We start from the raw sequence: 54,612 nt of genomic DNA on the forward strand, positions 1-54,612 counted from the left end.
CCATTCGGATGCGCTGATCGCTGGACTGCAGGACGCGCTGGTCGAGACATGGGACGCGCTCGGCATTCCCTACGGCTCGGCGGGACGGCCCTCGGTCGCCAAAAGCGACCGGATCGTTCCGCTGCTGACGGCAACGTCGGGCGGCTGAAATCGACGACGTCGAACTTTGGTCCAGCGCAATGCGCGAAGCTCCAATGGAGGAGAAGGAACCACGTTCAAGGATCGCAGCCATGACACATTCTGTTTCGCACGCTTCAATCACACATGCCGCCGAGCAGGCCCAGCAATGGGTAAACGAGCTCGCCAAGGATCTGGACTGGAACGAACAAAGCGCGTTCCGGCTGTTGAAGGCCGTCCTGCACACCTTGCGCGACTGGCTCTCGCCTGAAGAAATGGCCGATCTGTCCGCCCAGTTGCCGACGTTGATCAGAGGCATCTATTTCGAAGGGTGGAACCCGGCCGAACCGGCGTGGGAACGCAAGAAGCGCGACTTCGTCATTTGCGTTCGCGACAGCTTTGGCTACGAGCCGGAGATCGACGTCGACAAGGCTATTGGTGCGGTGTTCCTACTTCTCGACCGTCACATTTCGCATGGCGAAATCGTCCAGGTCCGAAACTCGATGAAGAAGTCGCTGCGCCAACTCTGGCCGGAGGGATGAGCGATGTTTCGCGATCGGCAGGACGCTGGACAGAAGCTCGGAGCCTCTTTGGAGGCGCTTCAGCTGAGGAATCCCATCGTGCTGGCCTTGCCACGCGGTGGCGTTCCCGTCGCCGCCGAGATTGCCAAGGTCTTGAAGGCACCGCTGGATCTGATGATCGTTCGAAAAGTCGGAGCACCTGGCAATCCGGAACTGGCGGTGGCCGCCATCGTGGACGGAGACCCGCCGGACGTCGTTCTTAACCGTGAGATCGTGGAGGCCTACGCTCTCGGCGACAGCGCATTACGTGTTTTGATCGCGCAGGAACGGCCGGAGTTGGAGCGGCGTCGGGAAATATTTCGCGGAAAAGAGCTGCCCCAGTCGGTGGCCGGCAAAACCGCGATTGTCGTTGACGACGGAGCGGCGACCGGAACGACGATGAAAGTGGCCATCCGGGCGTTGAAGCGACGGTCGCCGCGACAGATCGTCGTCGCACTTCCTGTCGCGCCGCCGGAGACCGTGGAAGAGCTGGCGCAGGAAGCAGATTTGACGATCTGTCTCATTCAGCCTGCCCGATTTCGAGCGCTCGGCTATTATTATGGCAGCTTTCCGCAGCTCTCCGACAGCGAGGTCCTTGAGATGATGGCTATGGCGCGCGAGGATCGGCGCCATGTTGCCGAAAGAAGACACTCCGGCGCAAACGCCGCGGGCAAATCGCGGCACAAAGCCGGCACTTAGGAGTTATACCGATGCAGATCCGCACGCTTTCGACTCTGGAATGCACGAAAATGCTGACGGCCAATCGCGTCGGCCGCCTTGCCTGCGCGAAGGACGGGCAACCCTATACCGTGCCCTTCTACTACGCCCATGCCGACAACCACCTCTATGCCTTTTCCATGCCGGGCAAGAAGATCGACTGGATGCGCGCCAATCCGCTCGTGTCCGTGCAGGTCGACGAACATGGCGCTGCCCGAGGTTGGAAGAGCGTCATCGTCAATGGCAGGTATGAGGAACTTCCGGACCGGATCGGTCACAAGGTGCAACTTGATCACGCATGGTCATTGCTGAGCAGGCACACCGACTGGTGGGAGCCTGGCGCGCTCAAGCCGGCTACGTCCTCGGTCGCCGAACATCTCCCGCATGTGTTCTTCAGGATATTCATCGTGGAAGTCTCGGGCCGTGAGGCGATGGAGGCTTGACTTGGCGCGGCGCGCATGGCGGAAAGCAGGCTGTATGACTGCTGGTCGACACCGGCCGGATGCATCCGCAATCCGGCCAAGGGCATGCCCACCATGGACTCTCTCATAGTCCAACTTGGCGTCGCTTTGGCGATCGGGTTGCTCGTCGGCCTGGAGCGCGGCTGGCAGGAGCGCGACGCGCCGGCTCATAGCCGCACGGCGGGTATTCGGACATTCGGCATTGCGGGACTTCTCGGCGGCATTATCGCGGCGTTGGCCGAAGCGCTCAATGCGATTTCCGTCTTGATTGCCGGCTTCCTCGCCTTCGCCGGGATCTTCGCTTGGTACAAGGCACGCGAAGCCGCGCACGATGAGGATTTCAGTGTCACGACCGTTATCGCGGGCCTGGCTGTGTTTGCCCTTGGCGCGCTCTGCGTGGCCGGCGATTTTCGCGTGGCCGCCGCGGGCGGCACGGCGCTGGCGACGTTACTCGCCAGCCGCGAAATCCTGCATGGGCTTTTGAAACGCCTGACCTGGATCGAGCTTCGCTCGGCATTGGTCCTGGCGGTGATGACCGCCATAATCCTGCCCCTGCTGCCGAACCGCACGTTTGACCCATGGGAAGGCTTCAACCCGCGGGAGATCTGGCTCCTGACGGTGCTGATGGCCTCAATTTCGTTCGCTGGTTACGTCGCCGTACGTGTCCTCGGAAACGCCCGCGGTTTGATTGTGAGCGCGCTTGCCGGTGCAGTCGTGTCATCAACTGCCGTCACCTTGTCACTGGCTCGTACTGCCAGCGCGTCGAACAATTCCTTGTCCCTGTCAGGCGCGGCCTCGCTGGCCGCGATGGTCTCGATCCTGCGTGTCTGCCTCGTGGTTCTGATACTGGCCCCGGGCGTGACCGCGTTCATCGCCTTACCCGCGCTCGCCGCGGCGCTGACATTCGGCGTCTGCGGAGCAATCGCATTGGCAATCCCTGGGCAAAAACCGGAAAGCCCTGGCGCGACGCGCAATCCATTCGAACTGATGCCGTTGCTGATCTTTGCACTCCTGTTCGCATTCGCCTCGACAGCGAGCGCCGCGTTGGCACTCCAATTCAAGGAACAGGGCCTGCTGGCGAGTTCCGCGATCGCGGGTGCATTTGATGTCGATGCCTCGGTGCTCAGCGCCTTGCGGCTGGCCAAGCACTCGATTTCCATCGAAACCATCGGGCAAGCCGTGCTGACGGCGCTGATGGCGAACGCCATTGGACGCCTGTGCCTGGCGATGTCCGCAGGGCCGGTGAAATTCTGGCTACCGCTGGCCGGCATGACCTTGACCGCTGCGACTGCGGGCTATTGCACCATGCGGTTCCTCTAGGGGGCGCGATTTGCGGTCGGCTCCGGGGCCAATCCAGATTTGACCGGCGTCAAGGCTGCCAGGCCCCATTCCTGTTGAACTGCTCCTATCATTCCAAAGGTGGGAGGGCCTCATGGCCACAACAGACCTCGATATCCCTATGCGGGAAGAATCTGCCAGTCCGGCCACGACCAAGCTGCGACTGGGATCGCTAACCGCGCTCGTCATCGGCTCGATGGTAGGCTCGGGTGTGTTCAGCCTGCCCCAGAATATGGCGGCCGGCGCTGGTCCGCTTGCTATCCTGATCGGCTGGACCGTCACGGCCGCCGGCATGCTCGCGCTGGTATTCGTCTACCAGTCGCTGGCGGTGCGTCGGCCCGAACTCGATGCCGGCCCATACGCCTATGCCAAAGCCGGCTTCGGCCCCTTCATCGGCTTCAACAGCGCCTGGGGCTATTGGATCAGCGCATGGGTCGGCAATGTGTCCTACGCGGTAATCGTCTTCAGCGCGCTGTCCTATTTCTTCCCCGCTTTCGGTGACGGGAATACCTGGCAGGCGGTGCTCGGCGCATCGATCCTTTTGTGGATCATTCATTTCCTCGTTCTTGCAGGCATTCGCCAGGCTGCGATCGTCAACACTGTCGTGACCATCGCCAAGATTGCTCCTGTCGTCCTCTTTGTCGGCGTCGTCGCGGTAGCCTTCAAGCTCAGTGTCTGGTCGCTCGACTTCACAGGGCTCGGCAACGCCTCTCTCGGTACGATCGCCGCTCAGGTGAAGAGCACGATGCTGGTGACGCTGTGGGTCTTCATCGGCATCGAGGGCGCCAGCGTGTTCTCAGCACGCGCAGAGCGCCGCAAGGACATCGCGACTGCGACGGTGCTCGGCTTCTTCACGTGTCTCGCGCTTTATGCGCTGGTATCGCTGCTTTCGCTCGGCATCCTCAGCCAACCCGAGTTGGCCGCCCTGAAGAACCCTTCGATGGCGGGCGTGCTGGAAGCGGTTGTCGGGCCCTGGGGCGCCGTGCTCATCAATCTTGCGCTGGTCGTCTCGGTCGTCGGCGCGTTCCTGAGCTGGACCCTGCTTGCCGCCGAGATTCCGCATGTCGCCGGCAAGGACGGTACAATGCCGAAATTCTTCGGCCATGAGAGCGAACGCGGCGTTCCCTCGACCTCCCTGCTGATCACCAACCTGCTTGTCCAGGCCTTCCTGGTGATCACACTCTTTGCCCAGAGCACCTACCAGGCGCTTTTCTACATCGCCTCGGCGGCAATTCTCGTCCCCTACATCTTCTCGGGCGCCTTTGCCGCCAAGTTGGCATTGACTGGGGAAAGCTATCAAAGCGGCGAAAGCCGAACGGGACCGCTCGTTGCCGGCGTTCTGGCCACTATCTACGGCCTGTGGCTCGTCTATGCCGCGGGACCGGCGTATCTGTTCATGTGCGCCATCCTCTATGCGCCGGGCATCATCTTCTACGTCTGGGCCCGTCGCGAGGCCAATCAGCGTGCCTTCCACCCGGTGGAGGCCGTCATCGCAGTCGCGCTCGTCGCTGTCGCAATCCTTGCCGTCTACGAGATGTGGACCGGCGCCGTCAGCGCGCTTTGAGAGCCGTCCCATGGCAAATCTGGGGGTTCATTCGGAAGTCGGTCGCCTGCGCGAGGTGATGGTCCACAGGCCGGATCTCAGCCTGCGCAGGCTGACGCCGGACAACTGCAAGTCGCTGCTGTTCGACGACGTGCTGTGGGTGAAGCGGGCGCGCCAGGAGCATGACGTCTTCGTCGATGCCTTGCGTGAGCGCGGCGTGGCGGTGCATTCGTTCGGCGAGCTCCTCGCCGAGACGATGGGCATCGGCAAGGCCCGCGACTGGCTTCTCGATCGCCGGGTGCATGCCGGCGTGGTCGGCCTCGACATGGTCGACGAGATGCGGGGCTGGCTGGACGAGATGTCGGCCGGCCTGCTGGCAACCTGTCTGATAGGCGGCATCGCTCGCGCCGAGCTGCCGTTCGAGCCCAAGGGTTTGACTGGAAGAACGCTGGCGCCTCAGGACTTCGTCCTGCCGCCATTGCCCAACCAGCTCTTCACCCGCGACAGCTCCTGCTGGATCTACCGCTCTGTCTCCGTGAATGCCATGTACTGGCCTGCCAGGCGACCGGAAGCGGCCAATGTCGAGGCGGTCTACCGCTTCCACCCGCATTTCCGGGACAGCGGCATTCCGTTCGTATCGCCCCAGGCAGGAACAGGTATCAGCCTGGAAGGCGGCGACGTCATGCCCGTCGGCGGGGGCGTCGTTCTCGTCGGGATGGGAGAGCGCACCACCCCGCAGGCGGTCGGTGATCTGGCCCGCAGTCTGTTCGCAGCCGGCGAAGCCACGCATGTCATCGCGGCGCTGATGCCGCGCGACCGCTCCTTCATGCATCTCGACACCGTATTCACCTTCTGCGACCGGGACCTTGCCACCATGTATCCGCCCGTGGTCGACAGGCTGCGCACCTTCTCGATCCGGCCCGGAGACGGCGATGCGGCGGTCGAGGTCAGGGAAGAGAACGCCCCCTTCACAAAGGTTGTGGCGGAAGCGCTCGGCCTGAAATCGCTGCGCATCATCGCCACCGGCGGCGACCGCTACGAGGCCGAGCGTGAGCAGTGGGACGACGGCAACAACGTCGTCGCGGTCGAGCCGGGCGTCGTCATCGGCTACGACCGCAATGTCTACACCAACACGCTTCTGCGGCGCGCGGGTATCGAGGTGATCACCGTCGAGGGTGCCGAACTCAGCCGCGGCCGCGGCGGCGGTCATTGCATGACCTGCCCCATTGCACGCGACCCGATCTGAAAGGATATCCAATGTCGATCAACCTGCATGGCCGCTCGGTGCTTTCACTGGATGACCTTTCGGCCGAAGAAATCCGCTTCCTTCTGAAGTTGGCCGCCGATCTGAAGGCCGCCAAGCAGGCTGGGCATGAGATACCGCGCCTGGTTCGCAAGAACATCGCCCTCATCTTCGAAAAGGACTCGACGCGCACACGAACCGGCTTCGAGGTGGCGGCCTATGATCAGGGTGCCCACGTCACCTATTTCGGTCCGTCCGGTAGCCATATCGGGCACAAGGAATCCATGAAGGACACCGCCCGCGTGCTCGGGCGGATGTATGACGCCATCGAGTATCGCGGCTTTGCCCAGCACCAGGCCGAAATGCTGGCGGCGCACGCCGGCGTGCCCGTCTACAACGGCCTGACCGACGAAGCGCACCCGACGCAAATCCTCGCCGATTTCATGACGATGCGCGAGTTCACGCACAAGCATCTGTCGGACATGACCGTCGCTTTCGTCGGCGAGGGACGCGACAATGTCGCCCTTTCGCTGGCATTGGGAGCCGCCAAGGTCGGCATCGATATGCGCATCGCCTCGCCGAAGGAGCTCTGGCCCGACCAGGAATTCCGTGACCATGTCAAGGAACTCGCCGAGCGCAGCGGGGGCCGCTTCCGGCTCGATGAAGACATGAAGGGCTGCGTCCAGGATGCCGACTTCATCTACACCGACGTCTGGATGTCGATGGGCGAGGACAAGTCCGGCTGGCCGGAGCGCATCCGTCTTCTGACGCCCTACCGGGTGACGAAGGAAATGATGGCGGCCAGCGGCAATCCGCATGTGAAATTCATGCATTGCCTGCCGGCATTCCACGACACCGAGACCGAAGTCGGCGCCTATATCGCGCGCGAATTCGGCATCGACTGCATGGAGGTGACCGACGAGGTGTTCGAGTCCGGTGCCTCGATCGTCTTCGACCAGGCGGAGAACCGCATGCACACGATCAAGGCGTTGCTCGTCGCCACGATCGGCAACTGAGATGCTGATCGTTGCAGCGCTCGGCGGGAACGCGCTGTTGCGGCGCGGCGAACCGATGACCGCCGAAAATCAGCGCAAGAACGTGAAGCGTGCCGCCTCCGCCCTGGCCGCACTGATTGACGAGGGCCATTCGCTCGTGATCACGCATGGCAACGGTCCGCAGGTCGGCCTGCTTGCGCTCCAGTCGGCGGCCTCGCCTGGCGGCGCGTTCCCGCTCGATGTTCTCGGCGCGGAGAGCGCCGGCATGATCGGCTACATGATCGAACAGGAACTCGCCAACCTCGCCTCTCACAGACTTTACGCTACACTGCTGACACAGGTGAAAGTCGACCCGTACGACCCTGCATTTTCCAGTCCGACAAAGCCGATCGGCCCGGTCTATGACGAAGCGACAGCGCGGCACCTCGCAGCAGAGCGCGGCTGGTGCATAGCGCCCGATGGCGATAAATGGCGCCGGGTCGTGCCCTCGCCCCGCCCGATCGAGATTCTGGAGGCATCCGTCATCTCCTTCCTCGTCGACCATGGCGTCATCGTCGTCTGCACGGGCGGCGGCGGCGTGCCCGTTGTCGCGCGCGACGATGGCGCTATGGTCGGCGTCGAAGCCGTCATCGACAAGGACCTAGCCAGCTCGCTGCTGGCGCGCCAGTTGAAGGCCGATATGCTGCTGATGCTCACGGATGTCGATGCGGTCTATGTGGGCTACGGCACGCCGGATGCCCGCGCACTGCGCAATGTCGGAGCAACTGAACTTTCGGGAAAGGATTTCCCCGCCGGCTCGATGGGACCCAAGATCGGTGCGGCAATCGAGTTCGTCCAGGCGACGGGCAATCCCTCGGCGATCGGCCGGCTCGAGGACGCGGCGGAGATCGTCAAGCGGCGTCAGGGCACCTGGTTCGAGCCCTAGCCTCGCCGGGCTCAGGAAATCTTGGCTACTCCGACAACGTAGTTCTTGCCGTACGCCGCGGCGCATTTCGGGCAGGTCGTGTAGAAGAAATACACGTCGCTGGCCTTGGGGTTGCGTTGGCGCGCGAGTTCAAGCATTTCCTCGTGCCAGCCCCTTACCTGCTCGAACGCCCCCTCGAACAATTTGGTGACGAAGTCGCCTGTCAGCCTGGTCATTTCCTCCTCGGGCACGGCTTTCGAAACCGAGAAAAGATGCTCGCTCGTCCACGGCGAGAGATCGCGGCTTAGGACAATGTATTGACCTTCGGCAGAAGCGCCGGCGCCGTCGATATGCTCGCTGACACGGGCAAAGACGCTGCCCATGTTCACTGGAACATGCAGGACGCTATGGGTTGTCGCCCTCACGAACGGCTTGTCTTTGAAGTGCAACTCCTGATCGTCCCAGCCGCCCGGGTTGAATTTGGGGCAGCAACCCGTGGTGTTCACGCTGGCATCGTAATGCGGTGTTTCGTTGGTGCGCATAGTGGTCTCCCGATGCGCGACAAAAGATCAGCCGAGCGCCCGAACGTCATTGATCACGATCAACGCCGCCAGATCTGCAATTGATGCGCATCAATGCCAGTCCGCGGCGGCCCGGCTAAACAGATTGACCATGTTGATATGGTCAGCGCGAAAGACGCTGAAAGGGCAGATCGCGATTGGCAGATCGCGCTGGTACGACAGGAGTTCAGGATGGCAAAGAGAACCGAAAAGATAGAGATTGGCATGGACCTCGCCGCAAGATGTCGCGTTACCGACTCCTGGCAAGACGATTTCGGGGACCAATGGGTCAAGGTGCTCATCGAGGGCCATGACGTCCCGTTGACGTTGAAGGCGGCCCACTTCTATCCCTTTGACGATCACGACGTTGCGCATACATTCTGAGGAATCCTCGAGAACAAGCCCCTCGGATTGCCAGGACTGGTTTTCGGATTTCAGTCGAACGCGGCAGCCAAATCAACGGTCAAGCGTCCGGATGTAGGCGACGATCGCCCCGATCTGCTGGGGATCGGCGACAAACTCCGGCATGTCCGGGTGACCAGTCGAGATCCCCTCCGCCAGCGCCTCCTCCAAGTCTTCGATCGGGTAGCGCAGATGCAGCATGCGAAAAGGCGGTGCGTCCGGATGTGAGCTGACGCCAGTCCGACCGACTGCATGGCACCGTGCGCAGTTCGCTTCCACTATCCTCCGGCCATGGGAAACCTGGAGATTGTCGTTTGCCCAAGCTGCCGGCGTACCCGCGAGCATGGGCGCAACGATGAAAATCTTCAACAGCGTTTTGCGTTTCATAGTCGTCGCATACAGCATCAAGATATGCAGCGCCTTGACTTGGCTCAAACGCCAATGAGCGCTTCCTCCACGATACGCAGACGACTGATCGGAACCTCAGTTCGTCCAGCTATCGATTTCGCCTTCTTGTTTGATTGCAACACTTCAGGGCGTCAGGGTTGCCGCTGCCATGTCGTCGATCGCCGTATCCGCCTCTTTACGGACTTGTCCGGCCGTCTCCATCGCGAGCTTGGCGCCGATGCACGCGAACTCGCCCACCTCCTTCAGATAGTCGGATGCGGCATTCTGCCAAAAATTGGCGAACACGTCGAAGCTATCGGCGAATTCATCGCTATCCCTCAGCGTTTCGATCAGCTTCAGATCGTCCCAAAATCGCCGGCGAAGAAAGGACGCAGCTTCAATCTGGCAGCGGAACAACGCTTTGATGGAATGCATCTGCAGCGCGGTGGTCGCCTCCAACAGCTTCTGCCCTGCCTTGACAGACAGGGACAATTCCGGCGCGCAGAATTCTTCCGCATTCCAAATCATGATGGCCTCCTCGATCTCGGCATTCACTGTCTCATCTTTGGATGGCGCGGCCTTGAGCGGCGGCCAAAGCCATGACTCACCGCACCGAGCTTGCGTCTCTTGGAAGACGCCATTTCGAAGTAGATGCCGACCCCGGCGATCCAAACGAGGCAAAGCAGGATGCCCCAAAAGAGAATGCCTCCAGCGGACATGAACTGATCCTCGTGTGGCTCTAATCGAACATCGCAAGGTCAATTCCGGCATGCATTGATCCCGATCAATCGCCCGCTAGGCGCAAACCTGCGTCGACCTCCTGGATTCCCCTTCTCGTCCCCGCTTCCCGCCTTTGACATTGATCAAGGCGACAAAGGGCATTGCCTGTCACGACATCGCCGGAACAATTGCCTTGTAAAAGGCAGAAACGAGGACGCGATGAAGGAACTGCCGCTTGCCGAAGTCTATCGGCTGATCGAGCCTGGTCCCGTTGTCCTCCTGACAACCAGGTCAAAACAGGGCCGCGCGAACGTCATGACCATGTCCTGGCACATGATGACGAGGATCGCGCCGCCGACCATGGCCTGCGTCGTATCGAGCGACGACTTCTCCTTCTTCGCCTTGCGTCAAACCAAGGAATGCGTGATCGCCATCCCTGCCATTGGCCTCGCAGAAAAAGTCGTCAAGGTTGGAAACTGCTCCGGACGCGAGATTGACAAGTTCGCGACAGCCTGGCTGACGCCGCTTCCCGCCGAGCGCGTTTCGGCTCCCCTGATCGCCGAATGCTTCGCCAATCTCGAATGCCGGGTCGTCGATACACGCCTGGTGAACAGATATAACCTGTTTGTCCTCGAGGTCCTGAAAGCCTGGATCGACCCGGTTCAACCGAAACCGAAGACGATCCATCACATCGGAAATGGCGCCTTCGTTGTGGACGGCGAAGTGGTCCATTTCGAATCCTGCATCCCCTGAGCCGCTACATTTTGATCGACATCAAGGTGAGAACGTTCCTGCAAAACTAGCTTCGGTGCACCGAAACTCTCGAACCGGAAGCGCCCGATGAGCTATAAATCCATTCTCTTGAACCTTGGCATTGATGGCTCAGTCGAACCGCTGACGCGGTTCGGCATCGAACTTGCCGAACGTTTCGATGCAAAGCTGATTGGCTTCTGCGCCGCCGACGCTCCAATGCCGGTGACGATGGCGCCGGAGGGCGCAGCGATTGCCGCAGAGATTTGGGAGCAGTCGAGGAACGAAATCCGGCAAAGGCTGAATGATCGGCACTCCAAGTTCGACGAGCTCGTCGTCGGAACGGTCAAGGCGGAATGGCGTGAAACGGTCGAGAACCCAGATCACGTCCTCGCCAGAGCCTCTCTTCTTGCCGACCTTGTGGTCACTGGCGCCTCCTTGGGCGCATCTACGGGTGACGGCTACCGTATGGCTGATCCGGGCAGTTTGGTGCTGCGCGCCGGTAGACCTGTGCTGGTCGCCGCCCGTGGCGCGGCGAGCTTGCCACTTGGCCAGGTCGTCGTCGCCTGGAAGGACACGCGCGAAGCAAGGCGCGCCGTGGCGGATGCGGTGCCACTGATGGCCATAGCCAATGAAGTCACTGTGGTGGCGGTTGATACCAATCCGGATGATTGGATTGGAGACGGCATCAAGGACGTCTCCAGCTTCCTCGCTGGGCACGGCATAAAAGCGCGAACCGAAATTCTAAAGTCGGAAGAGGAAGGAAATCGACTCATAGACTTCTTGGCTTCCGTCAAAGCAGACCTAGTCGTGTCGGGCGCCTACGGGCATAGCCGACTAAGGGAATGGGTGTTTGGCGGAGTTACCCGTTCGCTGTTGGATGAGGTTTGGCTCAATCGGCTTATGTCGAACTGACGCCGAAGCGTAGCAACTTCCAGCGACGATGGTCCTGTACTGCGAATTCCCTTGATCACTGGACAGTTTCTCGTCTTCTTTGGGTCGGACTTCTCCCTCCTTTAGCGCAGGAGCTGTTGGCCATCGGGGTTCCGGCGCTACCGCGGCGCTCTTGACTGAAGATTTCGCGCTAGCACCACTGGCGACAATCTCGGCCGCCGCCGGCAGTGCCCTTCCCAACCAATCTTAGGCAGCGCGAGGCATCCATACCGCCCGTGGCGGTCGTCGGTAGCAGCCTGGCTGTGCGGATTGCTCAAGCCGCCGCCAACGTATTTTCGATGGCTTCGACTGAGTGCTTCACGAGATCCTTGCCGAGTTCACCCGCCAGTTTCGCTTTCAGCGAAGGCTCGACGTGCTTGCGCAGTTCGCCCAGCGTGCGCGGATCGGCAACCACCACCACATGCTCGAACGCTCCCGCGAGCGCCTCGCGATTGAGATACTCGGCCACGGCAGCGGCAAAATCATCTTCCCGCAGACGAGAGTCGTCGGGATTGGCGGTGGAACTGCGGTGGCGACCGCCCGAGCCGGTGTTGGCCGCTTGAAGCGTCGGCTCGCCCAACTCAACCAGATCGATCTGGGGTTCGTGGCCCTTGTTGCGAAACAGGCGCAACTTCTCGCCGTCGGTTACCGCGACCAGCGTGCCAGTGGTCATAATCATGTTGTTTCTCCTTTGACATAGATCGAAGGCGTTGCCTCGCCATCATTGGCCGCGGTCTTCACCGCCAGATGCACTTCGCGGTGGCGCGTGCCTCGGACTATCGACCCGGCGGCCGCTTGAGCCGCCGCGCCGACCATGTCGAACCATCAGACAATCGCAATCCGGTCTTCCACCATCCGGACGCCCGGCGTCGACCAGGCGGCACGTTCCGCTGCCTGGCGCTCGGACCAGGCTTTGACCTTGCCTTCAAGCGTCACCCTGCCATCCCGCACATTGACGCGGATCGCCTGGGCTTCGACTTCCGCATCACGTTTCAGCGCATCCTCGATGCGCTTCTTGACGTCGGGTACCGAGGCACGTGGGGTGATTTCGATCTGATTGGCCACGCCAACGACACCGGCCAGCCCGCGCACAGCCTCGGCCGCCGCGTTCTTCTGGTATTGCCATTCAACTTTCCCGGTCAGCGTGATCCAGCCGTCCTGGACCTTGACCTGCACCTTGTCCCTCGGGATGGACACATTCCAGGTGACCGCATCGACCGCACGCCTGGCGATCTCGTCGTCCGCAGTCCCCTTCTGTCCAATCAGCCGGACTTCGATTTCCTCGGCGATACCCTTCACGCCCTTGACTCGCTTGACCACATTTTCGGCGGTGGTCTTTTCCCAGTAGGAAGAAACATGTCCGGTGAGGGTGACGATGCCATCTTCCACGGCGACGCCAATGTGGGCGGCGTCGATACTCGGCTCGAACTCCAACTCATCGAGAATGTTCTGACGCAATGTTAAATCCGTCATGATCCGTCTCCTTTTGTATGGGGGCTTTTCACCCCCACCCAAAACACAGCATCCTCGACAGAGCGACGCATTGATCTGGCTCAACAGTCGCCGACTTTCGCTCGCCCTGCTGTCTGCGACGGTGCCATCGGTTGGAGGCGCGCTGCGCGCAGCCGACTTTCGTCAAGCGGGAACGGCCTTGCATTCAGCCACCGGCTTGCGAACGGGCTCAGAAAGATCAAGCATCCTCCGTCCCTCGCCCTTGCCGGCCTTGAGGTTCGCGAAGATCGTGTTGATGTCCTGAAGACGCGCCTTGGTGATTTCGGCCTTTACCTTGCCTTCACCGGCAATTGTCACAGCACGAAGAAGCCGATTGAGGCCAGGGCCATGACCGCCGTGGCGAGCGCTCCGCCGAAGACCATCCAGCGCGGCAATGTAAGGTGACCCATGATCCGGGGGTTCGTGGCAATCATCATCATGATTGCCATCAGTGGCGCGGCCAGAACCCCATTAACGACAGCGCTCCAGTAAAGTGCCCTTATGGGGTCCATGCCGACAAAAGTCAGGATCACTCCACCCAGCGTTGCGACCGCAATCGTGCCGTAGAAGGCCTTGGCATCTCGGGGACGTCGATGGAGGCCTTCGGGCCAACGAAACATCTCCGCGACTGCATAGGCGACGGAGCCCGCAAGCACGGGGATGGCAAGCATGCCCGTGCCGATAATGCCGGCGGCGAAAATGGCGAACGCAAACTCCCCGGCGATGGGCCTGAGCGCTTCGGCCGCCTGCGATGAGGTTTGGATCTGCGTGATCCCGTTGGCATGGAGCGTTGCCGCCGTGGCTATAATGATGACAATGGCCACCAGGTTGGAGAAGCCCATTCCGAAAAGTGTGTCGCCCCGGATGCGCGACAGCTCCGGCCCGGCAGCGTGAGAGTTGGCGCCCAGTCGTTGACGATGTTGCCGGTGCTGCTCCTCGACCTCCTCCCCGGCTTGCCAAAAGAAGAGGTAAGGACTGATTGTCGTGCCAAGAACGGCAACCAGCGCCATGGCGTGATCGCCGTCGAAGGCGATCTGCGGAACCAGCGTGCCATAGAGCGCCGTGCCCCACGGCACGTGAACCGACAGCACCACCGCGACATAGGCAAGCAAGGACAGGGTCAGCCATTTAAGCACCGTGACGTAGCGTCGGTAGCTCACGAAGACTTCTAGGAAGATGCACGCCAGCGCGAACAACACCGCATACAAATATTGCGGGCCACCTATGATCAATTCAAGCGCCGCTCCCATCGCGCCGAGGTCGGCGCCAATGTTGATAACGTTGGCGACAAGCAGCAGAAGGACGGCGAAACGCAGCAGCCAGGGAGAGTAGTGCCGACGCAGATTGCGCGCGATACCTTGGCCGGTTACCGCGCCGATCCCGGCACTGATCCCTTGAGTTACAGCCATCAGCGGATAGCTGAAGAGCATGGTCCATGCGAGCGAGTAGCCGAATTGCGCGCCCACCTGACTATAGGTGGCGATACCACTTGGATCGTCATCAGCCGCGCCGGTGATTAGGCCTGGGCCTAAGCTTCCGAGAAAGCTGTAGGGTCGGCGCGTGGTAGCCGATGCGTCCGGCGGTTCCATCGAATGGTTCCCCTCACTCTTCTCGTCACGCGAACCGAGCTCACCGTTGCCGCGCCGAGTTGTTCCAAGCCTTCGAGCGCGAAGACGCACGTATTTTCTTCTATCCGGTTTCGAAGTCCGATGGATTGATGCGGGTCAAGGATACGAGGCGTCGAATGGCATAGGAGGGCCAAATCGACACTCTTGAACTCCTGCGCCGAGGAAAGTCATGCCGGAGCCTCTGCAGACCACTACGCCAGACGCTGGCATGAAGCCAATGACGGCGATGGCGACGACACCACTTCCCGAGAACATCGGGGTTGCAGGCAAGTTCCGGGATTTTGCCGATCTCCTCGATAGCCAGGGCGCTGACGGTTTCCGCGCACGGGCCTGCAGGAGGGCGGCAGATGTTGTGTCGAGGCTGGAACGGCCCGTCAGCGAAATCCTGGCAAGGGAGGGACGCGATGGCCTCGTCGCCCTACCGGCACTCGGAACAGGCCTGGCCGGGGCGATTTCCGAGATCGTTGCGACCGGGCGCTGGTCCCAACTGGAGCGGCTGCGCGGCGAGATGGAGCCGGAGGCGCTGTTTCGCTCAATCCCCGGAATCGGACCACGATACGCGCACCGCCTCGCCGAGGACGGTCAGCTCGAGACCCTCGAAGACCTGGAGAACGCGCTTAATAGCGGCGCACTTCATATCAAGGGTATCGGTCACAGGCGCAAGGAGATGCTGGCGGCAGCCCTCGCGGAGCGGCTGGGAAGAGTTCGCACAACAAGGGCCTATCAGTCCCACCCCCTGCCGCCAGTGTCGATGCTGCTCGAAGTCGATCACATGTATCGCGAAAAGGCAGCGGCTGGCGCGCTTCGCAAGATTGCACCGAAACGCTTCAACCCGAAAGGCGAGGCCTGGTTGCCGGTGCTGCATGCGCGCCATGACAACTGGCATTTCACCGCGTTCTTCTCGAACACCAGGCTGGCGCACGAACTGGCGAAGACGCGCGACTGGGTCGTGATCTATTTCCAGGCCGAAGGCCAGCCGGAAGGGCGCTGCACGGTCGTCACCGAGACACGTGGTCCGATGCTCGGCAAACGCGTCGTGAGAGGACGCGAAAGTGAACAGCAGCTGAAGGAACCGGTATGATGAAAAGAGCCGTGAAGAGCGTTGGCAATGGTGAAACAGAACTCGAAGTTCCCCTCGACACCGTATGCTTCATCATCATGAAGGCGCGCGAATTCGACGCCAAGGATCCGGTCACCGAACCCAACCCTGCCTCCAATCCTTCCGACGACCGGTCCGCAGCGATCCTGGAGGATCATGCCGACGACCCGGTTCTTGAAGAACTGCAGTCGCTGATTTCCGAGCTTTCGTTCGACGCACAGATCGACCTGGTCGCCCTGATGTGGCTGGGCCGCGACGACCATTCGGCCGATGAATGGCGAAGTGTTCGCCAGCAGGCAGTCCACGCTCATAATGCGCATGTAGCCGACTATCTCTGTGGGACGCCGTTGCTCGCGGACCATCTTGCAGATGGACTGTCCGCACTCGGCTACTCCTGCGCCGAACTTGAGCGCCAGCACCTTTGATCATCGGGCTGCCGCGCGGTGCCGAGGGCGGTTTCAAATCGCCTCGGGATCTTTTGGTCGTCGCGCCTCTAAATTCGAGCTCCGGCGCACGGTTTTTTCTCTCGCCATTGATCCCAATCAATGAGCCTCTCTTGTGCAGCGGCTTTGATGCAGTCCTCGTCAGGCTGAGCCGGACTTGGTGACGCGGGCGCGATAAATCGCGGCAAGACCGCGGGTTCGCGCAGCAATGGACCAGTTCGGCGACGACACCCGGCGAGCGGGTTCGTTGACCTCCAGCTCTAGCGCCTCATGGGAGACCTAAAGGTGGAAGAGTGGAGGCGGCGATACCTGCCGATCAACTCACCAAAGGAGAAGAACCATGGCTGAAGCTGCCACCAAACTCCCCGTCAAGACAGAGAAGAGCACTGCCCCTGCCCGGTCCGACAACTGGACGGCACCGTTCGAAAGCCTGCGCCGCGAAATCGACCGACTGTTCGACGACTTCCACGCTTTCGATTTCCGGCTGCCCTCGACCCGCTCCCTTTTCGGTCGTGAACTGCCATCGCTGCGTAGCGCGGACTGGCCGGTGGCGCCGGCGATGGACCTCGTCGAAAAGGACAAGGAGTATGAGATCACGGCCGAACTGCCCGGCATCGACGAGAAGAATGTCGAGATCAAACTCTCCAACCACACGCTGACGATCAAGGGCGAGAAGAAGGAAGAAAAGGAAGAGAAGGACAAGGACTATTATCTGTCCGAGCGCCGCTACGGCTCCTTCCAGCGTTCCTTCCAGGTGCCTGAAGGCGTCGACACCGGCAAGATCGATGCAAGTTTCAGCAAGGGTGTGCTGACGGTTAAGCTGCCCAAGACCGCCGAAGCCCAGAAGGCCGAGAAGAAGATCACGGTCAAGGCCGCGTAACAGGCGTGGTGACCGCTTCGTCTCAGCGGGTCTGTCCAGCGCGCTGAGACCTTCTCTAAAGGACGATATGCCAAGCTGCGTTTGGTTGGTACCTGGTCCGGGTACCGAGACTATTTCGACCCGGGGCCGGTTTGCCGCATCATATCAACGCGATTGTCGGGCGACACTTCCCGGTTTGCCGGCCGCACCGGACTGATCGCTAGCTTGGCTTTCGGCTCTCTCAAGCTTCTTCTGCTCCAACGCCAGCAAATTTTCGATGACACGCCTTTGTTCGGGGTCCGTCTCGCGCGCGAGCAGATCCTGAAAGTGGCCGATGTTGGCACGCGCAATAAAGCGGTCCATGACGTTCCTCAATTGCCAGGACAACGACATTCTACACCCAAGTGCGGGCCGCTCAAAGCCATTTACGCCAACGCAGGTCCGCTGCGGCTGGCTAGGTGAAACCCCGTAAGGATCAAACCGAATTTCGCAATGTCAGACATTGCGCCATTGATGTCATCAGAGGCAGATCGTCGTTTCGATCTTGGTGAAGTCAGCTTCGCCACCGAGAGCTCTCCCGCGCGTCTCACCCCCCAAAGCAGGGGAGACACGATCGAACGTGCCGGACCTGCATAGCAGCGAGATGATGAAATGGCAGACCTTGCGGAACGTGGCAGCCCAACTACCGGAAACTCGACTAGTGATCGCCGTTTGGACGGCATTCACGTGGCCGGCAAGCAATATGCCTGGTCTTTGGATTTGACCTGCGTCAAGGACGCTTTGGCCGTTCCTTCCAAGAATGAATCCATGTGGCAACCAATATCGACCGCCCCTTTTGATCGGGATTTGGAATTGGCCGTCATGGACGGGGACGGCGTTCACGCCCTCGTTTTTCCCTGCAGGCGCATACTGGCAGGCTGGACCAAGTCGGCCACGAATGAACGGCTGGACATCTCACCTACCCATTGGAGAACATGGAAACCTGACAAGACAGATGTCTAGCGGCATTGCCGCGTTTTTCTATTTGTTGCTGTGCCCGTTTGTTCCCTTGTCGGCCTCCTCGGCCTTTCGGAGCTTTTCTTCTTCTTTTTCCAGCAGATCAAGCAACGCCTTCCGCTTGAGTTGATCTTGCTCCTCTGCCAAGCGCTGTCGAAAATGCTCGATATTCAGGCGGGCGATCCGCTTATCCACTCATCACATAAGCAGCCGCAGCGGCTTCCCTGTTCGTCCGTGCACCCACATATCACAGCCAAATTGCCCGCGTCTAATCCAGCCGATGCGTCTGTCGCATAAAGGCGTGCTTCAGATGGCGCGGGACTTCCGTAGCTTCAGGCCACTCTCTTACTAAAGCTCTCCCGAGCAATCCACACCTACAGCTATGGCCGTATCGACGGCACCCATTGATGCAGGTCAAGGCCTTCAGCGCCGCCGTGTGATTTCTTTGACACTTCGAATCCGCTGTGAAGAGACGACCGATGTCCAATTTGCGCAGTAGTGTCGTCGCCGGCCTGATGCTGAGCCTTGTCGCGATGCCTGTTGTGGCCGGGGCTGACGAGAACGATTCCGGTTGGTGGCCTCGCTGGGGCTTGGGCCGGATGATGATGGGTCAATGGGGCATGGGCGGCCCCATGGGTGGCTATGATTCAGACCAGATGCTCGATCGAGTCGATGGACGCCTCGCCTTCCTCAAGACTGAACTGAAGATCACCGAGGAGCAGATGCCGTCCTGGGATGAACTTGCCGGTGTCATCCGCAGCACGGCCGAGTCTCACAACGCGTTGATGCAGGACATGCTCAAGGAATTCCAGGACGGCGAGTTCGTGAAGAAACCCCTGCCCGAGCGACTGGCCTACCAACAGAGCCATCTCGAAGCGCGTCTGGAACAGGTGAAGGCCGTGGGGGCGGCAGTCGAGAGACTATACGCAAAGCTGAGCGATGAGCAGAGGCGGGCCGCCGACGATATCGTCCTGCCGATGATGGGCATGGGCATGGGGCGCTCGGGCTTCGGTCCTGGAATGATGTCCAGATAGCCTCCATTGCGTCCTGATCGCGGCGCCGGCTGAGCCGGATAGCGCGGAGAAATTGAACGCATGTTCGTCGCACTTCGCCTTTTGACCGCCTTAACTCTGCTCGGCGCCAGCCAGGGCGCCGGCTCGACGATCTTTCCGACGCGGGTGGCATACAGCAATTGGGCCGACGAGAGCGAAGAAGCACGGGTATGCGAGATCGTCCTAGACGTCAGCAACCCGCCATCGCGGGAAGCCGTCAAGTTCATAACGATTGCCGGTTACAACAAATTCGACGGAACGGTTCTGGCCGGCTTTCTGATGGGCGCGGCCGACCTCACCCCATCAGGCACATATCAAATAGTGCGGATTTCAGACGCTGCGTTCAGCTCGCGCACATTCAATTCGCTCGGCCATTTGGACTACGAAAACTATGACGACGGTACCGTCATGGCGACGACACAAGACCCTCTTGTCGCCGCGGCTTTCATCAGGGCAGTGATTGCTGGGGTCTATGAGGTGCATTTTGCACGCCCAGATTCAAACACCGAAATGCGGACCTACAAGATTGCGTCCGCGCCAGGGGAATCCGTAATCAGCAATTTCATGCACTGCATGGATGGCCTCGCCGTCGAGTCCCACCGCACTCAATCAGATGCATCGACAAAAGGAAGCCCGCTGCCGGAGGGAGGTGGCAGCGGGCTCAGCATCGCGACGGATCAGGGAGGATAACCCATCGCTTCTCCATGTCAGGGGAGGACATGGGTGACCCGCATATAGGAAAAATATCCTATCAAACAAGGCACGGCCGTGAACTACGCAGCCGCGTTCGCAAAGTGCTCGGTTGGGAACCCCGTGGAGCATGGACGACATCGTGCGCACGGCGTGGAGCTGGCGTCGACCGCGGCGGCGCGCTGAAGCGCAGACCTCCTCCCGCAGACGACCAAGCTCCCGGCCTGCTTGAGCTGCTCCAAATTCTGTTTTCCATCCGGCAGGCCCGTCGGCAGGTTTGACGAGCATCAAGGTTTCCAGTCGCAAATGCCGCGACTGTCGGCGGGACACACAAGGCCCGGGAAGCATGCAGTCTCCGATTTTTTCTGCCCATGGGGTGACCAAGGTCTACCGCTCAGGCGAGGTCGAGGTGTTCGCCCTGCGCGGTGTCGATCTCGATCTCTATGAGGGAGAGATCGCGGTTCTGCTTGGACCATCAGGCAGTGGCAAGTCGACACTGCTCAACATCATGGGCGGGCTTGACCGCGCGACCGCAGGTGAGGTCCGCTTTCGCGGCCAGGATCTGACCGCGTTCTCCGAGAGGCAGTTCACCCGCTTCCGGCGTGACCATGTCGGCTTTGTGTTCCAGTTCTACAATTTGATCCCGAGCCTCACCGCCTGGGAGAACGTCGCACTGGTCACCGAGATCTCGTCCAATCCAATGAAGCCCGATGAGGCGCTGGAGATGGTCGGCCTCAGGGATCGCATGGCGCATTTCCCCGCCCAACTCTCCGGCGGCGAGCAGCAAAGGGTGGCGATTGCCCGTGCGATCGCCAAACGCCCGGAAGTCATGCTGTGCGACGAGCCGACCGGCGCCCTTGATTCGAAGACAGGCATTCTGGTCCTCGAAGCGCTGTCGCGGATCAATGAGGAGATGAAGACGACCATGGCGATCATCACGCACAATGCCGGCATCCGGCAGATCGCGCACCGCGTCTTCACTTTCAAGGACGGTCGCATTGCCGATGCCGCGGTCAACGACCAGCGGGCACGGCCCGCCGAAGTAAGCTGGTAGTGCCGTGCCGGTCCTCGATCGCAAGCTTCTGCGCGATATCCTGCGGATGTGGGCGCAGGTCCTCGCCATCGCGCTCGTCATGGCCTGCGGCGTTGCAACGATCGTCATCGCAGTCGGAGGCTATCGCTCGCTGGAGCAAACCCGCACCGCATTCTATGACCGCTACCGGTTTGCCACCGTCTTCTCGGGGCTGACGCGCGCGCCGCTTCACCTTCGCGCACGCATGGCATCGATCGCGGGGGTCAGCGGCCTCGAACTGCGCATCGTCAAGCCGGTTTTGCTGGATATGCCTGGCATGGCCGAACCGGCAACCGCAATCGCCGTCTCGATCCCCGACCGCGGCGTGCCCGCTGCCAACAGACTTTACCTACGCATCGGCCGGCTGCCTGAACCCGGACGCCCCGGCGAGGTAGCGGTCACTGAACGGTTCGCCACCGCACATCGCATGGCACCCGGCAGCACGTTCGACGCCATTCTGAACGGCCGAAAGCGGACGCTCACCGTCACCGGCATCGTACTCACGCCCGAATACATCTACGCGCTCGGCCCTGGCGACATGGTGCCGGACCCGCGGCGCTTCGGCGTCTTCTTCATGCCGCGAGCCGTGCTTGCCGGCATCTTCGACATGGATGGCGCATTCAACGATGTTGCCATACGCGCCCAGCGTAGTGCCGACGTCCAGGCGATCGAGGACGCGGTCGACCGTATCCTGAAGCCGTTCGGTGGAACCGGTGCGCACGGGCGCGCCGACCAGATATCCCACGCCTTCCTCGACAATGAGCTGATCCAGCTTCGCGCCATGGCCACCGTCATTCCACCGGTGTTCCTGTTTGTGTCGGCCTTCCTGGTCAACATGATCCTGTCGCGGTTGATCGTGCTCGAGCGCGAACAGATCGGGCTGATGAAGGCCGTTGGCTACGGATCGGGGGCAATCGGCTGGCATTATGCCAAGCTGACGCTGGTGATCGCGTTGATCGGCATCGCCATCGGCGCCGGTGCCGGCAACTGGCTTGGCCACGGCCTCACCAGGCTCTATGCCCGGTTCTTCTCCTTTCCTTTCCTCATCTTCCAGCAAAGCCTCGATCTCTATGCCATCGCCGCCGCCACAAGCGCACTGGCAGCGCTGTTGGGCGCGGCGCGGGCGATCTGGAGCGTCGTGACGCTTCCGCCGGCGGTCGCCATGCAACCGCCCGCCCCGGCCCGATACCGGGCCTTCCTCACGAGCGACGGAAATCTCCTGTCGGCTTTCTCGCAATTGACCATCATGGCGTTCAGGCATCTGGTGCGCTGGCCGGTGCGCTCGTTGCTGACGACATTGGGGACCTCGCTCGCCGTCGCTCTCCTGGTCACGGCGCTATTCTCCTTCGATTCCATAGCGTTCATGGTCGACACGGTTTTCTTCCGTGCCGAGCGACAGGATGCGACCTTGTCGTTCGGTGTCGAGCAACCGCCGCGCGCCCTGCAGTCTGTCGCAGCCATGCCGGGCGTGCTGCGCGCGGAGCCGTTCCGGGCAACGGCTGTGATCCTGCACCATGGCTATCGTGAGCGCCGGCTGGTGATCTCGAGTGTTCCCCGACAGGCGGACCTCGCGCGGGTTCTCGATCTCAATCTCGATCCAATCGACCCGCCGCCGGCCGGCCTCATGCTGTCCGAAAGGGTCGCCTCGCTGCTCCACCTGCGTATCGGTGATCTGGCCGAGGTCGAACTGCTCGAAAAGGCGCATCAAGTGGTCCGCGTTCCCGTGACCAGCATCGTCCAGAGCTATGTCGGGCTCGCCGTCTACATGCGCGCCGAGGCGCTCGACGGGCTGGTCGGCGGCGGACCCCGCATTTCCGGGGTCAGGGTAGCGATCGATTCGGCACGCCTCGGTGACCTCTACACAGCCATCAAGCAGACGCCCGTTATCGCTTCAATCGCGCTGCAGGGCATATCGCGCCAGCGCTTCCGCGAAACAATCGGAGAGAACATCACGATCATGACCAGCGTCTACACGGCACTTGCCGTCATCATTGCCTTCGGCGTCGTCTACAACTCCGCCCGTATCCAGCTTTCCGAGCGCGCCCGCGAACTCGCCGGCTTGCGCGTGCTCGGCTTCACCAGGAGTGAAGTGTCGAGTGTCCTGCTCATCGAACTGGCCAGCATCGTCGCTTTGGCGCAACCGCTTGGCTGGATCCTCGGCTATCTCTTCTCGTGGTCGGTCGTCAGGGGTTTCGAGAGCGACCTCTTCCGCATTCCGTTCGTGGTGAACCGGTCCACTTTCGCGCTTGCCAGCCTGGTCGTGCTCGCCGTGGCCACGCTTTCGGCGCTGATCGTTCGGCGTCGTATCGACAGCCTTGATCTCGTGCGTGTCCTCAAGACAAGGGATTAGTCCAATGAAGTCGATCTGGATCAAACGCGTCGGGCTTGCGCTCCTTGCCGTTGCGGTCGTCGCCGGCTTTGGTTGGGCTTTGCGCACGCGGCCGGCGTTGGTGGATTTGGCCGAAGTGACCGCAGCGCCGATGCGAGTCACGGTCCGTGAGGAAGGTATGACGCGCGTGCGCGACGTCTACACGGTATCGGCGCCGATTGCCGGTCATCTGACGCGCACGGTGGTGAACGAAGGCGACTTGGTGAGAGCGAACAATACCGTTGTTGCCGCCATCCATCCGCTCGACCCGCCACTGATCGACCGGCGCGCGGAAGCCGAACTGCTTGCCAGCCGAGACGCGGCGCGCGCTGGTGTCGGTGTTGCCGAGATCGACTTGCAGCGTGCGCAATCGGCATTGAAGCTGGCGGAGGACGAATTGGCTCGGACAATCAAATTGTTCGGGTCCGGTTTTGTCTCGGAGAGCGCCTTGCAGAGGCTCACCAACGAAGTCGACCTGCAAAAAGCCGCTGTCGACGCGGCGAAAGCGGTCATAGGACTCAGAAATGCGGAACTTGCGAACGCCGAGGCCCGCCTGTTGCAGCCCGATCCGGCAGACCCGACCGGTGAAAGCTGCTGCGTCAATCTTCTGGCTCCCATCGACGGAAACGTTCTCTCCGTCATGGCGAGGAGCGAACAAGCCGTGACGGCCGGCGCCAAGATCGCCGAAATCGGCAACGTCCACGATCTGGAGATCGCTGTCGACCTGCTGTCGAGTGACGCGGTGCGCATCGCCCCTGGGACAAAGGCTGAGATCAGTGACTGGGGCGGGGATCATGCTTTGCATGCGAGAGTGAGACGCGTCGATCCGGCCGCATTCACCAAGGTTTCCGCGCTCGGGATCGAGGAGCAGAGGGTTACCGTCGTTCTGGATCTGGAAGATACGGATGTCCGGCTCGGCCACGGCTATCGGGTCTTCGTCGAAATGACCGTCTGGGAGTGCGTCCGATGCATCCAGGTGCCGATCGGGGCGCTGTTCAGGAACGGCGACCGGTGGAACGTCTTCGTAGTCGATGGCGGCCGCGCCAAACAAACCGAAATTGGAATCGGGCATATGAATGACGATACTGCGGAAGTGCTGACGGGTCTGAAACCCGGCGCGAGCGTCGTCGTCCACCCGTCCGACACCCTTGTCGACGATGGCCTGGTGGAGCGACGCGACTGAAGTCCGATGCCTGGCAAAACGGTCGAATGGGTCCCTTTGTGCCGTCCCGATCGACACGCTCGACGAGGGGCGCGAATGAGGAGGAACTGCTCTGGGTCGGATCAATCCCTTGCCGCGATCCTGCACTCGCCTGGTCCTGATGCGAGTAAGAAGAAAGCCGAGGCGGTTCATTGCCAGCAAACGATCCAAGAATGCAGCCGCGACGCCTCGGTCAGACTTCATCGCGCCATCAGGATCGGCAGCGACTGCTCCTCAAGCATCGACCTGGTCACGCCACCGAAGATGCGCTCGCGCAATCGCGAATGGCCATAGGCGCCCATCACCATCAGGTCGGCTGCGATATCGATCGCGTGCTGGCGAAGAACGTCGGCGATGGAATGGTTTGAACTCGGCAGCCGGTCGATCATAACCTTCACCCTGTGTCGCGCGAGATAGGCGGCGGCATCGGCACCGGGTTCCTGACCATGGTGATATTCGTCCTCAACCGGATCGACCATGACCAGGCGCACCTGGTCGGCGCCGATCAACATTTCGAGTGATTCACGGACGGCGCGCGATGCCTCCAGGCGGGCGTCCCACGCGACCAGCACCCGTTTCGGCTTCAGTGTCGCGCGACTCCCCGAGGGAACGATCAGCAGCGGCTTCCCGGACGAAAATAAGGCGCCCTCGATCACCTTGCCTTTCAACGTCTCGCCAGCGAGCAACTCCGGCCCGATCACCGTAATGTCGGCGTAGCGTGCACGACGACCGATTCTTTCGTCAGCTCCGCCAACCTCCGGATATTCGCTGGAGACATCGGCCGAGAGCGCCCTGCCGGCGAGAAAGGCCGACACGGCAGTCACTCGCTTCTTCAGGAGCGTCTCATCGAGCTGCCGCTCCTTCAGCCAGTCTTCCGAAACGATTGCCGCATACTCTCCGACCGGCGGCGGCGCGGCGATGGCAACAGCAAGAACGGCAAGATGGGCACCAATTTCGTCGCAAAGGTCGGCAGCGAGTTTGAGATCGTCGTCGCTCATATGCGGGCCTATAACCGCAAGGATCGTCTTGAAAGCCATGGCAGTTGCTCCTGTTCTTGGCCAAATTCCGTGACGACGATAGCCAGACCGTTCACCGCGCTCATTGCGCTGAATCAAGACCACGCGGACGCCCAGTTGATCCGGATCAACATGTCTGCGGATTTACGCGGTAGGCTCAGCCGATCAATCGGCGGATGCGCACATGAGATTTCTGATCGCAGCAGCCTTGGCGACCCTGGCCTGCGAAGCGTCCAGGTCGCAGGAGATGAGTTACGGCCAGGCAGAATATCTGAACTCCTGCGCCGTTTGTCACGGTATCGACGGCAAGGGTGACGGTCCCTTGCGCAACCTGCTGGTCAAGCGACCGGCTGACCTGACGCATCTTTCCCAACGGAATGGTGGGACGTTTCCCTATTCCAGGGTCTTTGCAACAATTGACGGTCGCTATGCCGTATCAAGCCATGGCAAACGCGAGATGCCTGTCTGGGGTCGGGTATTCCTTGAAGACGATGCCAAAACCTACGGCCCTAACGGCGGCGAGGTGGTGACCACCGAACGCATCCACAACCTGGCGGGTTACATCGCGACGCTGCAACATTAGACCCAGGCACGGTAGATCGCCGAAATGACTTGCGGCGCACGTTCGAGGCATGCACCGGCCATTATCAACGTCTCCGCCTGCCTCCCGGGCCTGGCCTAGGTAGTTTCCCGTAGGGACATAACCGAATTTCGGCGCCCGTCGATTTGCGCGATTGCTGTGCCACGGATCAACCGGGAAGACAGCCATGCAAGCCTACACCTCCTCCAGGATTTCATTGTCGTCGCATCTTGCTCAGCCGGCTCTGCCAGCGACACTCGGTTCCGGACCGGTCCAGCCGATCAGCTTCTTTCCAGCCGGTTCAGAAATCTATGCCCAGGGCGAGAAAGCTGGTGCCTTCTATCAAGTCGAATTCGGCGCCGTGCGCATCTACCGCCTGCTCGCTGACGGACGCCGGCAGATCAGCGCCTTCCATCTTGCTGGAGAGACATTCGGCTTCGAAGCCGGCGCGACGCACCACTTCTTCGCCGAAGCGATCAATGCCACCGGTGTTCGCGTTTTCCGCCTCAATGCTGGGGCTGACATGTCGCATCAGTTGCTGCCCTTGGCGCTCAAGGGGTTGACCAGAGCCCAGGAACACCTCCTCGTCCTGGGTCGCCAGAACGCCATCGAACGCGTGGCCGCCTTCCTGGTCGACATGGTGGAGCGCCAAGGCGGTCTGCGGCAGGTGGAGCTCCCGATGTCGCGCACGGACATCGGCGACTATCTCGGCCTCACCATTGAGACCGTGTCGCGGGTTTTCACCCGGCTGAAGGACAAGGGCGTGATCCGCCTGCTCAACCTGCGCAGCGTCGAAATCCTCAAGCAGGACGTGTTGCAGACCATGGGCGAATGAGCCCTCCCAAGCAGACAGCGTAACGTCAGCCTCAGATCAGGGACCCTATTGTCATGAACGATACACTTACCACCCACACGGGATTTCGCTTCGAAGTGCGTCGCGCCCGCCCTGAGGACGAGCCGACGCTGGCCGAGTTCTTCACGCATGTCACCCCGGAAGACCTGCGTTTCCGCTTTCTCGGCGCCGTGAAGGAAGTTTCGCATGAACGGCTGGCGGCGATGACGCGTTCAGACGATGCCCACATCCATAATTTCGTGGCGTTCTCGACCGACGGGATGTTGATCGCCGTTGCTACATTGGCAAGCGATCGCGCCGACCGAACCGGCGAGGTCGCGATCTGCATTCGCGCGGATCGCAAGCATCTGGGCGTTGGCTGGAACCTGCTCGCCCATATCTCGAAATATGCCGAAAAACTTGGCCTCGAAGCGATCGAGTCGATCGAGAGCCGTGAAAACCGTGCCGCGATAGAGGTCGAGCGCGACATGGGTTTCACGGTCACGACTGACCCCGACGATGCGACGCTCGTCCTGGTTCGGCGGGAACTAGGGGCGCGCGCAGCCGGTTAGAGGCCTGGTCCATCCTGATTCCACAGAGATCGCAAGATCGACATCTCCGCCGCGACAGCACGTTCTTCATCCGCTGGAACGACCAGGACATCGACGCTGGAATTGGGATTGCTGACAACTTCCTCGCCTCTTCGATTTCGCTCCTCGTCGAGGCCGACTCCAAGCCAGGGCGCGGCGGCGCCGATCCTTTCCCGGACCAACGGCGCGTTTTCGCCAATGCCGGCCGTGAACACCAGCGTGTCCAGCGGGCGAAGGCCATCGGCGACGGTGGTCCATGCGCTGTATTCCAGGGCGCGAAACGAGGTCATGCATGCGGTCGCATCCTCCAGGCTGTAGATGGTTCAACGGGCGGCCGGCCCGGCAGGGCGCAAGGGACCTCTCGCTTACTGTCGAGAAGCCGGGCTTCTTGTCGCTGGCCGCACTTCCGCAGGCATCTGCCCTCGGCATATCCTTGTCTGGCCCAGACCAGCATCTGTGGTGGCCGCAGGTCTCAGAGCTACGTTGCAATCAGGTTCCAGAGACGGTCATCCTGCAATCGGCGCCGGCAGAGCGTCACAACCTGCAAAGTGTCTCGCGGACATAGGCTTCGGCGTCAGCGCACTCGCAACCCTCAATCAAATCCCTAGAATGCTTGAGCGCGGCAGGACAGTCGGCACCGCCTTCAGCCCGGGTTTCCCGATCGTCCGCCCGCAGCTTGTGTGCCAGCCTGCGCTGAGGCCGATGCGTAGGGCAGATAATACCCGTCGAGCCGCAAAGCCATCGACGGGGTTTCCAGGCGATTTGTGGGTATCCAAACGGGCCATGAACTCCAGCAGTTAGCGGCGTAACTTCGATGCGCAGTGTCTCCGAGGCAGGAAAAACAGCAACCGACCAAATTCGCCCAGCTGGCGCGTCGATTCGATCTTGTAGCCAACGTAACTCAGCTTGTGTGGTCAACGATTGGGTCGTGGAGTGCAGCGAGCCAATGGGCCATCGCGCCAAGATCTCCATCGACCCGGATCCGGCCCTGGCGTATAGCCCGGTCGCGAAAAGCTTGATACGCCGGATCGGCGGCGTAAAGCAGGTTCAGCTCGCGGGCCGTAGTGGAGCATACCTCGATCGTCACGTCGCCCCGCTCGTCCTTGTCAACGCCTATTCGGAACGCTGGCACCCCGTTCACAATGTCAAAACGAATGCCTTGAATACGCCCGTCCGGCAGTGTCGCGCCGTCGACATAGCGCTCCACGAGCGACCAATTCAGGTCGGGCGCGAGGTCTGGTCGAGCTGTGGCGGCGCACATCAATGTGCCGACCATTTCGAACCATGCCATGGTGCCGTGAGAGAATTTCGGCGAGGCGCTCACGCCAGTTGACCGCGTGCCACCGTCAGGACGATCTTGCCGCGTATATGACCGGCAGCAGCGCGCTCGTGGGCCTTGCTGGCCTCGGCCAGGGTGAAGATGCTGTCGACTCCAACGCGGATCAGGCCGCTGTCCAGAAGCGGCACAATCTCTGCAAGCTGCGCGCCGTTAGAACGGACCTGAGTCGTCGAGACGGTGACGCCTCGCCGCTTGGCTTCGTCGCTGCCGTCGAAGCCAAGCGGGAAGATGGGGTAAAGAGCGCCGCCCCGTTTCAGCGTTGGCAGGAAGCGGGCCGTCGCTGGGCCGCCGACCGCATCGACGACGAGGTCCACGTCGCCCACCACTTCCTCGGGCTTGACCTTCCCATAGTCGATGAAATCATCGGCGCCGAGGTCGCGGAGGAACGTCTCGTGGCTCCCCGACGCCACAGCAATCACTCGCGCTTCGCGCCATTTCGCTAGCTGCACCACAAGATGGCCGACTCCGCCTGCCGCGCCGTTGACCAGCACCGTCTTTCCCGCGAGCGGGACCGGCTCGTGCTGGTGCGGCTGGAGGGGATTGGGCTCGTTGTGCCCGAGGTCGATCAGAAACTGCCATGCGGTGAGCACCGACATCGGCGCGCCCGCCGCGTGAACATGGTCGATGCCGGAGGGCTTCAGAGCAAGTTCCGTCGCCGGCACTGCGACGTATTCCGCATAGGCGCTGCTCTTACCAGCCAGCCCGGCGGGGAAGCGCACCATCGCATAGACTTCGTCGCCGGCCGCGAAGCCCTGCACGTCGTCGGCGACCGCGTCGACGACACCTGAGACATCGGTGCCGGGCACGATCGGGAACGAAACTTTGGGCTGCCATTCAGCCGGGAGCATCTTATAGCCCTCGCGCAGGTACCAGTCGGGCGGGTTGAGGCCGACGGCATGAACGCGGACGAGCACCTCTCCGGATTTGAGCGCCGGTTTTGGAGCATCCTCGTAGATCAGTTGTTCAGGGCCACCGAACGCGTGCAGGCGAACCGCTTTCATTATTTTGGTCATGGGAACTCTCCACCGAGTGCATTCACAGGACGTGGACATAGAGGCTCGACTCCAAGTTGATAATTGCCGCCCGATTTGATTTAATTGTTCCATGAAGGAACAAGTCGCACTGGATCGGCTGACGGGTTTGATTGCTTTCGCCCGGGCCGGATCGTTAGGGAGCTTCACGGCGGCTGCTCGCTCGCTTGGAATTTCCCCGTCCGCTGTCAGCAAGAGTGTCCAGCGCCTCGAACAGCAACTGGGCGTTTCCTTGTTTACCCGGACTACCCGGTCCCTCACGCTGACGCCCGAGGGCCGGGAGCTGCATGAGCGGGCTGTAAGGCTGTTGCGTGACGCGGAGGAGATCGAACAGGTCGCCAAAGCCGTTCGCGCTGAGCCGACCGGCACATTGCGGATTGCAGTGTCGCTGCCGATCGGGCTCCATCTGGTCGCGCCCGCCTTGCCCGCCTTCCGCAAGGTTCACCCAAAGGTGAGCATCGACCTTCGAATTGACGACCGGCTGGTCGACATCGTCGAACAGGGCATTGATATCGCGGTTCGCATCGGAGAACTCGCGGACTCTCGTTTGTTGTCCCGCCGGCTTTCCCCGTTGCGGCTTTGCGCGTACGCCGCGCCTGCCTATCTGGCGGCGCGGGGCACGCCGACGCATCCGGACGAATTGGCAGCACACGACACGGTCAATCTCAGGTATCAGAGCAGCGGCCAGGCCTTCCGCTGGCCCTTTCGGATTGGCGAGCGCGAAATCGAGATTGTGCCAACGTCAAGCATCATCGTCGACGCCAGCGAAGCGGTGATGGCAACCCTGGTCGCCGGCGGCGGTATCGGCATCAGCGCAACTTTCGTCGCCGCCCCTTACGTCGCGCGGGGTGAACTGGCCTTAGTACTCGGCGACTTTGCCGTTGAGCGCGACAACATCACCGCGCTGTGGCCGTCGAGTAGGCGAACCAACCCGGCCGTGCGGGCCTTCCTCGAGCATCTGAGCGAGACTGCACGGGTCAGTCTTGCGGTGTAGCCGGCAATCACGCCATGGTGGGCGAGCTCATCCAAATCGCTGAGACGATCCCAGATCCTGCGATGGAAATCCAGGTCCATGCCGATTTGGGACGAGGAACTGTTTTGCAGCGGAAGTGACGGGCTTCGGCCCGGCCAACAACCTGCCCGCAAGGCCACAAGAGCGCCGAGGATCTCGGCAAAAATGAAGCCTGGGAGGTCGATCATTTCACCCCAAAGGCAGAGATTTACGCGAAAACACTCTATTCAAGATCGAAGAATTAAGCGTAACCCACTGATTTGTAATCAGTTGGTGGGCCCGGAGGGTCGTCGCTTTCTACCGGAAATCAATATGTTAGCGGATGGTTCGCCAACCCATTTCCTTCGTATTCTCTCGTATGGTCTGGCGAACCTAAGGACGATGAACGCGACTAATTACAGGCTTCGAGATATCGCCGATTTAGCCGCAGGTCGCCAGGAACTCCCTTGTAGTGAATGACCGAAATGGGGCCGCAGGCAGACTGTCTGCTTTGTCACGGATGAAGCGCAAAGCGGTCGCGCAACTCACGACCCAACGGTCCGAACGGTGACAGGTCTTATCGCGGCGGGAGGGCTGTCCGTTTCAAGAAGCGGCCGACCCTCGATAGACGCAGGAGCGCCAGAGTGCCCAGACGTATCTGCGCATGTTGTCGAGATGCCATGATCGCTGCGCGATGGGCTTCTTGTTGTTCCAGGTAGCATGCCAGTGCAAGGTCATAACGGGATAACCGAATGTCGCCGGGGGGCTGTTCTACCGTTGACGATCTCCTGGATCGAATGGGCCAATCGGAAAGGCTGGGGCCAAGCATAGCGTTTCCCTTGCGAAGTGTTGATTTGAGAGCCTCTCCTATGGCCGTGAGGGATGCGTACGAAGAACTGTGATTGGTTCGTGAAAAGCGTCTGTCCAGCCAGATTGCAGTTGAAGTCGCACCAGGTCCGGGGAACAATCGAGTGTCCAACATGGCTTGCGAACGGTGGCGCAAACACAACTTCTGTTATTCGGCGGCTTCACTCTTGCTGGAGGCGAGCTTGCCAATGCAGCGCTGAGCCGCAAAACGCGTGGTTTGGTGACTTATCTCGCACTCAATCCTGGACAGTCCCATTCGCGCGAGAAACTCGCCGCGCTTCTATGGGGCGATACTGGGGAGCCGCAGGCGCGGATGAACCTTAGACAGGCTCTGTCGGCGGTCAGGAAGGCGTTGCCATCGGTCGACGGCCGACGCCTTTTGGCACACGGCGACAATGTCACCCTCAAGCTCGACGATCTTGAGATCGATGTGGCACGGTTCGAGCGCCTAGCGTCAGGTATAGCCCTCGAGCAGCTTGAGCAAGCCGTCGTTGTCTATCGCGGTGACTTGCTCGATGGCTTCGCCCTGAAGGAAGAACCGTTCAACGACTGGCTCAGGGTGGAACGTGAGAGATTGAGGACGATTTGGATCGGCGTTCTGGAAAAACTTCTCCATCACTATTCGGTCGAGAACAATCTGGCCGCATATGTCCAGGCAGCGAGGCGCTTGATCGGGTCTGATCCTCTTAGGGAAGACATCCACCGAGGCCTCATGCAAATCTACGCCCGCCAAGGCCGACTGAACATGTCACTGAGGCAGTATGCCCAATGCCGCGAGGTCCTTCGCAAGCACCTCCAGGTGGAACCGGAGAAGGAGACGCGTGAGCTGAACGACAGGCTCCGTGCTAGCCGTTTCGTACCGTCCAAACCGAGCCTAACACCGTGCTTAAGTTATGAGGGAAATCCAGTCGATAACCCGGTGCCAGCCTCGCTGCGCCCAGAAACACACTATGTAAAGTCGGGCGGGGTCAGCGTTGCCTATCAGGTAACCGGCGGGGGGCCGTTCGACCTCGTCTACGTACAGGGCTGGGTTTCCAACCTCGACTATGCCTGGGAATCTCCTCGGCTTACGCATGTGCTGCGGCGGCTTGGGTCATTTTGCCGGCTGGTCCGCATCGACAAGCGAGGCACTGGGCTTTCCGATCGCAACGTGGGCTTTCCAACGATGCAGGAGCGGGCGGACGATTTGCGGGCGGTACTCGATGCAATCGGATCGCGACGGACAGTCTTATTCGGCAGTTCCGAAGGGGGCGTCCTATGCATGCTCTTTGCGGCGACCTATCCCGAACGAACCGAGGCACTCATTCTTCACGGTGCTTATGCTCAAGGACTTTGGTCACCGGACTATCCTTGGGCAAAGACTAGAGAGGACATGGAAGAAGAACTGGCCGAGATCGAACGCAAGTGGGGAGAGCCTTGGGATTTGGGAAGAGGAGCGCCGAGCTTGGCGAACGATACGCACGAGCAACAATGGTTTGCAGCCTATCTGAGGAATTCGGCGTCTCCTTCCGACGCGATCGCACTATGGCGCTGGGGCGCCGAAGTCGATGTCCGTAGTATCCTCCACGCGATTCACGTGCCTACTCTGATACTCCACAGGAAAGGCGATCGATGGGTCAAGGTCGAAGAAGCGCTTTACCTGTCCGAGCGCATTGTTGGCGCCACGCTGATCGAGCTCCCGGGCGATGACCACCTGATCTGGGGCGCCGATTCGGACCGCCTCGTCGACACAATCCAACACTACCTCACCCGTACGTTTCCTTCGAAGGCCGGATAGAGCCGAAGGCTGAACTGTATTCCACCCGCTCATTGACATGGATCATGACGATCAGTTTCGGGAGGATCATTGAAGACCAGCGAAGAACTATGCTGAGTGATGCGCGGCGGCGCGGTGGGCCTCATCGGAAGCACTCACATCCCGGCAGAAGAAAATGCAAACCCGGTTGCTGGCCACGTCACCATTTAGGCCCGTGGCGAAGCTAATCTCTGCCCGCGTTCATGGGGCGCTTGGCTAACCGACGGCTGTCGGGCCACAAGCGAAATGTCAGTTCGCAATGTCAGATTGCCGCTAATCTCTCGGCGCCGGTGAAGTTTCCACCTTTGCCGGAAATGAACCCCGGCGGTCCTTGGTCCCTGGCGTCGCCAATCGGGACCGGTGATCCAAACGTCCCGGAGCAGCGTAGAATCAACAGATCTAGCCAGTTAGTGGAGATTGGGACGATGCAAGGGACAATCGCATTCCTTTGTGCCGTGTTTCTCGGGTCGGCGGCACAAGCCGACGCATTCTCGGACAGCCGCGGCATATGGATGCGAGACGACGGCAACGCCAAGGTCTCAATCGCGCCTTGTGGACAGCAATTGTGCGCGACCAATCTGTGGGTCGGCGACACCAGCAAGGGTGAACAGGCGGGCGACAAGCTGATCATGACGCTAAGACCGGCGTCACAAGGCACGCTGGCCGGAAAGGCTTACGACCCCAAGCGAAACCGTACCTATTCAATGACGTTGACGGTGAAGAAAGGGGGCCTCACCACGCGGGGCTGCATAGGCGCAGGCTTGATTTGCAAGAACGTGCGCTGGACCCCGGCAAAATGATCTGCGAGACGGAATGAGCCGACAAGCCCAAGCTCCCACCATTGTGTTGTTCCGGCGCGACCTGCGCATTGGTGACAACGCCGCGCTCGCGGCGGCAGCCGATCGCGGCGCTCCCGTCGTGGCGCTCTATATCCTGGACGAGACAACCAAAGGTCTAAGGGCCATGGGAGCGGCCAGCCGCTGGTGGCTCCATCACTCGCTCGCGGCCCTTGGCGATCTGCTTCGCAAGGCTGGAGCGAATCTATTTCTGGCACATGGACGCACCGAAGACGCCGTCGCCAAGGCGATCGACGCCAGCGGCGCGAATTGCGTGTTCTGGAACAGGCGTTACGACCCCTCGGAGGCGGGGGTCGATGCCAGGCTGAAAGCCGCCCTGCGCGAAAAGGGGCTCACGGCACTCAGCTTCGATGGCGCGCTCCTGCATGAACCTTCGCTCCTCAAGACTGGCTCCGGCGGCTTCTACAAAGTCTATACGCCATTTTGGAAGGCGATGGCGTACAAGGTCGATGTTCGCGATCCGATCGATACCCCGGGACAGATTGATGGTTGGAGGGGTGAGCTTGGCGGCTTGCGCCTGGACGAGCTTGACTTGCTGCCTAGCAAACCCGACTGGGCGTATGGCTTGCGCGAGACTTGGACACCAGGCGAAAAAGGCGCTCAGGCCAGGCTTGGTCAATTCATTGAGCACGACCTGGCCAATTATGAACGCCAACGTGACTATCCTGGCCAGCCGTCAACATCGCGACTTTCCCCGCATCTGACCTTCGGCGAGATCACGCCATTCCAGATATTCGCCGCGTTGCGCAGATCGAAAAGCTCGGGAACTTCGAAGTTTCGTGCGGAGATCGGCTGGCGGGAATTTTCATATCATATGCTGTTTCATAATCCCGATCTTTCAGTGCGCAACTTCCGGCCGGAGTTTGACGCAATGTCGTGGCGGGACGACATGCGGGCGCTTCGGACATGGCAGCGCGGCCTGACAGGGTATCCAATCGTGGATGCCGGGATGCGCGAATTGTGGCGAACGGGCTGGATGCACAACCGCGTGCGCATGATCGTGGCGTCCTTCCTCATCAAGGACCTCATGATCGACTGGCGCCACGGCGAAAAGTGGTTTTGGGACACTCTGGTCGACGCGGACGCCGCAAACAATCCGGCCAGCTGGCAGTGGGTGGCCGGATCCGGAGCTGATGCGGCGCCCTATTTTCGCATCTTCAACCCGGTGCTGCAGGGCGAAAAGTTCGACCCTCACGGCGACTACGTTCGTCAGCACGTCCCGGAAATCTCTGCATTGCCCGACCGCTATATTCATCGGCCATGGGAGGCTCCCGCTGCCGTGCTGAAGGACAAAGGCATCGTGCTCGGCAAGACCTACCCCAATCCGATCGTAGACCACGGTGCGGCACGAGAAAGGGCATTGATCGTCTATCAGTCCTTAAAGGATTGAGCCAGTGGATCAAACAACAACGGGAAGGTTTTCATGATGCGGTATGCCGTCGCCTACACAACCACTCTGATCGCTTTCCTGGCCATTGACGCGGTATGGCTCACGACGATGTCGCAGCGCCTTTACCGCCGCTATGTCGGGGACATACTGGTTGACGTATTCAACCCTGTTCCTGCTGCGGCATTCTACCTGATCTATGTCGTGGGTCTCATAATCTTCGCAACGTCGCCGGCTTTTTCGAGCGGCAAATGGACAACGGCCGCGCTGAATGGCGCGCTCTATGGTTTCTTCACCTACGCGACCTACGATCTGACCAACCAAGCCACGATCCGCGGCTGGCCGACGATCATCACTGTGGCGGATATCTGCTGGGGTTCGCTGCTCAGCGCGGTTGCGGCCACTGTGGGCTTCCTGGTGACTCGCTACTATCTGCGCGGCGCCTGATCGCCAGGCTGTTGCGGGGCCGGCACAGCACCCGACAACAGCCAGCCGATGAAGACGATCAACGTCGCGGCGCTCAAGGCATTCAAGCCGGCCATGGCGCTGTTATCGGCGGCCGTGTAACCGGCCAGCGGCTCGCCGAAAAAGCGATGCGGGATGAAATAGGCCATCGCACTAAGCCCCACCACAAAGAGCCCGATCGCCCGCTCCGACGGCCTAAACAGCGCGGCACCGATCAGCGCGCAGGGAACCAGGAAAATCTCCACGCCCGATCCAACGCCGAACGCCTTGGTGCTCACGATCTCGTTGGCGATGCCAGTCAGCGGCAGCAGGACGCGGGCGGCCAGCGCATGCCGTTTGGCAACAGCCGGAACAGCCAGAAAGATCGGCGTTGACATGAACGTGAGAAACGAAGGAGCTATCTTGTCGGCGCCGACCGCCGCCCAAAGGTACAGCGGGTAGAACGGCTGGTTCCAGGCAACGACCAGTGCAATCCAGTTGGCCGCGCTGGTCAAGGGGTCGGGATGCGCCGCGTAACCGGCGACCCGGCGCCATAGCCGTGCAAGTCCTTCCATGTTACCAGGCCGGCCGCAGCAGATAGTGGCTGACGCCCCATTCCCTGCCCTGATCGTGACCGAACAGACCTTCGGTGGCCATATAGAACAGCCGCCAGCGCCGGCGCCAAAGCGCCGCATCCCGCCCGTAGACATCGGCAAGGATCTCGCCGATGCGCTTGTAATTGTCATCGAAGCGCGAAAGCCATTGCTGCGCGGTGCGCGCATAGTGCATGCCGTTCCAACGCCAGTCGCGTTCGATGGCGAAACAGTCCGCAAAGTGACCGATCAGCCCGTGACTCGGCATGATGCCGCCGGTGAAGAAATGCCGTCCGATCCAGTCGGCGTCGTCGCGATGATCGAAGCGGTAGGGACTGTGGCGGTGGCTGAAGACATGGACGAATAGCCTGCCTTCGGGCTCCAGCCAGCTTCGGATACGGGCAAGCAGGTCGCGCCAGTTGGACATATGCTCGAACATCTCGACCGACACGATGCGGTCGAAGCGCTCTCGCGGCTCGAAGCCGTTCATGTCGGCGGTGATGACCTCGACATTGCGCAGCCCGCGCGCCGCCGCTTCCGCTTCGATATGCATGCGCTGCGGCGTCGAATTCGACATCGCCACGATGCGGGCGGCCGGAAAACGCTTAGCCATGTACAGCGTCAGCGAACCCCAGCCGCAGCCAAGTTCGAGAATGGATTGGCCATCGCGAAGGCCGGCATGTTCGACAGTCTGCTCCAGCGCCGCGATCTCGGCCTCGGCCAAGGTCTCGTCCCCATTCGGATAGAGGCAGCAGGAGTATTTCCGATTGGGACCGAGCGTCAGCGCGAAGAATTCGGGCGGAAGTTCGTAGTGCTGCTCGTTTGCGGCTTGCGCGTGCTCGGCGATGGAATAGTCCGCCATGGCACAAGCAAACCGCTTCGCGTCGACCGACCCCGCCTTGGCAAGCCGCCGGCGCGTTTTTCCTACCAGGACGCCGATACCAAAGCGTGTGGCGGTATCGGGAATCGGCGTGCTCTCGACGGCACGGATTGCGGATGAGATCAGGCTCACTGTCATGTCCCTTCCCGGGTTGTTGCCGCCATCGGCACGCCCGGCCAGAACGCGTTTACGCGCTCCTGATAACGGCGGAACTGTACCCCACGCGAGCGCAGCATGTGTGCCTCCAATGGCGGGATGCCGGAGACATGGACCAGCAGCCAGTACATCATTATGGGGCCCGCAAGTGCGGCGAAGCCCCATGGATAGGCCGAGGGGGAGCCTATCGCGAAGGCGATGTATGCCAGCCAGCCCAGCCATTCGAAGAAGTAATTGGGATGCCTGGATAGGCGCCACAGGCCGACATCGCAGACCTTGCCCTTGTTGCGAGGATCGCCTCGAAAAGCATTCAGTTGCCTGTCCGCCAGCGCCTCGCCACCAATCGCCACCACCCAGATCGCAACTCCGATCCAGTCGCCGGGCCCCAGCCCCGGAGCCGGCTTGTGGGCGGCAGCCATGATCGACATTGCAAGCAGGAAAGCCGCGGCCGCCTGGACCTGAAGGAACCAGAACAGCCGGCTTGAGGAACTGGCGCCCCATTGCTGCTTGAGCTGGCGATAGCGCGGATCGTCGCGGCTGTCGCCCATCGTCCTGCCAGCGATGTGAACGCCGAGCCGCAGCGACCAGACCAGCGCCAAAAGCGCGACCAGCCATCGCCTATGATCGTTGTCGCCTTCAACAAATGGGACGAGCGCCAGGAAGGCACCGATGATGCCGACGGCGAAAGACCAGATCGCATCGACCCAGCCGGAGCTGCCAGTCCGTATCGCGACCAGCCAAGCCACCGCCATGGTGGCACAAAGAGCGACCGCCGCTAGAACGATAGCCGAGACGACGCTCATTGCCGGACCTCAGCCGCCGAACAGAGGCTGGATCAGCCTGCCGAAGAAGCCGCTCAGTTTCATCTGCCCTTCGAGCGCGGCAATGCAGATACATTCGCCGTCCTTGTCGACGATCGGCTGATGTTGAACGTCGTCATCGGCCTCGTCGAGATCCCCCGGGCCATAGCGGCCGCGCGCGTCCGAGAAGGCCCCTTTCAGTATGTGGGTGTATTCATAGCCCGCATGCGTGTGCTCCGGCAGCTTGCGGCCGGCCACGACCTTCAGCAGCATGACGTTGGCGCTGTCGTCATCAGGCAGCGTCACGCGGCTCCAGCGCACGCCCGGCCCGATCCAGCGCCATGGCCCGATGCCACAGTCGTCAAGCACCTCAGGCAAGCGGATGCCCACATCGGCGCGCGGAAGCCTCTGAGCCGGCGCGGCCTTGCCGCGACCGGCCTCACCGGTGTCGATCATCGCCATCACATGATCGAGGGCCCCAGCTTCCATGTCCTCCGGCTCGATATCGTGCAGAAGGGAGCCCCCAAGCGCTTCGAATCCGGCAATGCGCTCGGCGCAAGCCGTGCAGGCACCGACATGGACGGCCACGACGATGCGCGGCCCGGATTCGAGCGAGCCGTTGGCATAACGGAAGAGCGTCTCATCACTCGGATGATGCTTGATCATTTGAGATCGTCCAGGATTTGGCGCAGCCGGCCAAGGGCCAGCCGCACGCGTGATTTGACGGTGCCGAGGGGGATGCCGATCGCGTCGGCGATCTCGGATTGCGTTACCTCGCCAAAGAATGACATTTTCAGGATATCGGCCTGTTCCCGCGGCAGAAGATCGAGCGCCTCCCGCACCCGGTCCTCGCGCTCCACCGCGATGATCGCCTGCTCGCCCGAAACCGGCGCATCAGGCTGATCGGACGGATCAAAGGCTTCGGCAATGACCGCCGGCCGGCTTTCGCGGCGCAGCCGGTCGATGCGCGCGTTGCGGGCGATGGTGAAGATCCAGGTCGACACCCCGGCACGCGCGGGATCGAAATACGATGCCTTTTTCCAGACAAGCAGCATGGTTTCTTGCACGACGTCCTCCGCGGCGGACGGCGTCATCCCCGAACGCTTCAGGAAAGCCTTCAGCCGCGGCGCGTAGAAGCCGAACAGTGCCGCGAATGCCACTCGATCGCGGTTCGCCGCGACTGCCGCCATCAAACGGGTCGCTTCCGGCGCCGACAGGCTCCCCTCGTCGCGTATGGTCACCGCCAATCCGCTCTCCGCGAGATCGAAAGCAAGAAGCGCTTTGTCGGCAATGAAATGATGTCCTGCATTCATAAGCCCTGTTACGCGCGGCAATCCCTTTCGGATCACTGGCCGCGCAACGATTGCTGCACACGGTGATCCACAGCCCGCACCGCTGCGTAGAAATTAAACCTAGGGGAGGACGTCAGTCCCTTCCATAGCAAATCGGAGGGCACGAATGACGATCGGCGGCTATTTCGAAGCGGACAAGCCGATGGACATCGCCATCGTCGGCAGCGGCATCTCCGGCCTGTCCGCAGCATGGCTGCTTTCAACGCGCCACAAGGTTTCGCTATTCGAGGCGGACCGGCGGCTCGGCGGCCACAGCAATACCGTCGATGTCGGCGGCACACAGGTCGACACCGGTTTCATCGTCTATAACGAAGTAACCTATCCCAACCTGACGGCGCTGTTTTCGCATCTCGGCGTGCGCACTAAGGCGTCGGACATGTCGTTTGCCGTCTCGCTCGACGGCGGACGATTTGAGTATTCGGGAACCGGATTGGGCGGGCTGCTCGCACAGCCGTCCAATGTCGGTAGGCTGCGTTTTTGGCAAATGCTGAAGGAATTGCTGCGCTTCTATCGAGAGGCCCCCCACGACATCGCGCGTATCGGCGAGATCAGCTTGGCCGAATATCTCGATGCCAGGGGCTACGGTGCCGCATTCCGCGAGGATCATCTCTATCCTATGGCGGCAGCCATATGGTCGACTCCGGCGCTTGATGTCGGCAACTATCCAGCGACCGCCTTCATCCGGTTCTGCCAGAACCATGGCCTGCTGAAGCTGGCAGGCCGGCCAACCTGGCGCACAGTCGATGGCGGCAGCCGCAAATATGTCGAGCAACTGGCGAGGAGCGTCGCCGGCCGTTCATATGCCGGGCGCGGCGTGCGCTTGATTTCCAGGCGCGGGGGCGCGGCTTGGCTTACCGACTGCGAAGGCGTCGAGCACCGCTTCGACCACGTCGTTATCGCCACCCATGCCGACCAGGCGCTGCGCATTCTTGACGATCCGAGCCACGACGAGACGCGGCTGCTCGGCAGTTTTGGCTACAGCCGCAACGAGGCGGTGCTGCATGCAGATGCGCGCCTGATGCCGCGGCGTAAGCGCGCCTGGTCGAGTTGGAACTATTTGACACAGGGCCAGGGTGAAACCCGAAAACTGTCTGTTTCGTACTGGATGAACAGGCTTCAATCGTTGCCCGATGACCAGCAGCTCTTCGTCACCCTCAATCCTGTCGTGGAACCGGCGGCCAATACCGTTCTGCATCGCGAGACCTATGAACATCCGGCTTTCGACGCCGCAGCGATGCGCGCGCAGCAAAGGCTGTGGTCGCTGCAGGGCAGTCGAAGAACCTGGTTCTGCGGCTCCTATTTCGGCGCCGGCTTCCACGAGGACGGCCTGCAGGCCGGGCTTGCGGTGGCTGAGGCGCTTGGCGGTGTACGCCGGCCCTGGAGCGTCGCGAATGAGTCAGCGCGCATTCACATCATCGACGCCGTGGCGCGGCGCAACCTCGAGGCGGCGTGATGCCGGAGCTGAAATCGGCCCTCTACGCTGGCAAAGTGATGCACCAGCGGCTGAAGCCGCGGCGGCACCGCCTTTCCTACCGCATTTTCTTCCTTCTGCTCGACCTCGACGAGATCGATGCGATGAGCAAGCGGCTTCGCCTGTTGTCACACAACCGGTTTAATCTGTTTGGCTTCGCTGACACGGATCACGGCGATGGCTCGGGCGGATCGCTGAAAGCCTATGTCGAAGATATGCTTGAGACGGCAGGGATCGAGACGGATGCGGGGCCAATCCGACTGCTCTCGATGCCGCGCACGCTCGGCTACGCTTTCAATCCGATCAGCATCTATTTCTGCCATAACCGGCAGGGCGACCTCGTCGCGATCCTCTACGAAGTCAACAACACCTTTGGGCAGCGCCACAGCTACCTGATCCCTGTCGGCGAGCGGCACGACGAGACTGTCAGGCAACATTGCGACAAGCGCTTCTACGTTTCGCCTTTCATGGCCATGGGATTGAACTATCGCTTCCGCATCGGCCTCCCCGGCGAAAACGTCGCGATACACATCACTGCCAGCGACGACCAAGGGCCGCTGATGGTGGCAAGCTTCGCCGGCAAGCGGCGGGCGCTGAGCGATGCCAGTCTGCTGCGCGCATTCATCTCGTATCCTCTGCTGACACTCAAGGTGACCGCCGGCATCCATTGGGAGGCGCTGCGGCTCTGGGCAAAGGGCATTCGGCTTCAGGAGCGCCCTGCCCCGCCCGACAACTCCATCACCCGCGTCGCCATGCATGGACGTTTACAGAGAAAGGCCGAGCCTGATGTCATTTGACACTGAGACAAGGGCAAAGGTCGATCTATGGTGCGGCATTTTCCTCGTTGCCAGGGAACGGACTGTAGAACAAAACAAGACCGGGCTGCCGTCGGAATGAAGGGTAGGACATTGAGTGGCGTTGTTGCCGGATCCGCGGAGGCCAAGGGCCTTCCCACAACACACAATCCACGACCGGTTGGAGTCAGGCCTCATGACCGCATCGAAGCGCCTCTATGACGACGACACCGAAATGTACCGGCTGTTCGAGAACGAACTCTTCGTCACCGTAGTTGGTGACGTCATGGATACGATCGGGCTGCGGCATCAGTTCCTTCCGCCCGTGTTCAAGCCGGTGGACGAGAAGACACGGCTTTTGCGGCCGGTACCGCCGATCTGCTCAATCGTCAGGTCCTCGGCGGTCAAATTGCCAATCTGATCGTCATCGCTGCCCCACGCACGCTTGGTGAACTTCGCAAGCATTACCACCAGAAAGGTTCGGCCGTGCTGGTAGGCGAGATCCCAAAGGATCTTACGAGGCGTTCAGCACAAGAGATAGAAAATGTAGTGCCGCCACCTAGTTAGCCGCGGCCTGCAGCCGGAGCCACGATATTGACGTCAGGTCCATGCATGACAGTCGCATGGACGAGCAAGTCGCCATGAACAGAGCCGCCATCGAAATCGCCTTGCACGGTCGGCGTCTATTTGGGCCGCCCAAGCCACTCAAACCGCAGCATAGAACATCGTCAGCTCGTCGCTGCCGATCGCTTGAAAACGATGGTGACCCTGGTCCCTTCAGTGGCGCTGGATTTGACTTCGAATTGCGCTTTGGCGTTCTCGGTCAAGGAGCGCGCGATGAGAGCACCGAGCTTGCCGGGCTTCGGCCATGTCTCGCCCTCCGGCAAACCAACCCCGTCATCGGCGATGGTGATGCGGCATCCGTCGCCATCGACCACGCTGTGAAGCGTTATCGTGCCGCCTTCTCGTCCCTTGAAGCCGTGTTTGAGCGCATTGGTCAGCAATTCGTTCACAACCAGCCCCGTGGGCATCGCAACGTTAATCGACACGGGATAGGTATCCACCTTCATGTCCAGGCGTATGCCTTCCACCGCATGCGAAGCCATTACCGCCGATGCTATCTGGCTGAGATAGATACCAAGATCGACCTCATCCTTCTGCTCGTCGTTCGACAGCGCCTGGTAGAGTATCGCAAGAGCGTCGACGCGGCCGGCCAACCTCTCGAACCGTTTCTGGTCGGGCTCCGCCGCATTGCGGGTCTCCAGCCGGATGAGTGCGGTGATCATCTGGAGATTGTTTTTTACCCTGTGCTGCAGTTCCCGCAGCAATGTATCCTTTTCCCGGACACGCTCCTCTACCGAGGGCGCCTCCTCGCCGTGAGAGGATACGTCCACCAAGGCGACCAGCCGGAAACAAGTCTTGCCATCATCGTCCACAATCAAATTTGAGTAGGCGTCAACGACTGCCGGTCCCCCGACGCCGCGCTCCAGCCGGAAAGTGCCGACGAAATCCGTTTCATTGATAACGCTCTCGGCCAGCGCCCTGTCCTTCTGCTCACGGATCCCAGTCCCGGACAGCGCTGCCCAGTTTTTTCGCGCCAGACTGGCGGCCTTCAGGCCGGAGAGTTTTTCGAATTCCGGATTGGCATAAACGACGCGCTCCGTTTCGATCAGGTCTGAAACGGCGATCGCAATAGGCACCTGATCGAGGAATTTCTTGAACTGTTCGCTCTCCAGCGCGGTCGCGAGTTCGGGCGTATCGAGCAGTTGCTCGACCGCCTCGGGCTTCCCTGTATCCGATATCATTTTACGCCTACGCTGTAAGGAAAGGTCATCAGTATCAGCGATTGAGCATATAGGCCACCACCGAAGCGGAGCGCCACCTTGCTGAGGTCAGTAGGCGGGGACAAGCCTCGTGTCGCGTAGCGGCAAGGCCATTGCGAACCGCAGACCGTCAGGATGATAGTTCAACTCAACCTTGGCTTGGCACTGCACGGCGACGACTTTCTCCAGCAACGTCGTACCGAAGCCGCGCCGTCTTGGTTGCTCGACCTTCGGCCCGCCCTTTTCAAGCCAATCCAGATTGAGCATTCGCTCTCCTTCCGAATTGCTCACCGACCACCGGACTTCTAGACGCCCTGTGGGGCGGGACAACGCGCCATATTTCGATGAGTTGGACGCGAGTTCATGAAACGCCATCCCGATCGGGATCGCGATATCGGCGACCAGCGCGACGTTCGGCCCTTCGAGCACTACGCGCGACTTGTCGGTCGTATCGTAGTGGCGCAGTTCCGACTCCAGCAGCTTGTGCAAGGAAGCCATCTGCCAATAGTCATCGGTGAGCATCGAATGCGTGTCGGCGAGCGAGACGATCCTGGCAGAGAAATCGCGCACGAAATCATCCACGCTACCACTCGATTTGGCGGTTGCCCCCATCATCGCCCGGACATTTGCGAGCGTGTTTTTGACGCGGTGATGGAGTTCCCTGATCAGCAGCTTTTGCCGGTCGGCGACCTCTTGCTTCTGTTCGATATATGACTTGACCTCGAGTTGACGGGCGCGGGCTCGCAAAGCCGAGCGCACCGAATTTGCAAGACTCGACGCCAGGAAAGGCCTCTCGAGAACGATCAGATAGCGATCCAGAAAGGCGAGTCGCTTGTCGATCTCCGTTCCTCGCATCGTCAGTAACACGATCGGAAAATCCGACCACGTCGGTTGATGATTGAGCCACGATGCAAACTGATTTCGATTGGAACTGATCAAGGCTTCTTCTGTAACCAAAAGGCAGTGAGCTTGGTCCAACAGCGGAACTGCTTCGTCGAGCGTGGCGCAGATGTGGGACTTGATGTCGTTCTCCGTGAGGATTGCAGACGCGACCTTCGCGTCGCGCCCGACCGGCGCCAGCACGAGCACACTGCGGTCTGAAGGCATCACGATGACTTGTCTTGCAGCAGGTTGCCTTGCTTACCCTCGTAGGTGGGCACGCCAGTCAGTATCCCTCGGAACTCCTCTAGTGGTTCGCCGACGGCCAGGCCGGTCGCGCTTATCTTGAATTCGCGAATGGTGTCCTCATGCGGCCCGACGCGTTTTTTGACCACGGAAATAGCTCGTCTCAGACGGCCGCCGCTTTCGAAGAAACGCAGCAGCATTACGGAATCGCAGAGATAGGTCATGTCGACGGGGGCTGACATCTGACCGATCAGCCCATGATTGGCCAACAGCAGGATCGTCACAACGCCCTTTTGATTAAGGTATGTCAGGATCTCGTGCATCTGCAGCACAAGATGCTGCTCCTCCGACATGGCATTGAGATACCCGGTCAGGCTGTCGATGACGACGATCCTTGCACTTGAGCGCTCCACAGCCGACTGGATGCGCGACGACAATTCACCAGGCGACAATTCTGCCGGATCCACCTGTTCCAGCAGCAAACTTCCATTGACGGCGAATGGCCCCAGATCCATGCCGAGGCCAGACGCGCGCGCCAGGAAAATCCGCTTGGTTTCATCGAACAGAAGCACCAGCACATGTTCGCCGCGCTTGAGAGCAGCATGGCAATAGCTGCATGCAATGGTCGACTTGCCGACACCAGATGGTCCCATCAGGAGAGTGCTGGTGCCGCGGTCCAGCCCGCCACCCACGAGCGTGTCGACAGATCCATTACCGGTTGCCGGCGTTCCATGCTCGGCCATCTCATGTTCTGAGGCAACCAAGCGCGGAAACACCATCACGCCGCCCGGTCTAATGACGAAGTCGTGGAAGCCGCCGCGAATTTGAACGCCGCGCATCTTGATGATGCGCAGCCGCCGCCGCTCTCCGCCATAGATCGGTGAAAGCTGTTCCATCCGGATGACGCCATGACTGATCGAATGCAGGTTTAGATCGTCATGTTCAGCGGTGAGATCGTCGAGCAGAAGCACCGTTGCATTGTTGAGCAGGAAAAAGCTTTTCAAAGCCAGGACCTGCCGCCGATAGCGTAACGAGCCCTGCGACAAGAGGCGAATTTCCGACAGGGAATCGAACACCACGCGATCCGGCTTCATGCGCTCGATCTCGGCGAGCGCGGACTGCACGGTCTCACCGAGTTCAAGATCGGACGAATGAACCAGAGTCTGTAACTGCGATGGGTCGAGGCTCAACTCCGGTGGCACCAGCTCGAGGATTTCGATGCCGTCAAGAGAAAATCCATGCCGTTCCGCGACTGAGTGCAGTTCACGCTTGCTCTCGGACAGCGTTATATAGAGGCATTTCTCGCCATCCGACGCGCCTTTGATCAGAAACTGCAGACCAAGTGTGGTCTTACCTGAACCAGGCCTGCCCTCTACAAGATGTGAACGGAATTTTGCGTATCCGCCTCGCAGGACATAGTCGAGGCCTTCCACGCCAGATGATATTGGTGAAGCGTCGTCTTGATCCACGTTGCCCCGCTTGCTTTTCGTGAACACCTCAACGGATAGAATTTTCAATGGTTCCCTCTTGAAGTGAGGCTCTCACGGCCATTCCAACGACGTCGTGTCGGGGCTGTCGCGAAGCGCCGCCGCAGATTTCGGCCGCCCTGACCGCAGTGATGGCTGAGGGAACCTCGTACTCGCGACGCCGTTGTGCCTCACCAATGAGGTCGGGCGCTTGAGCGAACCAGTCCCAGACATCGAGCGCCGGCCCTTCGGGCGTTCTCCGCAAGGCAAGAACAGGCTCATCGTGGGGATGCTCGTTGCATGCCTCGTTCTCGGCTTCGGCGTGCTCGCCGAGGAGGTCCTGGAAGGCGATACGACCAAATTTGATCTGGCGATCATGTCGACCCTGCGTGGGGCCGATCAGGCCTACCCGATCGGTCCGCCATGGCTTCAGGAAGCGGCCAGAGATGTGACCTCGATCGGCAGCGTGGTGTTTCTTGGCTTCGTGTTGATGGCAGGGGTTGCCTATCTGCTTCTTGTCCACAAGCGGGCTCTGGCCATTTGGATGGCAGTGGCGGTGGCCGGCGGGGAACTGCTCGGCACGATCCTCAAGCTAAGCTTCAACCGCCCCAGGCCGGAGATTCCTCATGTCACGCGGGTGTTCACTGCAAGTTTCCCGAGTGGCCATGCTATGCTTTCGGCGATCACGTTTCTGACCGTGGGCGCCCTTCTTTCACACGCAAATCAGGATTTCCGCCTCAAAGTGTATTTCATGGCCCTCGCCGTCTTTCTGACGCTGGCCGTTGGCGTAAGCAGGGTCTATCTCGCGGTCCACTATCCGACGGATGTCTTGGCCGGATGGTGCATTGGTTCTGGCTGGGCGATCCTGTGTTGGATGGTCGCTTTATGGTTTCAGGAATGGCCGGAGCGGAGACTGAAGACTTGAAGGTTGTGGCGCTCATCAACAAAAGTGCCGGCGCCGTGGCGCGCAAGGGCGACATCGAGCGAGCCGTGCGGGATGGGTTCGCCGAACGTGGCGTCGAGGCCGATGTGCGACTGGTGGAAGGGCGAGAGATTGGAGAGCTCTCTCAGCGCTTCGTTGCCGAAAACAAGTCGAGGTCCGGCCATGGATCGATATTGGTGGTGGGCGGTGGCGACGGCACTCTCGGCAGCGCGGCCTCGGCGCTGGCGGGGACGGATGTGGTGCTTGGCGTCCTTCCGCTCGGCACATTGAACCACTTTGCCAAGGATTTGGGTGTGCCGCTCGACCTGACGGCGGCGATCGATACAATCGCGACCGGCAAGCCTGTCACTGTCGATGTCGCCGAGGTCAACGGCCGAGTCTTTCTCAACAATTCATCGATTGGGATCTATCCGTTCTTTGTTGCAAAGCGTTCAACCGAACAGCGCCGCCGCGGGTTCGGCAAGCTTGCCGCCATCGGACCCGCCCTGATGAGAACGTTGAGATCCGCCTCGTGGCAGGCTGTCCACGTCGCTGCCCAAGGCACCCGCGAGAGGCTACGGACGCCTTGCGTGTTCGTCGGCAACAATTTCTACGACATCGCCGATCTTGGCCATCGCCGCAGCCTCTCGTCAAAGGAACTCTGCGTTTACGTCGTTAAGCAGCAGTCGTGGTTTGGGCTGGCATTGCTTCCGTTCAAAATCGCGTTCGGCATGATCGACGCGACCCGAGATCTTGAAATTTATCGCGCCAACTCGCTGCAAATCACATCGCATCGCCACGCCATGCTGGTTTCTCTGGACGGCGAAGCCGTCAGCATGGACACGCCCCTGAATTTTCAGGTTCGGCCGGCGGCCCTGAAAGTCATCGCACCAGCCAGAACGAACAAAACCGGCGACCGTAGCTGAAAGCGGAGAACTTCAGTGAGAACCCTGGTCCATATTTCGGATTTGCACTTCGGAAAGACAGAGAGCCAGCTTGTGGACGCGATCACGGCAGAGGTTCTTGCAGTCGACTCTGATCTGCTCGTCGTTTCGGGGGATCTTACGCAGCGCGCCCGGAAAGACGAATTCCTGCAGGCGCGCGCCTTTCTCGATTCCCTCCCTGGCCCCCGCATCGTAGTGCCAGGCAATCACGACGTGCCGCTCTGGAATGTCTTCGCGCGTGCGGTGACGCCTCTGTCGCGTTACAGGCGCTACATCGAGGCGGACACGGACCCGTTCTACGCCGATAGCGAAGTCGCTGTGGTCGGGATAAACACAGCACGATCCCTGACGATCAAGGACGGCAGGATCAACGTCCGTCAACTTGAGGCGGCGACGGAAAAATTCGCACATATGTCCGATGACGTTACCCGGATAGTGGTCACGCATCATCCTTTCGAAGGGCTAGACCTGGAAAACGACGACGGCATCGTGGGCCGCGCCGATCTGGCAATGGATGCCTTCTCGCGCAACGGCGTAGATGTCATATTGTCTGGGCACCAGCATCTTCACCGCGCTGGTTCGAGCGCACGGCGCTACCTCATCGACGGCTATGCGGCGCTGCTTGTTCAAGCGGGGACGGCGGTTTCTTCGCGGGTACGACAAGCTGCAAATTCGTTTAACATCATTCGCATCGAGCACACGAGGATCTCTATCGAATGTCGGGCATGGCAGTCTTTGCAGTCCGGGTTCGAAACCTCAGCCAGTTATTCCTTTCGGCAAGGTTCAGGCGGATGGGAACCCGCTTGAATTGCGTTGGGAGAGAGCGTCTACATTTCCAGAATCTGCCGACGTACGGCTAAAGCTGAGATTCGATGGGGAGGTGCCTGACCAGGGCGGCCAGGATGCGGCGGAACCATGCTGCCTCGGGTTCGCGCGTATAGGTTTGCAGTCTGCCTTCATCGCTGCCATGCCAGCGAAGAACCTCGTTCTTCAATTCGAGCCGGTAGCTCGCTTCCGGCGCTATCTCCGATTTGAACCTATGCTGCAGTTCCGCGACCAGATTCTCGTCTTCAAAAAGCACTCCCATTTCCGAATTCAGGGAGACGGACCGAGGATCGAAGTTAAAGGATCCGACGAAACCGATCCTGTTGTCGACGCTGAACGCTTTGGTGTGCAGGCTGGCGCCCTTGGATCCAAATACGGAAATCTTGGGCTGCCGGCTAAAGGGTTGGAGCTCGAAAAGCTGCACGCCCATTCTCAGCAAGCGCTTGCGATAGTTGGCGTATGCCCCGTGGACCGCGGCGACATCGGTCGCGGCCAAGGAGTTGGTCAACACAGCGACCTGCACCCCGTCGTCGACGAGGTCGCCGAGGATTTTTGATCCCTTCTTGCCGGGGATAAAATACGGGGACACGATTTCCACACGCTTGCGCGCCGACTGAATGATTGGGAGCAACTCCTTCATCAGCCAACCGCGCGGTCTCCAGCCTCGGACCTTTTCCGGAGGGTCGGAGATCACGCGCACGCGCTCGACCCAATGTACGTTGCTGCTCGCCGATATGAACTCGGCGATGGAGCCCTTGTCCCTGACCCCGCTCAGAAGCGTCGAATCGGTTTTCTCCTCTCTTCCCTCGAAATAGGGGGCATGCGAGCCTGGAGCGGCTGCACCGAGTTCAGCTATTGGCTTCGCGTCCTGGCATACCCAGAAAGTTTGGAAGATCTGTGCGGTTTGCTGGACGGCGGGACCGAGAAGCAGCATGTCGAGGTCACGGAAATTCGTCTCCGCCGCGTCAAAATATGCATCGCCGACATTGCGCCCACCGACAATTGCGATGTTGTCGTCGGCAATCCACGCCTTGTTGTGCATCCGCCTTGTCAATGCAAAAAGCCGCAAGAGGACTTCCGCGCCGCGCATGAGGCCGCGCGCTCTGATGCCGCTCGGGTTGAACAATTTGAGTTCGATGTTTGGATGGTTGCTCAGCGCCAAATAGGCGGCATCGCTCTTGCGCGGATTGACGTCGTCGAGCAGCATTCTGACCCGTACGCCTCGCTGGGCCGCCCGGACAACTTCCTGCAAAAGCAAGCGCCCCGTGTGGTCGTCATGCCAGAGATAGTACATGAGATCGAGAGTGCGAGCCGCGCCCCTTGCCGCTAAAACACGCGCGGCGAACGCATCGTAATTGTCAGAAATCAGCAGCAGGCCGCTCTTACCTGCTTTGATTTTATCGATTTTATCGGCCGATGTTTGCGTAATCGAGACGTCCATGAATTGACCGGTTTCGGAGGAGATCGAGGCGCCGTTTCATTAGGTCAAGAACCCGCGAGCGCCGATCTGGTTGCACGAGGGCCTTGAGCCTGCTGATAGTCGAAGAAAGCTGGCGTTTAATATTCAGGTGGCTCGCCATTTCGTTCCGCTGCTTCTTGTTCGAGCATGGCAAGCTTTTCGCGGATCTCCTCCGGCTCGGCATGCTCCAGGCCGACCACGTCGTTTCTGGTCTCCCTAAGCGACACGACGATCTCATCGAGCTTAGCGTGAATGGCCGCGGTATCGCGATAGCCCTGTATCAGGACAACACCAGTGATCACGATGGCGGCCACCGAAAGGACATAAGTGACCGCGTTGGTCAGTCCGAATGGCACCAGCGCGGTGCACAATACCATTGCGACCATCATGACGTAGAAGCCTGGCGGCCGGGAAAGGAAGTCGGCCGTCATAAACAGGATCCGGTTCATTCTAACGGCTCCATGATTGTGAAGCCGTGGCTCGTTCCTGCGCCAAACGCCGAAGTGGATACAACCACACCATCATATCCTGGCCAGAGCGAATACGGCTACCAGCGCGGTCAGAGCCACGCAAATGGGCACTGCCAGGAGGAAACCGGCCTCTATGAGGCGAGTCTTTTTGTCATTGAACATCCAACCACCCGTCGCTGGCTAAATTGAAGTTGACGGGTTCGCTCGCCGCCAAAGCAGCGAGCGAACCGTTATCAACGCAGGAAGGGACATAGCTGCGCGGATTTTGAAATGTGGACTGTCCAGGTTCAGCCATGGGATATTCCGATGACGAGCAGGGATATGGCCAAGACGAAAACTGGCGCCAGCAACCAACGCGCTTGACCAACACTTCTGTCCATGAATTCTTTCCTTCAGTTCCGTGGCTGACAACTTCCGCGACAGATGACCGTTCCAAGCTGCACCGACGGCAAGACCATTGCGGAATTCGACCGGACTTTGGTCCAACCGCCTCCTCCGACTGAAGTCCTCCCAAGGGAACGATTGCATCCACGCCAAGTTGGCAGTTGAGCTTCGACACCACCGATCGGAGCCAATCTCACGAGGAGTAAGATTATGAAATTGCATCTGTCTGCCGCAGCCGCGGCATTTTTTCTGCTCGCAGGCGTCGGCGTCGCGGCGGCCGAGGACATCATCATTCAGCCGGAGCAGGAAACGGTTATCCGTGAATATGTGAAGAAGCAGCCGCTTGCTTCGGTGAAGGTTCCCGGAGTGGAACTCAACATCGGCACGGCGCTGCCTGACACGGTCGAACTTCGCGAAGTTCCCAACGTCAAATACCGCTACGTCGTGATCGACAACCGGACCGTTCTGGTCGATCCAACCACCCACAAGATCATCAAAATCTACGACTGACCGGCCTTGCCGGCCAAAGCCCGTCGCCTCTCCCGGCGACGGGTTCCAACTGACGGTCATAAGATGCAATATCTCATCTTTGGAAACGCCTGCTGCAAAGCTGAGAACAAAGTTCACGGACGTGAACATTACCGCGGCGACATGAAGGTGTTTCGAAAGGTCGCATCGGTGATGGCGGAGTCTGATTGACGGCGCCGACCTGATCGCCGCCTTTATCTTAATCGCGATTAGCCCATTCCTGGCCATTGGCCTAAGGTGATCCGGCCGCCAGCGGCTATGGCGTCGGGTTGGAACAAGGAAACGCCATGACTTCGACAGCAGCGCTGATCTGGTATCTGGTAATTGCCGGCCCGCAGGGCGGCATGGCGGTGTTGCCGAGCACTTTCGACAAGCGGGAACAATGCACGGCCGCCATTGCCGAATACCAGAAGCAGCCAACGTCGACGGGCTGGACCCTGCAGTGCGTCCCCAGCGCTTCACCATTCACAATCAATGGATCCGCCGAGTAGCGCAAGGCGGTCAAGGCCGGGCATAGCAACACCTCCTTTGGCGCGACCTCTGCTTAGGCCTTAGGATCGACGGCCGCTCCGAGCAGATTGATATGTTCGGTCGCAATTTTGAGAAGGGTTTCCGCAGTCTCTTGCGCTGTCCATCCCTGGGCCTCTGATTCAGCCACCAAGGCCGCGAACGCCGCTTCCAGGGCCACCTCACAGTTGACCGCCCGATCCGGACTTCCTTCCGGCAATATCGGCGGTTGAATGGTCTGGGACATGCGCGATCTCTTCCAAAAAGGGGAAGCCCGCGCCTTAGCGAAGAATGCGGGCCGATCAAGGTTTCTGGCCCGATCTTCAGCAGTGGCGCGAGGGAGCGTTGCCTGCCGCAATCACCAACCCTCGGAAGTCACATATGTTCCAGACCAGCGGATCGAAAGTCGCACGCATCGACCGCTGCGAACCGTGACGGGTCACTTGGGAAAATCAGGCAAGGGATGCTCGATAGCATTGAGGATCGTGCGGTAAAGACTGTCGACCTCTTCATCGATTTCGGCCCGCTTGATCCCGAGCGCCTTGGCGTCCGCTATTAGCTTGTGCGTGAGTTCATCGACCAGGAGGACATCTGCCTTCATCGTCCTGGGGACATTGTTAGCGATCCATTGATCCAGAAAGTCGATTCCGCGTGCACTCATGGAGCGATAAGCTCGACCGCAAGGTTTAAGTTCCGCGTTTCCTCTAACGGCCCAACGGTCGCCTGGATAGCGAAACCAGCTCATCCTCATCGACGACGCCTGCCATGTAGTTGCCTATAATTCTGGAGGCGATTGCGTCACGCTCGTCGGGTGATTGATTTTCGAGCTTCAGCTGCTCGAACACCCGGCCCAGCAGAGCCATTTCGGCCGGATCAAAAATACCAGCCTCAGTCGCCTTTCTCCGAATTGGCATCATTCTCCTCCCAATAACCCTGCAAGGAAGCGTGCCGCAAAACCTGTTCGCCACGCAAGTGTTTCACCAGAACATTCGCCCGCTGGTCCGCCAGTGTTGCATTGTGGATCCCACGCGACGATAGCCCGAAGCTCGGTCGACGCACGGGAAAATTGGGATTGCGCCCAGTCGCAGCATGAGCCGACATGACCCTCGCAGATCACCAAACAAATTTACGCTTCAGGATGCCGAAACCAGGATCGGTTGCCTCAAAGCTCCTCCCTCCTATGGACTGCTCCCCTGGAGAGCAACTCACGCACCGCTCGTATGTGATCCTAGTTCATAACTCACAGTCATTCCTGCCTGCCTTTGACTTCCCGTCAACCTAGCTGTCCGAAAGGCGCGTCGGTTGGATGGGCCGCTTCAACATCCTGACGTCGCTTTTTGGCTTTCATGCCGGAACCAGTCGGCAAGCGTGAAGTTCCCCCTGTGCCTTGATTGAGAAGGCAACAAACCAGGAGGACGCACGTCGCGCTTACCAAGCTCGCGGAGTCGGCGGTCAACGTCGCAGCAGATGCGGCTTAACGGGTTCATCGCGTTGTAGAAGCCTCGGTCAATTGTTCGCCAGGCTCATCCGAACAATCAACGCATCGGCGTCTCAGGGCGCGAACAGGAGTATGACATGGGCTTTTTCAGCAGATTCTTCTCCGGCCTGGGTCGCAAGGCGCCAGCCGACAAATCGAGTGGAGACATGCGCAAGGCAACCGGCGCCGGCCCAGCTATCGCGGCTCATTCCAAGGACGCCAAGACGTCGGCGGCGACCGGTCAAAATCCAGCGGCGGCCAAGAAGAAGTCCGCCAACTGACCGCGGATGTTTCACGCGCCGAAAAAGTGAGCCGTTCGGTTGACGATCTGAGCGGTAGCTTCCTCGAGCACCGCCTCGATGTGAGATCGGCTTCACT

The 54,612-nt window shown here is 60.4% G+C and carries 64 protein-coding genes and 1 pseudogene; 38 read left to right on the forward strand and 27 right to left on the reverse strand.

Translation table 11 applies throughout. From position 1 onward, the window contains the following. From D3242_RS33910 to arcC, 9 genes and pseudogenes are all read left to right on the forward strand, one after another. Positions 1 to 148 (forward strand): annotated as a pseudogene (locus D3242_RS33910) (5-aminolevulinate synthase); the annotation flags it as partial. A gap of 46 nt (positions 149 to 194) precedes the next feature. Further along, positions 195 to 659 carry a DUF2267 domain-containing protein gene (locus D3242_RS13460; protein ID WP_081295956.1) on the forward strand — a complete coding sequence of 155 codons (465 nt, stop codon included), beginning with the start codon at positions 195 to 197 and terminating at the stop codon, positions 657 to 659. A 3-nt stretch (positions 660 to 662) separates the two neighbouring features. After that, positions 663 to 1,376 (forward strand): phosphoribosyltransferase, encoded by a 714-nt coding sequence (locus D3242_RS13465; protein ID WP_064982140.1) that lies wholly within the window; start codon positions 663 to 665, stop codon positions 1,374 to 1,376. Positions 1,377 to 1,387: 11 nt separating this feature from the next. After that, complete coding sequence (locus tag D3242_RS13470; RefSeq protein ID WP_064982142.1) at positions 1,388 to 1,837, forward strand: pyridoxamine 5'-phosphate oxidase family protein; 450 nt, start codon at positions 1,388 to 1,390, stop codon at positions 1,835 to 1,837. 93 nt (positions 1,838 to 1,930) lie between these two features. Further along, positions 1,931 to 3,175 carry an MgtC/SapB family protein gene (locus tag D3242_RS13475; protein ID WP_064982216.1) on the forward strand — a complete coding sequence of 415 codons (1,245 nt, stop codon included), beginning with the start codon at positions 1,931 to 1,933 and terminating at the stop codon, positions 3,173 to 3,175. Positions 3,176 to 3,287: 112 nt separating this feature from the next. Beyond that, positions 3,288 to 4,757 carry an arginine-ornithine antiporter gene (arcD, locus tag D3242_RS13480; RefSeq protein ID WP_020628959.1) on the forward strand — a complete coding sequence of 490 codons (1,470 nt, stop codon included), beginning with the start codon at positions 3,288 to 3,290 and terminating at the stop codon, positions 4,755 to 4,757. Positions 4,758 to 4,767: 10 nt separating this feature from the next. Then, the gene (locus D3242_RS13485; protein ID WP_064982144.1) at positions 4,768 to 5,982 is read left to right on the forward strand and encodes an arginine deiminase; all 1,215 of its coding nucleotides are present in this window, start codon (positions 4,768 to 4,770) and stop codon (positions 5,980 to 5,982) included. Positions 5,983 to 5,993: 11 nt separating this feature from the next. Beyond that, the gene (gene argF / locus D3242_RS13490) at positions 5,994 to 6,995 is read left to right on the forward strand and encodes an ornithine carbamoyltransferase (protein WP_019859864.1); all 1,002 of its coding nucleotides are present in this window, start codon (positions 5,994 to 5,996) and stop codon (positions 6,993 to 6,995) included. 1 nt (position 6,996) lies between these two features. Then, entirely contained in the window at positions 6,997 to 7,899 is a 903-nt protein-coding gene (gene arcC, locus D3242_RS13495) for a carbamate kinase (RefSeq protein ID WP_064982145.1), read from the forward strand. An 11-nt stretch (positions 7,900 to 7,910) separates the two neighbouring features. Here the strand turns inward: arcC and D3242_RS13500 are convergent, their stop codons facing one another. The 4 genes from D3242_RS13500 to D3242_RS13515 form a co-directional block, all read right to left on the reverse strand. Then, entirely contained in the window at positions 7,911 to 8,420 is a 510-nt protein-coding gene (locus D3242_RS13500) for a hydrolase (RefSeq protein WP_064982147.1), read from the reverse strand. A gap of 90 nt (positions 8,421 to 8,510) precedes the next feature. Continuing rightward, positions 8,511 to 8,813: a hypothetical protein gene (locus D3242_RS33490; RefSeq protein WP_155772685.1), complete on the reverse strand. Its 303-nt coding sequence runs from the start codon at positions 8,811 to 8,813 to the stop codon at positions 8,511 to 8,513. An 81-nt stretch (positions 8,814 to 8,894) separates the two neighbouring features. Next, positions 8,895 to 9,275 (reverse strand): c-type cytochrome, encoded by a 381-nt coding sequence (locus D3242_RS13510; RefSeq protein ID WP_019859868.1) that lies wholly within the window; start codon positions 9,273 to 9,275, stop codon positions 8,895 to 8,897. Between the two features lie 96 nt (positions 9,276 to 9,371). Beyond that, positions 9,372 to 9,782 carry a hypothetical protein gene (locus D3242_RS13515; RefSeq protein ID WP_019859869.1) on the reverse strand — a complete coding sequence of 137 codons (411 nt, stop codon included), beginning with the start codon at positions 9,780 to 9,782 and terminating at the stop codon, positions 9,372 to 9,374. Between the two features lie 384 nt (positions 9,783 to 10,166). On the opposite strand from D3242_RS13515, the gene D3242_RS13520 reads away from it, so the two are divergent. Beyond that, a complete protein-coding gene (locus D3242_RS13520) occupies positions 10,167 to 10,700 on the forward strand; it encodes a flavin reductase family protein (protein WP_064982149.1) in 534 nt (177 codons plus the stop codon). 87 nt (positions 10,701 to 10,787) lie between these two features. Then, a complete protein-coding gene (locus tag D3242_RS13525; protein ID WP_064982151.1) occupies positions 10,788 to 11,612 on the forward strand; it encodes a universal stress protein in 825 nt (274 codons plus the stop codon). A 292-nt stretch (positions 11,613 to 11,904) separates the two neighbouring features. On the opposite strand, the gene D3242_RS13530 is transcribed toward D3242_RS13525, so the two are convergent. The 3 genes from D3242_RS13530 to D3242_RS13540 all read right to left on the reverse strand — a co-directional run bounded on the left by D3242_RS13530 (position 11,905) and on the right by D3242_RS13540 (position 14,710). Beyond that, the gene (locus D3242_RS13530) at positions 11,905 to 12,309 is read right to left on the reverse strand and encodes a host attachment family protein (protein WP_027047156.1); all 405 of its coding nucleotides are present in this window, start codon (positions 12,307 to 12,309) and stop codon (positions 11,905 to 11,907) included. Between the two features lie 146 nt (positions 12,310 to 12,455). Beyond that, positions 12,456 to 13,103: a BON domain-containing protein gene (locus D3242_RS13535; protein WP_027047157.1), complete on the reverse strand. Its 648-nt coding sequence runs from the start codon at positions 13,101 to 13,103 to the stop codon at positions 12,456 to 12,458. A 332-nt stretch (positions 13,104 to 13,435) separates the two neighbouring features. Next, the gene (locus D3242_RS13540; protein WP_064982152.1) at positions 13,436 to 14,710 is read right to left on the reverse strand and encodes an NRAMP family divalent metal transporter; all 1,275 of its coding nucleotides are present in this window, start codon (positions 14,708 to 14,710) and stop codon (positions 13,436 to 13,438) included. Between the two features lie 208 nt (positions 14,711 to 14,918). Between D3242_RS13540 and D3242_RS13545 the strand changes: the two genes are divergently transcribed. From D3242_RS13545 to D3242_RS13555, 3 genes are all read left to right on the forward strand, one after another. Beyond that, positions 14,919 to 15,830: a nucleotidyltransferase family protein gene (locus D3242_RS13545; protein ID WP_244839793.1), complete on the forward strand. Its 912-nt coding sequence runs from the start codon at positions 14,919 to 14,921 to the stop codon at positions 15,828 to 15,830. After that, entirely contained in the window at positions 15,830 to 16,273 is a 444-nt protein-coding gene (locus D3242_RS13550) for a DUF3775 domain-containing protein (protein ID WP_064982156.1), read from the forward strand. The genes D3242_RS13545 and D3242_RS13550 overlap by 1 nt, the downstream gene beginning before the upstream one ends. A gap of 358 nt (positions 16,274 to 16,631) precedes the next feature. Continuing rightward, entirely contained in the window at positions 16,632 to 17,171 is a 540-nt protein-coding gene (locus D3242_RS13555) for an Hsp20/alpha crystallin family protein (protein ID WP_064982158.1), read from the forward strand. Positions 17,172 to 17,315: 144 nt separating this feature from the next. Here the strand turns inward: D3242_RS13555 and D3242_RS13560 are convergent, their stop codons facing one another. Further along, positions 17,316 to 17,513 carry a hypothetical protein gene (locus D3242_RS13560; RefSeq protein ID WP_147377460.1) on the reverse strand — a complete coding sequence of 66 codons (198 nt, stop codon included), beginning with the start codon at positions 17,511 to 17,513 and terminating at the stop codon, positions 17,316 to 17,318. A 288-nt stretch (positions 17,514 to 17,801) separates the two neighbouring features. Here D3242_RS13560 and D3242_RS34355 point away from each other — a divergent pair, with 288 nt between their 5' ends. Beyond that, positions 17,802 to 18,152, forward strand: a complete 351-nt coding sequence (locus tag D3242_RS34355; RefSeq protein ID WP_317452355.1) for a hypothetical protein — start codon at positions 17,802 to 17,804, stop codon at positions 18,150 to 18,152. 18 nt (positions 18,153 to 18,170) lie between these two features. On the opposite strand, the gene D3242_RS33495 is transcribed toward D3242_RS34355, so the two are convergent. Beyond that, on the reverse strand, positions 18,171 to 18,341 hold the full coding sequence (locus tag D3242_RS33495; protein ID WP_155249125.1) for a hypothetical protein: 171 nt from the start codon (positions 18,339 to 18,341) through the stop codon (positions 18,171 to 18,173). Between the two features lie 284 nt (positions 18,342 to 18,625). Between D3242_RS33495 and D3242_RS13570 the strand changes: the two genes are divergently transcribed. The 5 genes from D3242_RS13570 (at position 18,626) to D3242_RS13590 (ending at position 24,511) form a co-directional block, all read left to right on the forward strand. Further along, on the forward strand, positions 18,626 to 19,180 hold the full coding sequence (locus D3242_RS13570) for a Spy/CpxP family protein refolding chaperone (RefSeq protein ID WP_223217887.1): 555 nt from the start codon (positions 18,626 to 18,628) through the stop codon (positions 19,178 to 19,180). A 60-nt stretch (positions 19,181 to 19,240) separates the two neighbouring features. Further along, positions 19,241 to 19,888, forward strand: a complete 648-nt coding sequence (locus tag D3242_RS13575) for a hypothetical protein (protein ID WP_064982161.1) — start codon at positions 19,241 to 19,243, stop codon at positions 19,886 to 19,888. A gap of 346 nt (positions 19,889 to 20,234) precedes the next feature. Next, a complete protein-coding gene (locus D3242_RS13580; RefSeq protein ID WP_038648698.1) occupies positions 20,235 to 20,942 on the forward strand; it encodes an ABC transporter ATP-binding protein in 708 nt (235 codons plus the stop codon). Between the two features lie 4 nt (positions 20,943 to 20,946). Then, on the forward strand, positions 20,947 to 23,310 hold the full coding sequence (locus D3242_RS13585) for an ABC transporter permease (protein WP_081295958.1): 2,364 nt from the start codon (positions 20,947 to 20,949) through the stop codon (positions 23,308 to 23,310). A 4-nt stretch (positions 23,311 to 23,314) separates the two neighbouring features. After that, positions 23,315 to 24,511, forward strand: coding sequence for an efflux RND transporter periplasmic adaptor subunit (locus D3242_RS13590; RefSeq protein WP_064982162.1), 1,197 nt, complete (start codon positions 23,315 to 23,317; stop codon positions 24,509 to 24,511). A gap of 218 nt (positions 24,512 to 24,729) precedes the next feature. Here D3242_RS13590 and D3242_RS13595 read toward each other — a convergent pair whose 3' ends face one another. Then, positions 24,730 to 25,566, reverse strand: coding sequence for a universal stress protein (locus tag D3242_RS13595; protein ID WP_064982164.1), 837 nt, complete (start codon positions 25,564 to 25,566; stop codon positions 24,730 to 24,732). 163 nt (positions 25,567 to 25,729) lie between these two features. On the opposite strand from D3242_RS13595, the gene D3242_RS13600 reads away from it, so the two are divergent. The 3 genes from D3242_RS13600 (at position 25,730) to D3242_RS13610 (ending at position 27,529) form a co-directional block, all read left to right on the forward strand. Next, positions 25,730 to 26,128, forward strand: coding sequence for a c-type cytochrome (locus tag D3242_RS13600; RefSeq protein ID WP_019859890.1), 399 nt, complete (start codon positions 25,730 to 25,732; stop codon positions 26,126 to 26,128). A gap of 184 nt (positions 26,129 to 26,312) precedes the next feature. Next, positions 26,313 to 26,960, forward strand: coding sequence for a helix-turn-helix domain-containing protein (locus tag D3242_RS13605; protein ID WP_019859891.1), 648 nt, complete (start codon positions 26,313 to 26,315; stop codon positions 26,958 to 26,960). A 53-nt stretch (positions 26,961 to 27,013) separates the two neighbouring features. Beyond that, positions 27,014 to 27,529: a GNAT family N-acetyltransferase gene (locus tag D3242_RS13610; RefSeq protein ID WP_019859892.1), complete on the forward strand. Its 516-nt coding sequence runs from the start codon at positions 27,014 to 27,016 to the stop codon at positions 27,527 to 27,529. On the opposite strand, the gene D3242_RS13615 is transcribed toward D3242_RS13610, so the two are convergent. From D3242_RS13615 to D3242_RS13625, 3 genes are all read right to left on the reverse strand, one after another. Continuing rightward, a complete protein-coding gene (locus D3242_RS13615) occupies positions 27,526 to 27,837 on the reverse strand; it encodes a hypothetical protein (RefSeq protein ID WP_064982165.1) in 312 nt (103 codons plus the stop codon). The two genes, D3242_RS13610 and D3242_RS13615, sit on opposite strands and share 4 nt — an antisense overlap. Before the next feature lie 611 nt (positions 27,838 to 28,448). Next, a complete protein-coding gene (locus tag D3242_RS13620; RefSeq protein WP_223217886.1) occupies positions 28,449 to 28,871 on the reverse strand; it encodes a hypothetical protein in 423 nt (140 codons plus the stop codon). After that, positions 28,868 to 29,899, reverse strand: coding sequence for an NADP-dependent oxidoreductase (locus D3242_RS13625; RefSeq protein WP_032920683.1), 1,032 nt, complete (start codon positions 29,897 to 29,899; stop codon positions 28,868 to 28,870). Before D3242_RS13625 ends, D3242_RS13620 begins: the two co-directional genes overlap by 4 nt. Before the next feature lie 91 nt (positions 29,900 to 29,990). Here D3242_RS13625 and D3242_RS13630 point away from each other — a divergent pair, with 91 nt between their 5' ends. The 5 genes from D3242_RS13630 to D3242_RS13650 all read left to right on the forward strand — a co-directional run bounded on the left by D3242_RS13630 (position 29,991) and on the right by D3242_RS13650 (position 36,261). After that, positions 29,991 to 30,911 carry a LysR family transcriptional regulator gene (locus tag D3242_RS13630; protein WP_064982167.1) on the forward strand — a complete coding sequence of 307 codons (921 nt, stop codon included), beginning with the start codon at positions 29,991 to 29,993 and terminating at the stop codon, positions 30,909 to 30,911. A gap of 991 nt (positions 30,912 to 31,902) precedes the next feature. Beyond that, complete coding sequence (locus D3242_RS13635) at positions 31,903 to 33,552, forward strand: bifunctional AfsR/SARP family transcriptional regulator/alpha/beta hydrolase (protein ID WP_064982221.1); 1,650 nt, start codon at positions 31,903 to 31,905, stop codon at positions 33,550 to 33,552. A gap of 443 nt (positions 33,553 to 33,995) precedes the next feature. Further along, positions 33,996 to 34,370 (forward strand): DUF2147 domain-containing protein, encoded by a 375-nt coding sequence (locus tag D3242_RS13640; RefSeq protein ID WP_064982223.1) that lies wholly within the window; start codon positions 33,996 to 33,998, stop codon positions 34,368 to 34,370. 13 nt (positions 34,371 to 34,383) lie between these two features. Continuing rightward, on the forward strand, positions 34,384 to 35,817 hold the full coding sequence (locus D3242_RS13645) for a cryptochrome/photolyase family protein (protein ID WP_064982169.1): 1,434 nt from the start codon (positions 34,384 to 34,386) through the stop codon (positions 35,815 to 35,817). Positions 35,818 to 35,850: 33 nt separating this feature from the next. Next, positions 35,851 to 36,261 carry a DUF2177 family protein gene (locus D3242_RS13650; RefSeq protein ID WP_019859902.1) on the forward strand — a complete coding sequence of 137 codons (411 nt, stop codon included), beginning with the start codon at positions 35,851 to 35,853 and terminating at the stop codon, positions 36,259 to 36,261. On the opposite strand, the gene D3242_RS13655 is transcribed toward D3242_RS13650, so the two are convergent. The 5 genes from D3242_RS13655 to D3242_RS13675 all read right to left on the reverse strand — a co-directional run bounded on the left by D3242_RS13655 (position 36,243) and on the right by D3242_RS13675 (position 40,000). Beyond that, positions 36,243 to 36,773 carry a hypothetical protein gene (locus D3242_RS13655; RefSeq protein WP_223217885.1) on the reverse strand — a complete coding sequence of 177 codons (531 nt, stop codon included), beginning with the start codon at positions 36,771 to 36,773 and terminating at the stop codon, positions 36,243 to 36,245. The genes D3242_RS13650 and D3242_RS13655 overlap by 19 nt on opposite strands. Before the next feature lie 61 nt (positions 36,774 to 36,834). Further along, the gene (locus tag D3242_RS13660; RefSeq protein WP_064982174.1) at positions 36,835 to 37,863 is read right to left on the reverse strand and encodes an SAM-dependent methyltransferase; all 1,029 of its coding nucleotides are present in this window, start codon (positions 37,861 to 37,863) and stop codon (positions 36,835 to 36,837) included. Positions 37,864 to 37,865: 2 nt separating this feature from the next. Continuing rightward, positions 37,866 to 38,690 carry a DUF1295 domain-containing protein gene (locus D3242_RS13665; RefSeq protein ID WP_064982175.1) on the reverse strand — a complete coding sequence of 275 codons (825 nt, stop codon included), beginning with the start codon at positions 38,688 to 38,690 and terminating at the stop codon, positions 37,866 to 37,868. 9 nt (positions 38,691 to 38,699) lie between these two features. Further along, on the reverse strand, positions 38,700 to 39,353 hold the full coding sequence (locus tag D3242_RS13670; protein ID WP_038648739.1) for a ChrR family anti-sigma-E factor: 654 nt from the start codon (positions 39,351 to 39,353) through the stop codon (positions 38,700 to 38,702). Further along, entirely contained in the window at positions 39,350 to 40,000 is a 651-nt protein-coding gene (locus tag D3242_RS13675) for a sigma-70 family RNA polymerase sigma factor (RefSeq protein WP_120145501.1), read from the reverse strand. The genes D3242_RS13670 and D3242_RS13675 overlap by 4 nt, the downstream gene beginning before the upstream one ends. A 145-nt stretch (positions 40,001 to 40,145) precedes the next feature. On the opposite strand from D3242_RS13675, the gene D3242_RS13680 reads away from it, so the two are divergent. From D3242_RS13680 to D3242_RS13695, 4 genes are all read left to right on the forward strand, one after another. After that, positions 40,146 to 41,492 carry an NAD(P)/FAD-dependent oxidoreductase gene (locus tag D3242_RS13680; RefSeq protein WP_019859911.1) on the forward strand — a complete coding sequence of 449 codons (1,347 nt, stop codon included), beginning with the start codon at positions 40,146 to 40,148 and terminating at the stop codon, positions 41,490 to 41,492. After that, positions 41,489 to 42,307: a DUF1365 domain-containing protein gene (locus D3242_RS13685; RefSeq protein ID WP_081295960.1), complete on the forward strand. Its 819-nt coding sequence runs from the start codon at positions 41,489 to 41,491 to the stop codon at positions 42,305 to 42,307. The genes D3242_RS13680 and D3242_RS13685 overlap by 4 nt, the downstream gene beginning before the upstream one ends. A gap of 193 nt (positions 42,308 to 42,500) precedes the next feature. Then, positions 42,501 to 42,725 (forward strand): hypothetical protein, encoded by a 225-nt coding sequence (locus tag D3242_RS13690; RefSeq protein ID WP_064982177.1) that lies wholly within the window; start codon positions 42,501 to 42,503, stop codon positions 42,723 to 42,725. Continuing rightward, entirely contained in the window at positions 42,683 to 42,871 is a 189-nt protein-coding gene (locus tag D3242_RS13695; RefSeq protein WP_081295961.1) for a baeRF12 domain-containing protein, read from the forward strand. Before D3242_RS13690 ends, D3242_RS13695 begins: the two co-directional genes overlap by 43 nt. Before the next feature lie 161 nt (positions 42,872 to 43,032). Here the strand turns inward: D3242_RS13695 and D3242_RS13700 are convergent, their stop codons facing one another. From D3242_RS13700 to D3242_RS13710, 3 genes are all read right to left on the reverse strand, one after another. Beyond that, positions 43,033 to 44,109 (reverse strand): histidine kinase dimerization/phosphoacceptor domain -containing protein, encoded by a 1,077-nt coding sequence (locus D3242_RS13700; protein WP_064982178.1) that lies wholly within the window; start codon positions 44,107 to 44,109, stop codon positions 43,033 to 43,035. Between the two features lie 87 nt (positions 44,110 to 44,196). Continuing rightward, positions 44,197 to 45,237 (reverse strand): sensor histidine kinase, encoded by a 1,041-nt coding sequence (locus tag D3242_RS13705; protein ID WP_081295962.1) that lies wholly within the window; start codon positions 45,235 to 45,237, stop codon positions 44,197 to 44,199. Then, positions 45,234 to 46,721 (reverse strand): ATPase domain-containing protein, encoded by a 1,488-nt coding sequence (locus D3242_RS13710; RefSeq protein ID WP_032921249.1) that lies wholly within the window; start codon positions 46,719 to 46,721, stop codon positions 45,234 to 45,236. Before D3242_RS13710 ends, D3242_RS13705 begins: the two co-directional genes overlap by 4 nt. Positions 46,722 to 46,929: 208 nt before the next feature. On the opposite strand from D3242_RS13710, the gene D3242_RS13715 reads away from it, so the two are divergent. The 3 genes from D3242_RS13715 to D3242_RS13725 are packed head-to-tail and all read left to right on the forward strand — an operon-like array spanning position 46,930 to position 49,391. Then, positions 46,930 to 47,643, forward strand: coding sequence for a phosphatase PAP2 family protein (locus D3242_RS13715; RefSeq protein ID WP_019859920.1), 714 nt, complete (start codon positions 46,930 to 46,932; stop codon positions 47,641 to 47,643). Positions 47,644 to 47,648: 5 nt separating this feature from the next. After that, positions 47,649 to 48,566, forward strand: a complete 918-nt coding sequence (locus D3242_RS13720) for a diacylglycerol/lipid kinase family protein (RefSeq protein ID WP_223217925.1) — start codon at positions 47,649 to 47,651, stop codon at positions 48,564 to 48,566. A gap of 15 nt (positions 48,567 to 48,581) precedes the next feature. After that, the gene (locus D3242_RS13725) at positions 48,582 to 49,391 is read left to right on the forward strand and encodes a metallophosphoesterase family protein (protein WP_064982184.1); all 810 of its coding nucleotides are present in this window, start codon (positions 48,582 to 48,584) and stop codon (positions 49,389 to 49,391) included. A 49-nt stretch (positions 49,392 to 49,440) separates the two neighbouring features. On the opposite strand, the gene D3242_RS13730 is transcribed toward D3242_RS13725, so the two are convergent. The 3 genes from D3242_RS13730 to D3242_RS33500 form a co-directional block, all read right to left on the reverse strand. After that, entirely contained in the window at positions 49,441 to 50,850 is a 1,410-nt protein-coding gene (locus D3242_RS13730; protein ID WP_064982186.1) for a phospholipase D family protein, read from the reverse strand. Between the two features lie 116 nt (positions 50,851 to 50,966). Then, positions 50,967 to 51,317, reverse strand: coding sequence for a low affinity iron permease family protein (locus D3242_RS13735; protein ID WP_064982188.1), 351 nt, complete (start codon positions 51,315 to 51,317; stop codon positions 50,967 to 50,969). Positions 51,318 to 51,489: 172 nt separating this feature from the next. Beyond that, complete coding sequence (locus D3242_RS33500; protein ID WP_155772686.1) at positions 51,490 to 51,633, reverse strand: hypothetical protein; 144 nt, start codon at positions 51,631 to 51,633, stop codon at positions 51,490 to 51,492. A gap of 299 nt (positions 51,634 to 51,932) precedes the next feature. Between D3242_RS33500 and D3242_RS13740 the strand changes: the two genes are divergently transcribed. Further along, positions 51,933 to 52,232 carry a DUF1236 domain-containing protein gene (locus D3242_RS13740; protein ID WP_038648754.1) on the forward strand — a complete coding sequence of 100 codons (300 nt, stop codon included), beginning with the start codon at positions 51,933 to 51,935 and terminating at the stop codon, positions 52,230 to 52,232. A gap of 305 nt (positions 52,233 to 52,537) precedes the next feature. Then, positions 52,538 to 52,741, forward strand: coding sequence for a hypothetical protein (locus D3242_RS13745; RefSeq protein ID WP_027047168.1), 204 nt, complete (start codon positions 52,538 to 52,540; stop codon positions 52,739 to 52,741). Positions 52,742 to 52,794: 53 nt separating this feature from the next. Here the strand turns inward: D3242_RS13745 and D3242_RS13750 are convergent, their stop codons facing one another. The 3 genes from D3242_RS13750 to D3242_RS13760 all read right to left on the reverse strand — a co-directional run bounded on the left by D3242_RS13750 (position 52,795) and on the right by D3242_RS13760 (position 53,674). Next, entirely contained in the window at positions 52,795 to 53,004 is a 210-nt protein-coding gene (locus D3242_RS13750; protein WP_019859928.1) for a hypothetical protein, read from the reverse strand. A gap of 192 nt (positions 53,005 to 53,196) precedes the next feature. After that, on the reverse strand, positions 53,197 to 53,418 hold the full coding sequence (locus tag D3242_RS13755) for a DUF768 domain-containing protein (protein WP_038648757.1): 222 nt from the start codon (positions 53,416 to 53,418) through the stop codon (positions 53,197 to 53,199). Between the two features lie 43 nt (positions 53,419 to 53,461). Beyond that, positions 53,462 to 53,674, reverse strand: a complete 213-nt coding sequence (locus D3242_RS13760; RefSeq protein WP_317452354.1) for a hypothetical protein — start codon at positions 53,672 to 53,674, stop codon at positions 53,462 to 53,464. Positions 53,675 to 54,332: 658 nt separating this feature from the next. Between D3242_RS13760 and D3242_RS13765 the strand changes: the two genes are divergently transcribed. Further along, positions 54,333 to 54,515 carry a hypothetical protein gene (locus D3242_RS13765; protein WP_010915337.1) on the forward strand — a complete coding sequence of 61 codons (183 nt, stop codon included), beginning with the start codon at positions 54,333 to 54,335 and terminating at the stop codon, positions 54,513 to 54,515. Positions 54,516 to 54,612: the final 97 nt, after the last annotated feature.

It is taken from the genome of Mesorhizobium jarvisii (genome assembly GCF_003601985.1).
Taxonomy (GTDB): Bacteria; Pseudomonadota; Alphaproteobacteria; order Rhizobiales; family Rhizobiaceae; genus Mesorhizobium; species Mesorhizobium jarvisii.

Bases quoted from the DNA above. Each gene is read 5' to 3' on its own strand.
- arcC (WP_064982145.1), top strand. From the start codon at position 6,997: ATGCTGATCGTTGCAGCGCTCGGCGGGAACGCGCTGTTGCGGCGCGGC.
- D3242_RS13755 (WP_038648757.1), bottom strand. From the start codon at position 53,418: ATGAGTGCACGCGGAATCGACTTTCTGGATCAATGGATCGCTAACAAT.
- D3242_RS34355 (WP_317452355.1), top strand. From the start codon at position 17,802: ATGGCAGACCTTGCGGAACGTGGCAGCCCAACTACCGGAAACTCGACT.
- D3242_RS13470 (WP_064982142.1), top strand. From the start codon at position 1,388: ATGCAGATCCGCACGCTTTCGACTCTGGAATGCACGAAAATGCTGACG.
- D3242_RS13525 (WP_064982151.1), top strand. From the start codon at position 10,788: ATGAGCTATAAATCCATTCTCTTGAACCTTGGCATTGATGGCTCAGTC.
- D3242_RS13580 (WP_038648698.1), top strand. From the start codon at position 20,235: ATGCAGTCTCCGATTTTTTCTGCCCATGGGGTGACCAAGGTCTACCGC.
- D3242_RS13735 (WP_064982188.1), bottom strand. From the start codon at position 51,317: ATGAACCGGATCCTGTTTATGACGGCCGACTTCCTTTCCCGGCCGCCA.
- D3242_RS13600 (WP_019859890.1), top strand. From the start codon at position 25,730: ATGAGATTTCTGATCGCAGCAGCCTTGGCGACCCTGGCCTGCGAAGCG.
- D3242_RS13500 (WP_064982147.1), bottom strand. From the start codon at position 8,420: ATGCGCACCAACGAAACACCGCATTACGATGCCAGCGTGAACACCACG.
- D3242_RS13630 (WP_064982167.1), top strand. From the start codon at position 29,991: ATGAAGGAACAAGTCGCACTGGATCGGCTGACGGGTTTGATTGCTTTC.
- D3242_RS13555 (WP_064982158.1), top strand. From the start codon at position 16,632: ATGGCTGAAGCTGCCACCAAACTCCCCGTCAAGACAGAGAAGAGCACT.
- D3242_RS13520 (WP_064982149.1), top strand. From the start codon at position 10,167: ATGAAGGAACTGCCGCTTGCCGAAGTCTATCGGCTGATCGAGCCTGGT.
- D3242_RS13625 (WP_032920683.1), bottom strand. From the start codon at position 29,899: ATGACCAAAATAATGAAAGCGGTTCGCCTGCACGCGTTCGGTGGCCCT.
- D3242_RS13765 (WP_010915337.1), top strand. From the start codon at position 54,333: ATGGGCTTTTTCAGCAGATTCTTCTCCGGCCTGGGTCGCAAGGCGCCA.
- D3242_RS13530 (WP_027047156.1), bottom strand. From the start codon at position 12,309: ATGATTATGACCACTGGCACGCTGGTCGCGGTAACCGACGGCGAGAAG.
- D3242_RS13575 (WP_064982161.1), top strand. From the start codon at position 19,241: ATGTTCGTCGCACTTCGCCTTTTGACCGCCTTAACTCTGCTCGGCGCC.
- D3242_RS33500 (WP_155772686.1), bottom strand. From the start codon at position 51,633: ATGGCTGAACCTGGACAGTCCACATTTCAAAATCCGCGCAGCTATGTC.
- D3242_RS13640 (WP_064982223.1), top strand. From the start codon at position 33,996: ATGCAAGGGACAATCGCATTCCTTTGTGCCGTGTTTCTCGGGTCGGCG.
- D3242_RS13760 (WP_317452354.1), bottom strand. From the start codon at position 53,674: ATGATGCCAATTCGGAGAAAGGCGACTGAGGCTGGTATTTTTGATCCG.
- D3242_RS13465 (WP_064982140.1), top strand. From the start codon at position 663: ATGTTTCGCGATCGGCAGGACGCTGGACAGAAGCTCGGAGCCTCTTTG.
- D3242_RS13535 (WP_027047157.1), bottom strand. From the start codon at position 13,103: ATGACGGATTTAACATTGCGTCAGAACATTCTCGATGAGTTGGAGTTC.
- D3242_RS13540 (WP_064982152.1), bottom strand. From the start codon at position 14,710: ATGGAACCGCCGGACGCATCGGCTACCACGCGCCGACCCTACAGCTTT.
- arcD (WP_020628959.1), top strand. From the start codon at position 3,288: ATGGCCACAACAGACCTCGATATCCCTATGCGGGAAGAATCTGCCAGT.
- D3242_RS13750 (WP_019859928.1), bottom strand. From the start codon at position 53,004: ATGTCCCAGACCATTCAACCGCCGATATTGCCGGAAGGAAGTCCGGAT.
- D3242_RS33490 (WP_155772685.1), bottom strand. From the start codon at position 8,813: ATGCGCAACGTCGTGATCGTCAAAGGGATAGAAGTGGGCCGCCTTCAA.
- D3242_RS13610 (WP_019859892.1), top strand. From the start codon at position 27,014: ATGAACGATACACTTACCACCCACACGGGATTTCGCTTCGAAGTGCGT.
- D3242_RS13595 (WP_064982164.1), bottom strand. From the start codon at position 25,566: ATGGCTTTCAAGACGATCCTTGCGGTTATAGGCCCGCATATGAGCGAC.
- D3242_RS13460 (WP_081295956.1), top strand. From the start codon at position 195: ATGGAGGAGAAGGAACCACGTTCAAGGATCGCAGCCATGACACATTCT.
- D3242_RS13745 (WP_027047168.1), top strand. From the start codon at position 52,538: ATGACTTCGACAGCAGCGCTGATCTGGTATCTGGTAATTGCCGGCCCG.
- D3242_RS13615 (WP_064982165.1), bottom strand. From the start codon at position 27,837: ATGACCTCGTTTCGCGCCCTGGAATACAGCGCATGGACCACCGTCGCC.
- D3242_RS13690 (WP_064982177.1), top strand. From the start codon at position 42,501: ATGACCGCATCGAAGCGCCTCTATGACGACGACACCGAAATGTACCGG.
- D3242_RS13675 (WP_120145501.1), bottom strand. From the start codon at position 40,000: ATGAATGCAGGACATCATTTCATTGCCGACAAAGCGCTTCTTGCTTTC.
- D3242_RS13665 (WP_064982175.1), bottom strand. From the start codon at position 38,690: ATGAGCGTCGTCTCGGCTATCGTTCTAGCGGCGGTCGCTCTTTGTGCC.
- D3242_RS13545 (WP_244839793.1), top strand. From the start codon at position 14,919: ATGCCGGAGCCTCTGCAGACCACTACGCCAGACGCTGGCATGAAGCCA.
- D3242_RS13740 (WP_038648754.1), top strand. From the start codon at position 51,933: ATGAAATTGCATCTGTCTGCCGCAGCCGCGGCATTTTTTCTGCTCGCA.
- argF (WP_019859864.1), top strand. From the start codon at position 5,994: ATGTCGATCAACCTGCATGGCCGCTCGGTGCTTTCACTGGATGACCTT.
- D3242_RS13680 (WP_019859911.1), top strand. From the start codon at position 40,146: ATGACGATCGGCGGCTATTTCGAAGCGGACAAGCCGATGGACATCGCC.
- D3242_RS13700 (WP_064982178.1), bottom strand. From the start codon at position 44,109: ATGATATCGGATACAGGGAAGCCCGAGGCGGTCGAGCAACTGCTCGAT.
- D3242_RS13730 (WP_064982186.1), bottom strand. From the start codon at position 50,850: ATGGACGTCTCGATTACGCAAACATCGGCCGATAAAATCGATAAAATC.
- D3242_RS13485 (WP_064982144.1), top strand. From the start codon at position 4,768: ATGGCAAATCTGGGGGTTCATTCGGAAGTCGGTCGCCTGCGCGAGGTG.
- D3242_RS13560 (WP_147377460.1), bottom strand. From the start codon at position 17,513: ATGGACCGCTTTATTGCGCGTGCCAACATCGGCCACTTTCAGGATCTG.
- D3242_RS13650 (WP_019859902.1), top strand. From the start codon at position 35,851: ATGATGCGGTATGCCGTCGCCTACACAACCACTCTGATCGCTTTCCTG.
- D3242_RS13550 (WP_064982156.1), top strand. From the start codon at position 15,830: ATGAAAAGAGCCGTGAAGAGCGTTGGCAATGGTGAAACAGAACTCGAA.
- D3242_RS13605 (WP_019859891.1), top strand. From the start codon at position 26,313: ATGCAAGCCTACACCTCCTCCAGGATTTCATTGTCGTCGCATCTTGCT.
- D3242_RS13670 (WP_038648739.1), bottom strand. From the start codon at position 39,353: ATGATCAAGCATCATCCGAGTGATGAGACGCTCTTCCGTTATGCCAAC.
- D3242_RS13645 (WP_064982169.1), top strand. From the start codon at position 34,384: ATGAGCCGACAAGCCCAAGCTCCCACCATTGTGTTGTTCCGGCGCGAC.
- D3242_RS13570 (WP_223217887.1), top strand. From the start codon at position 18,626: ATGTCCAATTTGCGCAGTAGTGTCGTCGCCGGCCTGATGCTGAGCCTT.
- D3242_RS13590 (WP_064982162.1), top strand. From the start codon at position 23,315: ATGAAGTCGATCTGGATCAAACGCGTCGGGCTTGCGCTCCTTGCCGTT.
- D3242_RS13475 (WP_064982216.1), top strand. From the start codon at position 1,931: ATGGACTCTCTCATAGTCCAACTTGGCGTCGCTTTGGCGATCGGGTTG.